This is a genomic window from Streptomyces sp. NPDC060209, assembly GCF_042728155.1.
In the GTDB taxonomy this organism is placed as follows: Bacteria; Actinomycetota; Actinomycetes; order Streptomycetales; family Streptomycetaceae; genus Streptomyces.
In genome coordinates this window covers 8,230-59,593 of the sequence record NZ_JBHWZS010000016.1, presented here as the reverse complement: position 1 = coordinate 59,593, position 51,364 = coordinate 8,230, and the positions used below count along the sequence as shown (strand labels likewise).

Sequence of the window (51,364 nt, the reverse complement as noted above, 5' to 3'; positions counted from 1 at the left end):
CCGTGGTGCTGGCGAGGAGCGCTTCGCGGATCAGGAAGCCGTCAGAGTCAGACCTCGTCGAGCGGGATACGGATCGTGGTCTCCTCGTCGTCGCCTGACAGCTGGGCGACCATGTTGGTGTTGAACACGTGGTGCTCCTTCGGTGGGTCGTTTCGAGCGGGCTTATGGAGCAGGGCTAGACCCGGCGCTCCCCGCCGTGCCCGCTGACTTCGGCGGGCACGACAGGCAATGCAGGATCTATTTGCCGTTGAGGTGTGCATCGAGGTGGGCCGACCAATCAGGCAGCCGTCAGGCCGTGACCTGCGTCAGCCGGTGCGGGGTGCGGATCCCCCCCCGTCGGGGAGGAGCTCGCCGGTGTCCTCGAAAATCACGAGCTCGTTGCACAGCAGGCTCCACCCCTGTTCCGGGTGGCTGGCCACGACGCGGGCGGCCTCGCGGTCGGAACTGTCTGCTGACGGACACGTCGGAGTGTGCCGACACGGGTTCGGCAGCGGGCTGGGGTCGTCGAGGGTGCTGTCGATGGGCATTGACCCTCCTTCTCAGGAAGCGAGCTCGGGGCTGTCCCGGGCTGGACGTGCATGGACCGCCCGCCTAGAGCGGTGGACGGAGGCTTGTCAGTCGAGAGGTAGGTCAGCGAGCCCGGAGAGCGGAGAGGTATGCCTCCTGCAGCCGGACGAACCTTTCGTGCAGCGGGGAGCCGTCTGCGCAGTAGGGGTCGCTCTGGCAGGGCGGGCAACCCTTGCTGTGGGCGCACCAGGCACCGCTGGCGGCCATGTAGAGGGTGTGGAGGCTCTCAGCCACTAGGGCCATCCGTTCATTGGTACGTGGTGGATATCAGTGACGCGATGCCCGGCATCCCACGCCCGGGCGGCCACGAGCAGAACGAGCGTGAGCGGATGGGCCAAGCCGCATACGGTCACCGCCCGCGCCGCAAGGTGCTGCGCAGCGCGGGCGGCAGATATGCACCGGGTCAGGGCTGTCGCCGCTCGGGCGCCACAGCGTGTGGCCGAGCGGGTGCCGGAGGGGGCTCCGTGCGCCCGTCACGCTCGTGCGGGGTCGGCCGCATCGGCAGCGTCAGCAGACCGAGTGCCTTGCAGGCGGGGCACGTCCAGCCGGTGAAACCGAACCGTCCACTGCACGTGTCGCACTGGAGGGTGTTGCTCTCCGGGGCCGGAGCGACGCCACCGCAACGGCACTTCCAGAAGCCGCACAGCCCGCACGCTTCGTCCGCCGACCGGAACGTCAGCGGGCGGGTCAGGAGCAGCACCGGCTGGCGGTCGTGATCCGGCATCATTTCGGCGAGAGTACGGCGGGCCCGACGGCCGGCGAAGTGCGCGCGGGTGTCGCCGTCAGCGGTCAGGTGGTCGACGAGCTGGCGGAAGGACATGTCGGTCTCGTCCCGCTCGTAGCCGCGCCCATCGTGGCCACCGCGATCGTCCTCGCGGCCGATGTCGTCGATCTTCCCCACCCACGGGACGGCGGAGAGCCCGGCCCGGTGCTCGGGTCGTGTGGGGGTCAGTGTCATGCTGCTCATGCGCGTGTTGCCCTTCGATCGAGGGTGACGTGCGAAGACGCACCCCCGGGGGCCTAAGCCCGGGGGTGCGTCGTTCTGTCGGGGCCTGCGGCCTTTGTGACTGCTGTAGGAGTAGCCGCGGGTCCGGCCGCCGCGGATTATTGCGGGGCGGCCGGAGCTGTGGTCGTTCGTGCCGGCGCGGGTCAGCGTTGGGAGCTGTATGTACCCAAGGGAAGATCTGGACTGCGGAACTCTGAGACGGCCCCAGGCGGCGGAATTCGGCAGACGTTGCTTAGTTCCTCGATCGCGGTGCCGCTGCGCTTGGCCGTCGGTTGCGTGCCAGCTGTGCTTTCGTGGTGTTGTGTCCACTCCGCTGTGTCGCGTCGTCGTGCCATGGCCGCCCGATGACGTGCCAGCAGCGCGTTGCTGGTGCGCTCGTCCTCAAGCTCCCTGTCGCGATGCGGCTGCGAACGCTTCAGCTGCTCGTACAGCGAGGCGAGCCGGGCCCCCTCGGCGCAACGTCGGGAACCGACGCAGCATTCTGCCGTTCGGCTCGCCTGACACTTCTTGATGTGCTCGGCGTAGGAGGTAAGGGCGTTGTCTGCGCTCACCTGCGTTGCGCTCATTCTGCTAATGGGCTTGAGTGCGGGCGCGGGCGGCTCGTAGTGCTGGCGGCCAGAGCTACGGCCTGCGGTTTCCGCGCTTCCGTCCTCTAGGCGTCTTTGCCAGACCTCGAACGGGACGTCGACGCTGACCAAACGGTTGCTGCCCTGGCAGCGGGCCGCTGCATCCTTACGTGCGACTCCGGTGTCGTGCGGAACGATTTTCTGCCTTTTGGCCTTGATGCCGGTAATTGGCACCCAGGTCTTGCAGTCGGGGCAAATCAGCGATGCGCAGGAGGGGCGCAGGTCGTACTGATGAGACCCAAGGGCGGAGACGGCGAGCACCGGGCGAAAGGCGGTGTTCCGTGAACGAGTCCGGCTCTTGCGGTAGCGGGCAGTGGGCTCAAGGGGCAAAGCAGCCATGTGAACTCCTTACAGGCTGGCTGATAGGGGGCATCGCGCCCTGTCGGCCTCCATTTCGCACGGCAAGACGGCGTTCCGTGGATAGGGCTGCGGACAGCGCTGCGACGCGGACAGGGCCGCCGTGGGGTCAGGCCCGGGGGAGTTTGATGCAGCTCTCTGAAACCCCGGCGACCGCGAGAGGCGGGCAACTCTCCCAGCTAGAACGAGTCAGCTGACGGCGGACTCGGTGAGGTACTTGTCGACTGATGCCCTTCGGATTCGCAGTCCTCGTCGACGGGCCGATCCGCTACCGAGTCGGTGCGCGCTCAGGCGCCCTTCACGGACTAGGCGGCGAACTGTCTGGGGATGCAGTCGCAAGATTTGCGCCACTTGGACGGCGTTCAGTAGTTCGTTCTCCGAGGTCTCGCCCACTTGTGTCTCCAACCTTGAAGCCTTCTCCCCTAGGGGAGCTGTGGTCATTGAAGCCTACTCCCCTAGGGGAGTCAAGCGCCCTTAGTGAACGCGGCTGACTCCCAGCAAAAGAGCCCCTGTCAGCAGGTGCTGACAGGGGCTCGGGAAATGCTGGGTCAATCAGTGAAGTCGTACTCCATGATGAAGCGGGAGGCGTCGAGCAGCATGATGTTGACTTCGACAATTCGCCCGGCCTCGTCGGCTGCGGTGCGCACGATGTGCATCACAGGGGTGCCGGCTCCCATCTGGAGGCGATCGGCTTCTTCCGGGCTGGGCATGCGCGAGCGTAGCTCCTCGCGAAAACGCCGGGGCTCGTGCCCGAGGTCCGCCAGGCGCGCGTAGATGCCGCCTGCTCCAGTGTCAATCTGCATGATGGGTGAGCCGGCCACGATGTCCATGGGTAGGTAGGACGCGGCAGTCATCACTGGGACGCCCTCCACCGTATAGATCCTCGAGCGCTTGCAGACCTGATCCTCGCTGGTTAGGTCCATCGTCCGGGCGACCTCGATAGATGGAGAGGTGGCAACTGGCACTTCCGTGACAGGCGTCATCGGTCGGTCGTGAACGTCGACCGACCACATCGACTGGCCTCCGCCCCAAAGCTCTTTGGATAGCCTTTTGGTTGCGTTGCGGCGGATGGGCCGGAAGGAGCGGACGAAGAACCCCTTGCCATGTCGGCTCTCCAGAACCCCTTGATCACGCAGAGAGACGAGCGCGTTCCGAGCGGTCATCTTCGAGACGCCGTGGCGCTCTTTGAGTTCCATCTCGCTGGGCACTTTCTGGCCAGAGCTCAGGGTGCCATCGAGGATCATGGCCCGCAGCTCTGCTGCAATCCGCTGAAACGCGGGTTGTCCGCGATCTTGCGGCGTCTTCTCGGCTGGCAAGAAATCCTCCTCGTGACTCTCCTAGGGGACCACGCTAACGCTCGCCATGAGTGCTTGCGCAGGGGCCTCCGGTGGCGAGGGTGAACCTTCCCTCCGTGACATACTCCCCTAGGGGAGTTTATGATGACCTGACACACGATCGAAGAGCTTGCTCCAAATGCCATGCCCGTCGTTTCGCGCCTGATCCCTGGTGCTGAAGAGGAGCTCCCGTGGGCCACAGGGTCGGTCCAGGCGTTGCCCGTTCACTCGTCCTGCCGCCCCAGAAACGCAGAAGCGGCCCCGTCGCCACAACGGGACCGCTTCCTTAGCTACCGACTCGTAGGCCTGAACACCCGAGTCGTGTCCGGTGAGGTGACCTCACCGGGGTGATGCCAGTGGACCTTACGGTCCCCACAATCACGTTTACCCAGGATAAGCGTCTTGCTGCGCGCGGAGCCGCCATCGGGGTATCTCGTTGGGTCACATTCACAGGTCATGGCTCCCCTAGCCAGGGATCTAGCCTTGCTGTACCTCGTGCGCGCCTGCGCAGGGCCTTCCATCGCGCCCTCTTTCGCGGGCTGCCGGTTCGCCCATTTTTCCACCACTTCTCTATGGGTGACAGCCGCCCCTCACTGCCACCGTCCGGGCGCACCCTCGCTAGCCGCCCTCTCACTCGTTGAACGCGGACTCACGCGATCCGTAGCGTCTATCTCGGTGAGTGACCTCACGGCCGGAGATCTTCCGCCATCGAAGGCACTGTGAGTGCGGCCGTGGCAGAAGCCTCCGCTATCTCCTCGAGCGCCCACTTCGCGACCGATGGCTCTCCTGTCATGCCGGTATCGCTGGTGCTCGGCATGTCTCAGAATGTTGCGCACACGCGGTCGCGGCAGGCGGAGCCGCATGCGTGGCTGCGTTCTGTGGTGTGGCTGGTGAGTGCTGGTCTGCATCCGCGGTCGGGGCCGGCCACGCTCGTTGTCGCCCGTGATCTGGCATCTCGGATGGACTACCGGCGCGGTCTCGTCATGTACGGGCTGGACGGGACCGTCCAACGCACCGGCTTGTCCCGGGCAACGGTGAAGCGCCACGTCGCAGTGCTGCGGGAGCTGGGTGCACTGGCGTGGTGGCGGCACGGGTCGAAGCGGAACCTGCGCATGCCTGGCCGGGCCTACACCGCTACGGCCACGATCTACGCCGCTGTCATCCCGCCGACCCACGACATCGCTATGGGGCACCGGTTGACCGGATCCGGCTACCAGGCTCGAGTGTGTGGGGTCACAGAGGCGGGCCGAGAGCGAGCGGTAGCGGTGGCCCAGACGAAGCGGTCCACGAAGCCTGTGGATAGCCGGGCTGTGGATAGGTCCTGCCCAGGGGTGCGTGAGCCCCATTCTCCTGGTCGTTACCACCGATCACCTGAAGTGCAGGTTGAGAGTGGTAGTAAAGACACCTCGCGCCAGCGCGCGAGCCGCTCCACCGCATCACCCCTCCCTGACAAGAGCAGCAGCAAGGGGCGAGGGCCTCGACGGACCGCTCGACAGGTGCAGCGTGGTATCTGGATCACCAGGCAGGTGCGGGCCCGTGTTCAGTGGACCCAAGGTGTCCGGCTGCGACGCCTCGAGTACGTGCTGCGTCCACTGCTGGACCCTGGTCTGGATGCTGACACGATCGCGGCGGAGCTCCACTCCTGGATGTTGACCTGGCGCCCGGCCCGCCCGGCTGAGTACATCCGTGTCCAGCTGGCCCGACAGGCATCCGCCGAGCACACCGCAGCGGCACTGGAGACGCCCGAGCTCTGGGACAACGACGCGGCACCCGGGGCATTCACCGCTCCCCGCCAAGACCTGGTCCGCAGCGTCCTGGACGGACTTGCCGCCGGTATGGCCGCCTACTCCGCCCGGCAGACCGAGCAGGGCCTGGACGACCTCACCGATGCTGCTGCCGCGTTTCTCGGCACCACCACCTCGACGGGAGTCCTCGCATGACCGAGATCAGCGGTGTCGGCCTTGCCCGCGTCGCCCTCCGCGCAGCCCAGGCCGCAGCAAAGACCGCACCCCAGCCCAAGCGCCGAGCAGGCGCATCCGTACCACGCCGCGTTGCGGGCAGCGGCGGGCAGGGAACCTGCACGCGTGCGCGGGGAGCAGACTGAAACCGCTTCGTCCTTGCCGGGACGGGGCGGGGGCCATCTCCGCGTGTGCGGGGAGCAGTACGAGCACCCGGAGGAACGGGCCTGCGAGGTGGGGCCATCCCCGCAGGTGCGGGGAGCAGTGCGCCCAGCTCCCTTAGGACCTTCACGTGGCGGGACCATCCCCGCCGGTGCGGGGAGCAGGACCTGTCGGTCACCGTCAGGTCCTCACGGACGGGACCATCCCTGCGGGTGCGGGGAGCAGACGTACAGCCGGATGACGCCCCCGATGGCCGAGGGGTCATCCCCACGTGCAAGGGGAGCAGTTCATGTATTCGAGAAGCCCAGCGTTACGCATGGGACCATCCCCGCAGGTGTGGGGAGCAGCAGGCGTGGCCGGCTGAAGATGAAGGGTCATGGGGACCATCCCCGCGGGCGCGGGGAGCGGCGGCGCCAGCCGTCGCCGAGCTCGACACGGGTGGGACCATCCCCGCGGGTGCGGGGAGCAGAGGCCGAGGGTGACGCCGCCGACGGTGACGATGGGACCATCCCCGCGGGTGCGGGGAGCAGGCACTGACCACGACCGACGGCGCGGGCGGCGAGGGGCCATCCCCGCGGGTGCGGGGAGCAGGCGTCGATCGTCACGCCGTGCACGGTCGGCTCGGGACCATCCCCGCGGGTGCGGGGAGCAGGGAGTCGTCGCCCCCGTGATTACCCCGGCCACGGGACCATCCCCGCGGATGCGGGGAGCAGCAGCGGGTCGACCACGCGGTCGGGACGCTGCGGGGACCATCCCCGCGGGTGCGGGGAGCAGCCGGAGCCGGAGGAGCCGGGGAGCGGGCTGGAGGGACCATCCCCGCGGGTGCGGGGAGCAGGCCAAGGCTCCGATTACCGCGGAGAACCCTCTGGGACCATCCCCGCGGGTGCGGGGAGCAGGTACGCGGCCACCAACACTCCCGCCTTGGCCAGGGACCATCCCCGCGGGTGCGGGGAGCAGGCGGTGAGCGCTGCCCGCCTTGCTTCGCTTTCGGGACCATCCCCGCGGGTGCGGGGAGCAGGTTCTACGGCGAGGAGGCGGCGTGATGCGCACGGGACCATCCCCGCGGGTGCGGGGAGCAGAGGCCATGAGCGGGACGAACGCGGGGCGCTGCGGGACCATCCCCGCGGGTGCGGGGAGCAGAACAATTTTTCGGTCTCCGTCAGGCCACCCAGGGACCATCCCCGCGGGTGCGGGGAGCAGGAGTAGACCGATCTGCTTCCCGCTCAGCGTGAGGGACCATCCCCGCGGTGCGGGGAGCAGTCCACGGGAGACAGCGCCTGAGTCAGGCCGTGGGGACCATCCCCGCGGGTGCGGGGAGCAGGTCCTGGGGGTCTCCAAGGCTCTCGATCTCCTGGGACCATCCCCGCGGGTGCGGGGAGCAGCAGTCGAGCCCGTCGGGCTGGCGAACCGTGAAGGGACCATCCCCGCGGGTGCGGGGAGCAGGCCTGACCTGGGGCGACATGGCAGCCGCCTGGGGGGACCATCCCCGCGGGTGCGGGGAGCAGCGACGACCACGAACATCTACCGGGGCACGGTCGGGACCATCCCCGCGGGTGCGGGGAGCAGACTGCCTGACCTGGCACGTTACGGCGGGAAGTTCCGGTTCTTAAGCACTTTCGTCGAAATGTACATATAGGTCATGGTGTCGCTTTCTGGATGTTCGTGGCTACCTGTTGATGAGCAAGATCGGCGCATCTTACGGTTAATTCCTTACCGACATGCTGAGCTTGGTCGGAAGCTTCTGAGTTTTCTCAACAGGACGTGTTGTTCGGGGGTTTGCCTGTATTTATCTGACATGGCTGTTGAGGGTGGGGTCGGTTCTGGTCTCGGGGGGCGGCTTCAGGGGGCTGCTCGGCGGGTGTGGGCGAAGCATGACCGGGATTCCGAGGGCTGGCTGCCGTTGTGGCGTCATATGGAGGACAGTGCCGCGGTGGCGGGGCTGTTGTGGGATGAATGGCTGCCGGGGCAGATTCGGGATGTGATCGCAGGTTCGCTGCCAGGGGGGTGGGTGGACGGGCGGCGTCTGGTGGTGTGGCTGGCAGGTGTGCACGACATCGGCAAGGCGACGCCGGCGTTCGCATGTCAGGTCGATCAGCTGGCCGACCGGATGCGAGATGTGGGTCTTGCGATGCGCACCCGGACGCAGTTAGGGCCGGACAGAATGCTCGCGCCGCACGGTCTCGCCGGTCAGTTGCTGCTTCAGGACTGGCTGGAGGAGCGGCACGGTTGGGCGGCGAGAGCGTCTGGTCAGTTTGCGGTCGTGGTGGGTGGCCACCATGGAGTGCCGCCGGAGCACGGGCAGATCAAGGCGCTGTATGACCGACCGCATCTGCTGCGTACGGCTGGTCCGGAGCAGGCGGTGTGGCGTCGGGTCCAGGACGAGTTGTTGGACGGATGCGCAGAGGTTTTCGGTGTCCAGGAGCGGCTGGGTGTGTGGCGGTCGGTGAGGCTGCCGCAGCCGGTGCAGGTGCTGCTGAGTGCGGTCGTGATTGTCGCGGACTGGATTGCGAGCAATCCGGATCTGTTTCCGTACTTTCCGCAGGAGGTGCCGCGTTCCGGTGAGGAGCGGGTAGCGGCTGCGTGGCGTGGGCTGAGTCTGCCGTCGCGTTGGGAGCCGCAATTGCCGCCGGTGGATGCGGCGGAGTTGTTCGCTTCTCGGTTCGATCTCCCCGATGGGGCTGTCGTGAGGCCGGTGCAGGAGGCTGCGGCGCGGTTGGCGCATGCCATGCCGGAGCCGGGGTTGATGGTAATCGAGGCGCCGATGGGGGAGGGGAAGACGGAGGCGGCGCTGGCGGTGGCGGAGATTTTCGCGGCGCGTACGGGGGCGGGTGGTGTGTTTTTCGCGTTGCCGACGATGGCGACGGGGAACGCGATGTTCCCGCGGCTGCTGGGCTGGCTGGAGCGGTTGCCGGCTGGGGAAGGGGCCCGGATGCCGGTGTTGTTGGCGCATTCGAAGGCTGCTCTGAACGAGGACTTTGCCGAGCTGATGCGCGAGAGTCGGCATCCGATCACGGCGGTGGATGTTGACGAGGACGTTCCCCAGTGGCGTCCCGCGGATCATGGGCGGGTGGCTCCGGCAGTACTGGTGGCGCATGCGTGGCTGCGGGGGCGGAAGAAGGCGATGCTGTCGTCGTTCGTCGTGGGGACGGTGGACCAGCTGTTGTTCGCCGGGCTGAAGAGCCGTCACCTGGCGTTGCGTCACCTTGCGGTGGCGGGCAAGGTGGTCGTGATCGATGAGGCACACGCTTACGACACGTACATGAGTGCCTATCTGGACCGGGTGCTGGAGTGGCTGGGGGCATACGGCGTCCCTGTGGTGGTGCTGTCCGCGACGTTGCCGGCGGGGCGGCGCCGTGAGCTGGCGGAGGCCTATGCGGGTGCCGGGCCGGGGACGGAAAGCTTCGCAGCGGTGGACGAGGCCACCGGGTATCCGCTGGTGACGTGCGTGGCGCCGGGTACGGCACCGGTCATCGAGCGTCCGGGGGTATCGGGGCGGGGCGGCCAAGTGCTCTTGGAGGCGCTGGACGACGAGCTGGACGTTTTGGTGGACCGGCTCGGTGCGGAGCTGGAGGGCGGCGGCTGTGTTCTGGTGATCCGTAACACCGTTTCGCGGGTCCTGGACACCGCGAAGGTGCTCCGGGAGCACTTCGGCCAGGAGCGGGTGACCGTGGCGCATTCGCGGTTCGTCGATGTGGACCGCGCCATGAAGGACGCCGATCTGCTGGTCCGTTTCGGGCCGCCGGGGAAGTCGGCCGCCTCGCGGCCGGTAGGGCCGCACATCGTGGTGGCCAGTCAGGTCGCCGAGCAGTCCCTGGATGTGGATTTCGATCTCATGGTCAGCGATGTGTGCCCGGTCGACCTGCTTCTGCAGCGCGTGGGCCGGCTGCACCGCCACCAGCGTGGTGAAGGCCAGGCGGAGCGGCCGGCGGGGATGAGGGAGGCTCGGTGCCTGGTGACGGGGGTGGACTGGTCCGGGACCGTGCCTGTCCCGGTGCGCGGGTCGGTTGCCGTGTACGGGCAGTACAGCCTGCTCCGGTCGCTCGCCGTGCTGCGCCCGCACCTGGAGAGCGGCGGACGGGCGGTTCACCTGCCGCAGGACATCAGCGCACTGGTGCAGGCGGCTTACGGGCCACAGGAGCAGGTGCCCGCAGGGTGGGAGGACGTGCGGGACCAGGCCTTGGTGCGGCACGAGAAGCACCGAGCGGACCAGGCGGAGCGGGCGGGTCGGTTCCGGCTCGATGCGGTTGGGCGGGATGGGCGGCCGCTGATCGGCTGGGTGTCGGGCGGTGCGGGGGATGCGGACGATACGCGGGCCGGCCGTGCTCAGGTCCGTGACAGCCAGGAGACGCTGGAAGTCCTCGTCGTGCAGAGGCTGGGCGACGGACGGCTCGTCACCCTCCCGTGGCTGGCGAGCGACGGCCGGGGCAGAGCACGCGGGAATCTCGATCTTCCCGTGGACCGGTGCCCCTCGCCGGTGGCGGCGCGGGCCGCGGCGAGCAGTGGTCTGCGGCTGCCCATCCAGTTCTCAGCCCCCAAAGTCATGGACCGTGCGCTCAGTGAGCTCGAGAAGTTCTACGTACCGGCCTGGCAGGCGAAGGACAGCCACTGGATGGCCGGGCAGTTGATCCTCGTCCTCGACGCCGATTGTCAGACCCATCTGGGAGGCTTCGGCCTCCGCTACAGCGAAAGTGATGGACTCGAGGTGACCCGTGTCTGAGACACCGCCGGAACAGCCGGCAGACAGCGGCGGCCCGTTATCGTTCGATCTAACCGGCCGCTTGTGGATAGGGGTACTTCGCTGCGACGGTGTGCAGGAAGAGATGTCGCTGCGCACGGTGTTCGCCGAAGCCGGGCGGGTGCGGCGGCTGGTGGGGGATCTGCCCACCCAGGAGTTCGCTCTGCTGAGGCTGCTTCTCGCGGTCGCCCATGACGCTCTGGACGGACCGCGGGACATCGATCACTGGGCGGATCTGTGGGCCGATGAAGACTGCTTCGCGCCCGTTGATGCATACCTCCACGAGCACCAGGAGCGGTTGGACCTGCTGGATGCCAAGGCTCCGTTCTTTCAGGTCGCCGGTCTGCGCACAGGCAAGGGTGAGGTGGCTTCCCTCAACCGGATCGTCGCGGACGTTCCGAACGGGGAGCCGTTCTTCACCTCACGGATGCCGGAGGTCAGCCGTCTCGGGTTCGCTGAGGCAGCCCGGTGGGTCGTGCACGCCCACGCCTTTGACCCCTCTGGCATCAAGAGCGGCGCCGAGGGAGACGCCCGAATCGTGAAGGGCAAGGTCTACCCGCTCGGGGTGGGCTGGGCCGGCACCCTGGGCGGTGTGTTCGCCGAGGGCGACACACTGCGTGAGACCCTGCTGCTGAATCTGGTGGCCGCGGACATGAACGGGCTTCGCTTCGAAGCCGGTGACCGTCCCGCCTGGCGGCGCGACCCCGATGGACCAGGCGTCACGGAGCACCGGCAGCCCAGTGGGGTGCGCGACCTGTACACCTGGCAGACGCGGCGGATGCGGCTGCACTTCGACGAGCACGGTGTCCAAGGTGTCGTCCTCGGCTACGGCGACCCGCTCAGTGCACACAACATGCACACCCGTGAGCCGATGACCGCCTGGCGCCGCAGCCCCGCGCAGGAGAAGAAGCGCGGTGAGGCCCTGGTGTACCTGCCACGCGAACACGACCCCGCGCGTGCCGCCTGGCGGGGGCTCGCGGCGCTGATCTCGGAGCGCACCGAGTCCGGTCAGGGGGCGCAGGCCGCACCGTACCTGCGGCCTGGGATCTTGGAATGGGTGTCCCGGCTGGCCACGGAAGGCGAGTTGGAACGCAATTTCCTCATCCGCGCCCGGGTGATCGGCCCGGTGTACGGGACACAGCAGTCCGTGATCGACGAGATCGTCGACGACCGCCTTGCCATGGGCGTGGTGCTGCTGCACAGCCGTGACCGCGCGTATGGGACGCAGGCCATCGACGCGGTCGACGACGCGGAGAAGGCCGTCACCGCCCTCGGTGACCTGGCCACCGATCTGGCCCGGGCGGCCGGTGCCGAGTCCGACGGGCCCCGCGCCACGGCCCGCGACCAGGGGTTCGGGGCTCTGGACGGTCCTTACCGGTCGTGGCTCGCCGGGCTTGCCGACGCCCCGGACCCCTACCTGGCCCGAGAGGGGTGGAAACGGGATGTCCACCGGACCGTCGCAGAGCTCGGCCGCCGGCTCCTTGCCGCGGCCGGGGACGCGGCGTGGGCAGGTCGAACGGTGCCCGGGAAGCAGGGCACCCTGTGGCTCAACTCCGGCCTTGCCGACGTCTGGTTCCGTGCCCGCCTGACCAAGGCACTCGGCACCCCACAGTCCGACAGCACGCCTGCTGACCCGGCTGCCGCCTCCGACCTCACCCCGAAGGTGAACGCATGACCACCGCCATCCCGCTTACCGCCTCACAGCGCGTGCGGGAAACCACCAACAGCCTGATCCGCCCGCTGCAGCGAGACCTGCTCAGCGACCGGTCGCACGCCGTCGCCGCCCTGGCCCGCCTGCGCCGCGGCGCAGGCAAGGACACCTCCCAGGTCCCCGACCTGTGGGGTCTGATCGACATCGGCCCCCTGCACGACCGGCCCCAGGACGGCGGCCGCCCTCTGACTGAGGAGCAGCTCACCCGCGCCGAGGACGCCGTGCACACCGCCCTGACCCTATGGGCCCTGCACCAGCAGTCCCGCGGGCACGGCATGCACCAGACCGGCACCCACCCCACCCACCACGGACTCGGAGCGGCAGTACGCCAGCTGATGCCTCCCGGCGAAATCGCCGAACCCGTCCGCAAACGCCTCGTCCGGGCCGGCACCGCTCCCGACCTTCCGCAACTGGCACAACGCCTGCGCGACATCGTGCTGCTGCTGCGGGGACAGGACATCCCCCTCGACTACGCGCTCCTCGCGCAGCAGCTCTACGAGTGGCAAGCCCCCGGCGGACGCGACACGGTCCGTCGCGCCTGGGGCCGCTCCTTCCACGCCCACCGCGGCCCGCAGGGCACCCCCAAAGCCGGTGTCCCGGCGCCTGCCGTTTCCCCGGAACACGACAACACTGCTGACAAGGACGCCTCGTGACCCGCATCTACATCGACGTGCACGCCCTGCAGACCGTGCCGCCCAGCAACCTCAACCGCGACGACACCGGCGCTCCCAAGTCCGCCGTGTACGGGGGAGTGCCCCGCGCCCGGGTGTCCAGCCAGGCGTGGAAGCGTGCCACACGCGCCTACTTCGGTGACGAGCACCTGCTGGATCCCAGTGAGCTCGGCGTGCGGACGAAGAAGGTTGCTGAGGTTCTCGCCGACCGCATCAGCGCCCTGGACCCCGCACTCGAGCGGGCCGAGGTCCTGCAGACTGCGGCAGTCGTGATCGAGACCGCCACTGGTTCGAAGATTGAAGTACCCAAGCGGAGCGCGGATGCCGCCAAGGACGGCGAGGAGCAGCCGGCGCCGCAGTCGAAGTACCTGATGTTCCTCAGCGCCCGCCAGCTCGACGGCCTGGCCGCCCTCGCCGTTGAGGGCGCCCCGGACATCAAGGGCTATCTGAAGGACAAGACGAACAAGGCCCGGGCGAAGGAGATCGCCGACACCCGGCACTCCGTCGACATTGCCCTGTTCGGACGGATGGTCGCCGACTCCGCCGACATCAACGTCGACGCGGCCGTTCAGGTAGCCCACGCGATCAGCGTCCACCGCGTCGAGAACGAATCCGACTACTACACGGCCGTCGACGATCACAACAACGATGCGGAGCCCGGCGCCGGAATGATCGGGACGGTCGACTTCAACTCCGCCACCCTCTACCGCTACGCAGCACTCGGTGTCCACCAGCTCACCGACAACCTGGGCCAGGGGCTGCGCGAGGACGAACCAGTGACCACGCCGGTGCGGCGGGCTGTGGAAGCGTTCGTGCACGGCTTCGTCGCGTCCCTGCCGACCGGGAAGATCAACACGTTCGGGCACCACACACTCCCCGACGCGGTCATCGTCAAGCTCCGCACCACCCGGCCCGTCAGCTTCGTCGCCGCATTCGAGGAACCCGTACGCGCCGAGCACCAGAGCGGCCACGTCAAGGAAGCATCCGCCCGCCTGGCCGAGTACATCCCCGACATCGAACGTGCCTACGGAGACGAGGAATCCACCCTCACCTGGGTTCTTCGCGTCGGACCGAACACGGAAAAACTCTCCGGAATCGGAGAAGAGGCCACCAACCTGACCTCGCTCGTCTCACTGGTCGGCCAGGCCGTCGCCGACCACCTGGACAAGCCCGCATGAGCGTCCTCACCCTGCTGCTGGCCGGCCCCCTTCAGTCCTGGGGGGCCTCCGCCCGCTTCACCCGCCGCACCACCGAAACCGCACCCACCAAAAGTGGTGTCCTCGGTATCCTCGCCGCAGCCCAAGGCATCCAGCGCAGCGACGACACCCGCCTCGCCGAACTCGCGGCACTGCGCTTCGGCGTCCGCATCGACCAGCCCGGCACTCGCGTCCGTGACTTCCAGACCGCCCACCACCGAGTCACCGAAAAATCGATGCCGCTCTCCGAGCGGTTCTATCTCGCGGACGCCGTCTTCACCGCAGCGCTCGAAGGCGACCACACCCTTCTGACCGCCCTCCATAACGCCCTGCGCACCCCTGTCTATCCCGCCTACCTCGGCCGCCGATCCTGCCCGCCCGCCCGGCCCGTCGAACTCGCCATCCACGACACGACCCTCACCCGCGCCCTCAGCGACGAACCCTGGCACGCAGCCCCCTGGTACCAGAAACTCCACCGCACAGCCCCAACCATCCCGCTTGTGGTGCTCCGCGACGCCGCACCTGGCGACGGCCACGGCGACACCCAGCGCGACCATCCCCTCAGCTTCGCCGCCGAACACCGCCGCCACGCACTGCGCACCGTCATCAGCGAAACCGTGGACGTTCCCAACCCTCGCGCCACCACCCGCCCGCCGGCCCAACGGCAGCCCGTTCCGCACCACGACCCGTTCGGTCCGCTGGAGGACAACCTCTGATGCACCTGACCCGATTCCGCATGAACACGGCCCGTCCCGGAGCCCGCCGCCTGCTCGCCTCCCCCCAGGTCCTGCACGCCGCCGTAATGGCCTCCTTCCCCCACCTTCTTCCTACAGCGGATACCACCTCCGGTCCTCGCGTGCTGTGGCGCCTCGACCACAACGCACGCGCCGAAGTGCTCCTCTACATCGTCAGCCCCGACCGCCCCGACCTCACCCACCTCGTCGAACAAGCCGGCTGGCCCGCCGCCGCCCTCGACCCCGAAACCCCCGGCTGGCACACCCGCCCCTACGCCTCCCTCCTCGACCGCCTCACCACGGGCGAGTCCTGGGCCTTTCGCCTCACCGCCAACCCCATCCACCACATCCGCCGCAAGGACGGCGAACCCACCAAAGCCACCGCGCACATCACCCCCAACCACCAAATGGGCTGGCTCCTTAAATCCGAACGCCAGGAACGCGCCGGCTTCCGCATCAACGAGAAGCCCCACGATCAGCGGCTCCTCCCCGCCGGCACCACCCACCGCCAGCACCCCCACCACGGCGACCGCTACGCCCTCACCGTCCGCGACGAACGCACCCTCACCTTCGCCAAAAACCGCGACACCCGCTCACCCCGCAACCAGGTGAAAGTCGTCACTGTCACCTACGACGGCCACCTCACCGTCACCGACCCCGATGCACTGCGCCGCACCCTCACACAAGGAATCGGCAAGGCCAAGGCATACGGCTGCGGACTCATGACCCTCGCCCCGATCTCCGCCGGCTGACGCCATGAGCACCGTCGGCCAACGCCCCGCCCTCACACCGCGCCACCTCACCCGCACGGCAGAACGTCTCTCCTTCATCTACCTCGAGCGCTGTACGGTCCATCGGGACGCCAATGCCATCACCGCCGAAGACGCCGACGGCACCACCCACATCCCCTCCGCAACCATCGGCACACTTCTCCTGGGCCCCGGCACTCGCATCACCCACCAGGCGATGAGCGTCCTCGGCGAAACGGGAGCCTGCGTCGCCTGGGTCGGCGAGCACGGCGTCCGCTACTACGCCGGCGGTCGCGCCCTCAGCCGCTCCGCAAACCTCGTCGAAGCACAGGCCACCCAGTGGGCCAACGTCCGCAGCCGCATCAGCGTCGCACGCGCCATGTACCGGCTCCGGTTTCCCGACGAAGACCCCACTCGCCTCACCCGCCACGAACTCCTCGGCAGAGAAGGCACCCGGGTCAAAGAGTGCTACCGCGCCCAGGCAGCCCGCACCGGGATTCCTTGGAACGGACGCAAGTACACCCCCGGAGACTTCACCAGTGGCGACCCTGTCAACCAGGCCATCACCGCCGCCGCGCAATGTATGTATGGAGTCGCGCACGCAGTCGTAGCCTCACTCGGCTGCAGCCCGGGACTGGGGTTCGTGCATTCAGGCCACGAACTCTCCTTCGTCCTTGACATCGCTGACCTCTACAAAACCGACATTGGTATCCCGCTTGCCTTCGACGTAGCAGCCGAAGCCGAAGAGGACGTCGGATCGCGCACCCGCCGGGCCCTCCGGGACAAGATCAACGAAACCAGGCTTCTCGAACGCTGTGTGAACGACATCAAAGGCCTGCTTTTGCCCAACGCACCGGATCGGGTTGGCGAACCAGTCGAGAGCGCAGACCGCGTGGCACTCCAGAGCGACAGAGGACTGTTGGTCGAATCAGGAGTGAACTACGGAGCGGACGAACAAGAGGCGGCCATCTGGTGACCGTGATCGTCCTCACCAACTGCCCGCCAGGCCTTCGGGGATTCCTCACGCGGTGGCTCCTGGAGATCTCCGCAGGTGTGTTCATCGGCAACCCCTCAGCCCGGATCCGCGACGTTTTGTGGGACGAAGTTCAGCAGTACGCCGGCCAAGGGCGGGCGCTTCTTGCCCACACCACCAACAATGAGCAAGGCTTCACCTTCCGTACTTACGACCACGCGTGGCACCCCACCGACCATGAAGGAATCACGCTGATCCGGCGTCCCAGCATCAGCCCCAGTTCATCGGCCGGCTCCGGGAAGCCCGGGTGGAGCGCTGCGGCCAAACGCCGTCGATACGGTAAGAGATAACGATATGTCTGCAATGCCTGGATCGATGAAAGTGCTCGAAAACCTGCCGAGGGACAGATAAACCTGCAGGCCAGCGAGTCTGCTCCCCGCGCCCGCGGGGATGGTCCCGACCAGCCGAGCCGGATGCGCGGCGGTCACCGCTGCTCCCCGCGCCCGCGGGGATGGTCCCAGCAGGAGGATCCAGACGGCTGGACTCATCGTCTGCTCCCCGCGCCCGCGGGGATGGTCCCGACCCGCACACCGCGGGCCGGAGTAGACGAAACTGCTCCCCGCGCCCGCGGGGATGGTCCCTTCTTCGTTGAGAGCACCACCGCGGGAACGCGCTGCTCCCCGCGCCCGCGGGGATGGTCCCAACAAACGGGCCGGACGCCTGCGACTCCTACACTGCTCCCCGCGCCCGCGGGGATGGTCCCGACCTGTACGGCGACAACCAGTGCGAGGCCTGCTGCTCCCCGCGCCCGCGGGGATGGTCCCCTCGCCCTGCTGGATCGACCGGAAGATGACGACTGCTCCCCGCGCCCGCGGGGATGGTCCCTCGGTGTGACCTCGGTGTCTCCCGGCATGGCGCTGCTCCCCGCGCCCGCGGGGATGGTCCCTTGGGGTTGGAGTCCTGGAGCATCGCTCCTTCCTGCTCCCCGCGCCCGCGGGGATGGTCCCCGCAGCGGGTGGTACTGGTGTGGTGCATCTGGCTGCTCCCCGCGCCCGCGGGGATGGTCCCCGTGAGCGCACTGTCGAGTCCGTCCTCTCGAGCTGCTCCCCGCGCACGCGGGGATGGTCCCGCTACTCGTATGCACAGCACACGGGCAGCGTTCTGCTCCCCGCGCCCGCGGGGATGGTCCCCCGGACGTCTCCCGGATCCGCATCCACCGGTGCTGCTCCCCGCGCCCGCGGGGATGGTCCCCTCGCCGTGATGCAGGGCCCGGACGGTGTGCTCTGCTCCCCGCGCCCGCGGGGATGGTCCCCGGTGGCCCCAGGAGCGCCAGCGCCGAGGGCTCTGCTCCCCGCGCCCGCGGGGATGGTCCCGCCTGGGAGAACGCCCGATGAGCGCCCGCGACCTGCTCCCCGCGCCCGCGGGGATGGTCCCGGCTGGAAATTCAGCATCACTCCGAACGGGAGCTGCTCCCCGCGCCCGCGGGGATGGTCCCCGGGTCCAGCAGGAAGCCCAGGACGCCTCACGCTGCTCCCCGCGCCCGCGGGGATGGTCCCCAGGAAGGACCGACCGCATGACCACGCAGACCCTGCTCCCCGCGCCCGCGGGGATGGTCCCGAGCTGGCCTCGGGCCAGGCCGTCATCGTCGACTGCTCCCCGCGCCCGCAGGGATGGTCCCGATGCGGAACTCCACCAGCACCACCGTGGAGTCTGCTCCCCGCGCCCGCGGGGATGGTCCCTGGTCGCGCGTCAGCACGCGGCCGAGCGCCTCCTGCTCCCCGCGCCTGCGGGGATGGTCCCAACACCGACCGCGCCAGCACGACCAGCAGCGACTGCTCCCCTCGCCCGCGGGGATGGTCCCCTCAACGCCTATCACGCGACCTCTTGGAGGATGCCTCACGTGGTGAGTTTTGCCAGCTTCTTATAACAGGTCAGGGTTGCGGCGAGGCCGAGGAAGCGAGGAAGTGACTGCCCTTGGGTTCGTATCGGACGGTGAGCCGGCGGTAGCCGAACAGCCAGGCGATCGACCGCTCGATCTTCCAGCGGTGGCGGCCGAGCCGCTCGCCGGACTCGCTTTCCCGGACGCGCGATCCGCGGGATCAGGCCGCGGCCGCGGAGCCATGGGCTCGGCGGGTGAGGGGTGCTGGGGTCACTGTGGAAGCGGCGGGTGCCGCCTTCATGGCAATGGCTGCGGATCGAGATTGCGACCCGGCCGCCTCTTGCACCTGCTCATTGCTCCGAAACGCGGGATGTAGCTCTTGAGCAAGGTGTGCTTGAGCCTGTTCGGGAGGGCCTGCAACTTCCAGTAGTTGCCCTCGGTTCCCTTGGGCATGCGATGGTTCCCCCTCAATTGCACCGCGCAGTTTGTTGCAGATTGTGCGGCATCGGGCGGCGGTGCGTGAAGAACAGGTGTAGTGCCGGAAAGGCGACGAGGTTCGCGGCGGGTCGCGTGTGGTGTCCGGCGCGGAGTCGTGTTGCCGCTCCACGTGGGTGTTCGCCGGCCTGGGCGGGGCCGACGTGGTGACTGAAGCGAGTCCTCGCCCACTGATCGACGGGGCGAGGACGGTGCTGCCTGCCCGGCCGTAAGGTCAGTCGGTCTTCTCCTTTCGGTGCCATCGGGTCCAGACGCGGGTGGAGAGCCATACGACGGCGGCCACGATGACCCCGGCTACGACGTTCTCGATGATGTTGTTCACGTGCTTGTCTCCCTCGCGTCGGTGAGCTGGTGCTGTTTCGGCGCGGTGTGTCGGTGGGCGTGTTATCGGGCGTCGAGCCCATGGGGCAAGTGGGCGGATCGAAAGAAGCGGCGGGCTTCGTTTCGCACCGGCAGCTCGCGGGCGAATTTGTCCGCCAGCTCGGTCCGATGGCGGACTGGCTGAGGAACGTGTCTGTCCGGGTGGAAGTCGAGCATCCGGGAGAACGCATCCCAGGCTCTGGAGTCGGCGTTTGGTCCGATCGCTGCGTGGTGGGCGGCGAGCAGATGTGCGGCCAGTGCGTCGCCGGCGCCGGCGGCGAAGCGCCACCAGTACGTCGCTGACTCACGCTTGTCGAGGCTGTAGAGCAGGCATCCGAATGTCCTGGCCCCGGCTTCGTCGAAGTCGGCCGCGAAGGCATCGAGGGTCTCGATCTCCACGGAGCACAGCACGGTGCTGCACAGCCCGGCTACGTAGCCGAACGCGAGGTACTGGCTCTTGGCCGGATCGGACGGGTTGATCGGCGTCGGGCGGCGGCGACGAGACCGTGTCCGGGACCGCGCGTGCCCGCTCGGGCGTTCCGTACGCGGAACCGGGCTGGAAGCCGGCGGGGCCACTTGAATGATCTCTTCGTCCTCGCCCGTGTAGCGGTCGCCCGAGCTGGCGGGTGAGCCCGCGGAGGCGTACTGCACGCGCGCGGGCCGCCGGGCATCGAGTGCGACCCGTGCTGCCAGGCGCTGGATGAAGCTCTCCGTGCTGCGGTGCAAGGCCTGCGCCCGGATTGCTTCGGCCTGTCGCGCCATGAGTCGCGTCACGCCCGCCACGCTCGGATCCTGTGGATCGTCTGTTGGCTGCGGAGGGTTCTGACGCTTTGCGGCTGCTTCGGCCTGACTGGTGGTCTCCTCGTGGACGGTTCCGGCCTGTTGGTTGAGGAGGTCTTCCGCCATCAGGAGTCCCCTTTCTCCTTAGGAAGTTCCGTGTGCATGAGCTCCGTCAACTGTTGACGTCCCCGGCACGCGGCGGTTTTCGCTGCGCTCTCCGAAATGCCGAGGATTTTGGCGGTCTGTGCGTAGGACAGGCCCATGAGGTCGTACATCTGCACGCACTGGGCCTGTCGGGGTGCGGTGACTTCCAGGGCTTCCATGGCCCGGTCGAGCTGGTCGTAGCGACCGAGCTCCTCCAGGTAGGAGACCACGGGCAGTTCGGCGACGAGCCGCTCGTTCCTGGCGATCCGCATGCTGCGGCGGTAGTAGTCGGTGATTGCGTCGTTGAGCATTTTCAGCGCCAGCGCGATCGGGTTCGAGGCTGTGAGGATCCGCTCGATCCTGCGGTGCATCGTCACCATGGCTTCCATCAGGGCATCTTCAGCGTCGTACCGATCGCGCAGCCGATAGTTGGCTATGCGCTGGAACATGTCCAGGTACTCCCGGAAGAATTCCTCGCCTCGTGGATCGAGGCCTTGCTGGCCTGGGTCGGGGCCGACGACGTCGTGTTCTCTGCCGAATGGGTCGTTCACGAATTCCTCCGTCCCGCCGGACCGTCCTTGTGGGACGTGGGTGCGGTCGTGCGGCGGGTGCGGAGTTTGAAGTCGGGCCGAAGGTCGCCCTGGCGACCGAAGGTGGAGCGGGCCTGCGAGGCAATGCGGCCGGCGGGCCGTGTGACGGCTCCGGAGCGCGCGGTGGTCATCCGATGAGCGCAGGCCGAGCCGTGCGCATACCGGGTCCGAGTGGGCCCCACGAAGCCTCCTTCTTGATCAGGAACGGAGCCCGGCAGCAACAGTGGTGTCCGGGCTGAACACTGGCGCGTTCTGCCCTCACACCGATAGCGGAGCCCCTCTGGGTTACACCGCATCCCTACTTCTTCGTACACACAGTCATTGGATAATCACATTTAGTCGTTTCACCAGCGACGATATGATTCGGGAGTGACCCAGCTCACAGGGGCATATGCCGATGCTTCCGTCGCTCCCGCCCGCGCACGCCCGGGCGTGGTCAACGCGGTCGACGTGTCACGTGACGCCGGCATGCCCAGGCGAGGCCGGTCGCGGCCGGGCGGAGGGCGCCGCGCCATGTCCTAGGGCCCGCCGCCTCTAGCTGCCGTCGGCAACCTGAGAGAACTTTCTGTGAACGCCCGAGGCCATAGCCTCAACCTCCCTACCGCGCCGCGCGATGAGGGGCCAAGACGCTGCCTGAGGCTGCCTCCGGGGATAGGGTGAGCGCCTCCCTTTGCCCACCTGTGGAGGTCTGTACCCGGTGCCGGATTCCTTCGTTCACCTGCACAATCACACCGAGTACTCCATGCTCGACGGGGCTCAGCGGCTGAAGCCGATGTTCGCTGAAGTGGACCGTCAGAGCATGCCGGCCATCGCGATGTCCGATCACGGGAACATGTTCGGGGCCTACGAGTTCCAGCAGGTTGCCAAGGGCTTCGAGGGCGTGAAGCCGATCATCGGGATCGAGGCGTACGTAGCCCCGTCCAGCCGGCGGAACCGGAAGCAGGAGTTCTGGGGACCCGGCGGTATCCGGGCGATGTCGGATGACGGCGAGGGGTCCAAGGACGTCTCGGGCGGGGGCCGTTTCACCCACATGACGATGTGGGCGCAGAACGTGCAGGGCCTGCGGAACCTGTTCTACCTCTCGACCGAGGCCAGCTACACGGGCCAGTTCCCCGCCGGCAAGCCCCGCATGGACATGGAGTTGATCTCTGAGCACTCCGAGGGGATCATCGGCACGACCGGGTGCCCCTCGGGTGCCATCCAGACACGGCTGAGGCTGAACCAGTACGACGAAGCCCGTGAGGTAGCAGCCGCATACCAGGACATCCTTGGCAAGGAGAACTACTTCCTCGAGCTGATGGATCACGGCCTGGACCTGGAGCGCAATGTCCGCGGGGACCTGCTGCGGCTGGCGAAGGACCTGAGCATTCCACTGCTCGCCACGAACGACGCTCACTACGTCCTCGAGGAGCACGCGGACGCGCACGACAACCTGCTGTGCATCGGCGTCGGCAAGGACAAGGCCGATCCTGGGCGCTTCCGGTTCAACGGCACCGGCTACTACCTCAAGACGGCTGCCGAGATGCGGGAACTGTTCTCGGAGCTCCCTGAGGCGTGTGACAACACCCTGCTGATCGCCGAGCGCATCGAGTCCTACGAGCAGGTGTTCGCTCCTGAGGACGAGATGCCCCAGTACCCGGATGTTCCGGAGGGGGAGACGCAGGAGTCGTGGTTGCGTCGGGAGTGCCTCAAGGGCCTGGAGATGCGCTACGGATCGCCGATCCCCGACCCGGTCATGGAGCGATTCGAGACCGAGATGAAGGTCATCGGTCCGATGGGCTTCTCCTCGTACTTCCTCGTGGTCGCCGACATCTGCCAGTACGCCCGGGACCAGAAGATCCCCGTCGGCCCGGGCCGTGGTTCGGCGACCGGATCGATCGTGGCGTACGCGACCCGAATCACTGAGCTGTGCCCGCTGGAGCACGGACTGCTCTTCGAGCGGTTCCTCAACCCTGAGCGCATCAACCCGCCGGACGTCGACCTCGACTTCGACGACCGCCACCGGGACCGCATGGTGCGCTACGTCGTCGAGAAGTACGGCGACGAGTTCACCGCCATGGTGAATACGTTCGGAAAGCTCAAGGCCAAGAACGCGATCAAGGACACCTCCCGCCTCCTCGGGTATCCGTTCTCCCACGGCGAGCGGATCACCAAGGCCCTGCCAGCAGACGTAATGGGCAAGTCCATTCCCCTGCCCGGCATTTTCGACAAAGACCACCCCCGCTACGGAGAGGCCGGAGAGATCCGGGCCCTGTACGAGAACGAGCCGGATGTCCGCAGGGTCATCGACGGTGCGATGGGCGTCGAGGGCCTGATCCGCAACACCGGTGTCCACGCCGCTGCGGTGATTCTGTCCAAGACCAGGCTGACCGACCGCATCCCGCTGCACATGCGGGCCAAGGACGGCGTCAAGATCACCGGCTTCGACTACCCGTCCTGCGAGGACATGGGCCTGGTCAAGATGGACTTCCTGGGGCTGCGGAACCTGGGAGTCATCGATCACGCTATCCAGAACATCCGTGAGAACCGCGGCGTCCGCATCACCACGGACACCGTCCCGCAGGACGGCGACCAGGCGATCCCCCTGGACGACGCCACCACCTTCCAGCTCCTGGCCCGCGGTGACACCTTCGGTGTGTTCCAGCTCGACGGCGGCGGCATGCGCACGCTTCTCAAAGCCATGGAGCCGTCCCGGTTCGAGGACATCGCCGCAGCTCTCGCCCTGTACCGGCCCGGACCCATGGCGGCCAACGCGCATATGAACTACGCGCACCGCAAAACCGGCCGGCAGGACATCGCCCCGATCCACCCCGAGCTGGAAGGTGCCCTGGAACCCATCCTCGGCAACACCTTCCACCTCTTGGTCTACCAGGAGCAGATCATGGCGATCGCCAGGCAGCTCGCCGGGTACACCCTGGGAGGCGCCGACCTGCTGCGCCGCGCCATGGGTAAGAAGAAGCCCGAGGTCCTGGCCGCCGAGTGGGAGAAGTTCCACGGCGGCATGAAGGACAACGACTACTCCGAAGAAGCCATCAAGGCCCTGTGGGACGTCATGCTCCCCTTCTCCGGCTACGCGTTCAATAAATCCCACACCGCCGGGTACGGACTCGTCTCCTACTGGACGGCCTACCTCAAAGCCAACTATCCGGCCGAGTACATGGCAGCTCTCCTCACCTCGGTGGGTGACGACAAGGACAAGGCCGGCATCTACCTGGCCGATGCCCGCAAGCTCGGCGTGCAGGTCCTTCAACCGGACATCAACGAGTCCGTCGCGAACTTCACCGCCATCGGCGACGACGTCCGCTTCGGCCTGCGCTCGATCCGCAACGTCGGCGACAACGTCATCGAGTCGCTCGTCAGCACCCGCAAGAAGGAGGGGAAATACGCCTCCTTCTCCGACTTCCTCGACAAAGCCGAAATCGGCGCGCTCAACAAGAGAGCCGTCGAATCACTGATCAAGGCCGGTGCCTTCGACTCGCTACAGCACTCACGCAAAGGCCTGTCGGCGGTCCACGAAGACGCCATCGACTCCGTCATCCCGGTGAAGAAACAGGCAGCCATCGGGCAGGACGACCTGTTCGGAGACCTCGGATCCGAAGACCCGGACACGGCCGCCTTCGGCCTGGACTTCCCTATCGACGACTCAGAGTGGCCGCGCAAACAACTGCTCGCCACCGAGCGGGAAATGCTCGGCATGTACGTCTCCGCGCACCCCCTGGACGGCACCGAACACATCCTCACGCGCAACCGGGACACAACGATCAGCGAGCTTCTCGCCTCCGGACGCAGCGAAGGGACGGTGCAGCTGGCCGGGCTGATCACGGGCGTCACGCTGAAGGTGACCAAGCAAGGAAACGCCTGGGCCATCATCAACCTCGCCGATCGCGACGGTGAGATGGAAGTACTGTTCTTCCCTGCCGCCTACGCTCTGGTCCAGGCCGCGCTCATCCCCGACAGCATCGTGTCCGTGACAGGCCGGCTGAACGACCGGGACGGCACGATCAGCATCTTCGGCCAGGAGCTCCAGGTGCTGGACGTCTCGTCCGCAGAGGCCGGCGGCCGCCCGCCGGTACAGCTCCAGCTGCGTTCCCACCAGGTCAATGAGCGGAACGTGAAAGAGCTGAAGCGGATCCTCGGGGCGCACCGGGGGGTCAGCCCAGTACGTCTCCAGGTGCGCGGCCTGGAGAAGACGACGGTGTACGCGCTCGGCTACGAAGTCGACCCGACATCAGTAGCCTCGGACGTGAAGGGCACCCTGGGCCCCGACGTCTGGGTCGGCGTCGTATGACCGAGGACGCGGCGGCACCTGTCGTTCAGATCGACAACGTGCCGCTGTGCCCACGCTGCGAGGCACCAGGCCTCATGCTGGCCCGATTCCCGAGCTCGTGGAAGAACGAGCAGGGCACAGACGTCGACGGATTCAAGGAAGCCCTACTGTGCACCGGCTGCGACGCCACCGACCCAGCCGCCACCGACCTCCTTGCCCTGTTCACCGTCGATGGCTGGCTGAGCCCGGAGAACCTCGCTCTGTTCACGGAGCTGGCTGCAGCCTGGATAGCCGTAGCCGCTCTCCGCAAGGTCCACCAGAGAAATCTGACGGACGAAGTGGAACGCTTCAGGCGCGGCGAGCTGTAGCACTCCACAGATTGCGGCCGCTCCGGTCTTCATCGCCTGTTAGCCCGGCTGTTCGTCTGTGCGGGTGCACCGTTCGTCGTCTCCTCAATCGGCGGATTCCGGGACGTACGCTCCGGCAGTGCGGCATGATCACAGCGTGGATCAGCCGTAGAGGAGCAGGCCACGAGGCGGCCACCTGCTTCCACCGCTAAAGGCATTACCGCGGTTCTGACGACCGAACTGACGACGCGTCTCGCACGTGCCTGGCGGCGCAGGGCACCCCCATGAGGAGGAATCCCGTGTCATCACCTTGCGACCCCCAGCACGCTCCTGCTGGCGATGTGAGCGCAGCGCTCTTCATGATCGACTCCCGGCTCAAGGAAATTACCGACGGCAAGGCTGAGCTTGACCCCGAACAGCAGCGGCTGGTCGACCAGTACACCGCGTCGCTGGGCCCTCAGAGGGCTGATGACGTTCTGGACGGCGTGTGCACGCTCATTTTTGTGTTCATGACGTGGCTGCGGAAGGCCCATGAATCACAGGGCAAGGACGTCATCGAGTATGTGGTGCCCAGCCTTGTGGCCACGATGCGCAGGATGCCCAAGAGCGTGCGGCCTGAGGCCATCCCCACCATGGCAGGCCTAGTTGTCGCCGCAGGAACCGACCTAAGCCCTACTTTGTGGCGCAAACAGTACGGTGATTGGACAGCGGAGGAAATGAACCCCCTCGAAGCCACCGCTTTCCTCCTCGCAGAGCGCATCAACCGCATCACCGGCGATCCTAACTTCGCCACTCGCCTGATCGCTGAGGCTCTAGCCGGGGCAGAAGACGACAGCTGATATACCGCATGCTCCATGCCCAGCAGTGGCTACGCCAGGCACTTCAGGGTTTCGGCCCTGTCATCTTCTGCCGTGCGCGCTTCTCGATCTCTTGCAACTCGAGGATTCGGAAGACATGGGCGCTCGCACGCTTGCGGGCACTCCCGCTCGTAAACAGCGCCGCACCCGCGATGGCAGGTGGCACTGCGAGGAATCCGATCGCCAGCAGTTCCGGCCAGTCGCGCTCCGTGCTGCACAGCTTGCCCGCCCCTTGGCTGTAGGACGTGCTCTCGCTGTTGTAGAAGACCGGTGCTTCGCATGCGATCTCGTCCTGGTAGTCCTGCACGGTGAACGGGATCAGGAGCAGGTATCCCAGCCAGAGGAACAGTGCTGCCGACACCGCCATCAGGCCGGCACCCCAGCTCTGCTGGCGTCCGGCCCAGCGGTCGAATTCTTGGCGGGCTGGCCATTGCATGAGATCCCCCGTTGGTTGTCCGGCTTGCTTGTTCTGCCGAAGATCGTACGTGCGTCGCACGCGGTGCCCGCCGGGACGTCCGTCTGGGCCATCAGCACAAGACATCAGGCATGCTCGGGACGTCGATCTCCGCAGTGGAGCCCGACGACCGAGGCGCACTTCCAGGCGGCATCGAGGGCGGCCTGGAGGAACGGGACCACTACCTGGAAGCGTCGTACGGTCGACGGAGCAGGCCTGGAGTCAGTTGGAACGACTCCGGGCCCGCTCCGTCTGGGGTGTAACTGTGGTCAGGCTGCCCAGCCGATGGACGAGACGTTGGCGTACATGTCGTACTCGGAGCCGATGTCCTGGATGATCTCGTCCCAGATCGCGTCCAGTTCCTCGAAGTCGTCGTCGATCCAGGCATCGACGGCTCGGTCCCATACCCCTCGGACGTTGATGTTGCGGCTGGCTACGTCGCGCTGGTGCTTGCGCTCGACCCCGGACTGGTCGACGGGATTGATCTCCACCCGGGTGCCACGGCCGTTGTTGTTGAGTCGGTTCTTGAGGTCGGTGGCTACGTTGCGGCGGCGCAGGTCCCAGTAGGCGGCGTCCAGACGGTTGAGGTTGGCGCCGTTGGGTTTGCGTTCCTCGGATAGCCAGGCCATGAGGGTTCGGGGTGAGACGTGGATGCCGGCGCGGTCCATGGCTTCGTATCCGGCGTCGGTCTTGGTGAGGTAGCGCAGGCGGGCGGCCAGGCCGCGGTCGCTGTCTACGGGTGAGCTGATGCCGGTGACCATGTTTTCGATGGCCGCGCCCAGCGCGTCGGCGCCCGGGACGCCGTAGGCGTTGAACATGCCGAGGTCTTGCCAGCGGCCTGCCATCAGCGGGAGACCTTACCGACGGTGTATTCGCCGGACGCCTTGGCGTCACTGTGCTTGATCTTCATCTGGGAGACGCCGCGGCCCTCGGTGAAGACCTGGCGCCAGTCGCCCGTCAGGTGGAGTTCGTCGGTGCCCATCATGCTGATGATCTCTAGGCCTGCCTGGTGGGCCTTGTAGGCCTTGCCCCAGAGGTTGGCGTAGGCCTGGGAGTGGATGATGTGCATCCAATCTGGCCGGACCAGTTCCCTGTTGTGGATCGACTCGCCCATCGTGGAGATGAACTTGGAGTACATCGCCTTGATGTACTCCAGGGTCAGGGTGTCGTCTTCTGCGAGGGCGGTCTCCCGCGCGGCGGTGAGGGTCTTGCGCAGGGCATCGAGGAAGTTCTCCGTCGCCCCGGAGGTCCACGACTCATGGATGACCGGGGCATCGACCAGACCGTACCGGGGGCCGGAGAGGCGCTGCAGGAGGCGGAGGGTGGCGTCGGTGACCCAGAGGGCGCCGGGCTCGTCGCGGTCGCCGATCGGGTCGGGCAGGTACGGGTGATCCCACGGTGCGGGAGTGATCAGGTGGACCCCGGAGCGCTTCGGGTCGACGCCGTCCCTGTCGGTGCTGTGTTCCAGCTTGCCGATCGGCAGCCAGCACTTGAGGGCGGACAGGTAGGCGGCGTTGACGTCGAGGGCTGTGACCTTGATGTCGCCGGGTGCCCGGAGTGAGTAGTCGGGGTGGTGGAAGCGTGGGCGGGCCTCCCAGATCTGGTCCGGGTCCTTCTTCGAGGGCTTCTTCAGGATGTCGGGCAGCGCCGGATATGCCGTGTAGTCGTAGCGGCCGGTCGCACGCGTCTCGGCGAACAGCGCCATCACGTCAGGGATCGCACGCTTGATGAGGGCTTTGAGCGCTGCGTCCATGTCGCCGGCAGCGCGCTCCAGTTCCTCGTGCACGGCGCGGCTGATGAGGCCGGTGGTCTCTTCCTGAGCGCGGGCGGCCGAGCGGGCACGGCGCTGCGGCCGCGTCGCCAGGGGCACCGGAGTGGGCGAGGCGGGGGCCGGGGGAGGGGAGACCGGTTCCGCGGGAACAGGCGTAGGAGTGCTGGAGGTCTGGGTGGTGACGGGCTGGCAGAAGCCACCGACGTGCATCGGGCGGCCGTCGGTGGTCTGGTAGGCGGTTTCGATACCGCAGCGGATGCAGGGGCCTGGGCGACCCTGAACAGCCAGCCCGTCTTCGCCCCGCAGTGTTTCCGGGGCGGGCACGAACGCTGCCGGTGTCGGCTCGGCCGGTGCCTCCTCGGGAGCGGTCGGCGCCGGATAGATCTCCGCCAGGCCTTTCAGCAGACGCAGGTACTCAAGGCGAGCAGGGGGCTGCGGATCCGAAGTCCCGTCTTCCCAGTTCGCGATGGTCGAGCGTCCGACGCCCACAGCTGTGGCGACCTGGGCCCGCGAAAGGCTGGCCGCCTCACGCAGACGCCGACGCTCGGTATGGGACGGCATCGACGCCGTCAGACGAGCTTCCTCCAGCAGCGCTTCAACGCCGCTCAGTCCTTCACTCATACTTCCACCCTACAGTGATTGGACTAGTATTGGGCAGCAATTGGGCGACAGGTGGAAATCGGATGGGCGTCGGTAGTTGCCGGGCTTGGGGCGGCGGCCGGCAAATGTTGCAGCGCAGCGAAGCTTGAGCGTTGTCACTGAAGGTTGAGTGATCGTTCCAGTCTCTGTTCGCTACTCAGCACGGCGGAGCCAGGCGAGCGTGCACAGCGGCAGTGCCATTTGCGCGGCGACCGAAAGCCACAGGTGGTGAGCCCAGGCCAGCCATATCAGCGTCACCGGGGTGGCCAACGAGGCCAGCGCCAGGAAGCAGATGAGCGACAGCTCGCCCGGCCTTGCGGACGGCACGTTGCGCGCGTTCAGAGCTTGGCCAAGCGTGCGTGAGAATGCGCGACTGACACACATCAGAGTGAGCGCCCACAGACTCGCGACTGCGGCGGTGGCGACGATAGCCACCCCGGCGTCTACCAGCAGTTCGGTCTGCGTCCACGTCATGCGTGGAGTCTGCGGGACGGGACGGGCTTGAGGCCTGAGCAGACGTACTCAGATTGCCCTGTCCTCGTGGACTGCTCAGCCTTCGCTGAGAATGCTCAACCTTCGCTGCCAGAGATCAGTAAAGGGCGGGTCACGCCCCTACGGGCAGTCGCCTTTCCACACCCATCGGTCTGTCGAGAACAGCCAGGGGTCATCGGCCCCGGGCCCGTACCGGGACTTGCTTCCCGGACCGTAGGCCCCGCGGTCGGTCCCGTGGGCGACGCCAGCCCCGCGGTCCGGGTCGCTCCACCCCGCCCACCAGCTCCCGGACGAGTGGGGCCCCGAATACAAGGGTGTGTCGATCCCGGTGCGCGCTCACGGCTTCCTGCGAAGTAGTGCGGTGATGAGACCGGGCAGTGCGCGGAGCACTGCGACGACCTCGGACCGATGGGCGCGGCAGAGGGCGACAACGCAGACCAACGTTGCGCACAGCAGGGCGAGTCCGAGCACGAGCGGCAGAGCAGCAGCAAGAGCGAGGTAGTCCATTGGGAATCTCCTGGTCAAGGGTTTGCAGGGGTAGGTAGGTTGTCGTCGAGAAGTCGCGCTCCCAGCGCATGCAGTACGGCGAGTGCGATGCGCAGTCATGCAGGACCGCTTCTCATTCACGTCAAGTGCCTCTTTGTCATCGCTTCTCGGCCCCCGTCCCCCCTCTCGCGCTGTGCGCGCGTCCCTGCACTGTCGGGGGACGGCTCCGTAACCGGCCGGCCCTCCGGTCACCGCTACCAGGGGCTGCTGTCCGCACACCGTGTTGCAGGTCGTTGGGTAGGTCGATGTGGGCAACGGTGAGAGGCCGTCTGCCGGGTGACTGCTGTCGAGGTGGTTGAGCGGCGGGAACGGGAACACGAACTTGGCGTGGGCCTGACTGATGGCTGCACAGTGGCGGGCTGGTGGGTTAGGCCCGCAACCCCGGCGTCGGCCATCGCCTGGCGCCGCTCTTCCTCGAGCGCAGTGCAGCGCTGCGGTTCGCCGACCGCAGCCGCCACCAGCCGCCCGCTGATTCCAGGGCGATCAGAGGGCCAGAGAGGGGAAGCCTGCAGGAAAACCCGTGCCTGACCTGCCGTGGTGATCCGGTGCCTGGTCGCAGGGACCGGTGCGCGATCGGGGGCGCGAGTAGGTGTCGCGCAGCGGTTCGCTGTCGCACGCCCATGCGATGTGTCTGACAGCCGTGAGAGTGTTACCCGACGTGACACAAGATGTGCGGGAGGGACAGGAGACAGTGGGGGCAGCGAACTCGGGGAATCCCGTGCAGCTGACACGTACGCATCGTGTCCTGATCGGCATCGTCGTGGCCGGCGCGGTGCTTATTGCCGCGATCGGTTTCGCGGGTTCGTACGCCGCCGTGCGTGAACTCGCGGAGGAGAAGGGCTTCGGCGACTTCTCGATCGTCTTCCCGATCGGTATCGACGCGGGTATCTGCGTGCTGCTCGCGCTGGACCTGCTGCTGACGTGGATGCGCATCCCGTTCCCGCTGCTGCGTCAGACCGCCTGGCTGCTGACCGCGGCGACGATCGCCTTCAACGGCGCCGCCGCCTGGCCCGACCCGCTGGGCACGGGCATGCACGCGGTGATCCCGATCCTGTTCGTCGTCTCCGTCGAGGCCGCGCGGCACGCCGTGGGCCGGATCGCGGACATCACGGCCGACAAGCACATGGAGGGTGTCCGCCTCACCCGCTGGCTGCTCTCCCCCGTTCCCACGTTCAAGCTGTGGCGCCGGATGAAGCTGTGGGAGCTGCGCAGTTACGAGCAGGTCATCAAGCTCGAACAGGACCGGCTGATCTACCAGGCCCGCCTCCAGGCCCGTTTCGGCCGCAACTGGCGCCGCAAGGCACCCGTCGAGTCGATGATGCCGCTGCGCCTGGCGAAGTACGGCGTCCCGCTCGCCGAGACCGCCCCGGCCGGCCTCGCCGCAGCCCGCATCGACCTTTCTCCTAAGCTCGCATCCGCACCCCGCGCCCCGGAACGGGCGGCCGCTCAGCCACCTCATGACCTGCAACTCTCACAGCAGGACAGCGCCCCGGAAGCCACAGAGCACAGCCGGGCGGCCGACACTTCTTCGGGACCCCCGACCGGTTCCTTGCACGGTGGTCCGCTCGCCGAGACCGCCCCGGCCGGCCTCGCCGCCGCGGGCATCAACCTTCCCCCCGAGTTCGTACTCGCACCCGGCGCCCCGGAACTGGCGGCCGCTGATTCACCTCACGGCCGGCAGCTCGCGCAGCAGGGCAGTGGCCTGGCGGCCACAGAGCACAGCTGGGTGGCCGACACCTCGCCTCGCGCTGCGGAAACGGCAGCCCAGGCGGGAAACTCGACCGGCTCCTTCAACGCTTTCGAGTCGGCGCATCGCCGATCGGTGGCGCTGGCTCCCGAACGTCGAACAGTCAGCATGGTGATCGAACAGGGAGCCCCCACGCCGATCGAGAACGTCGCCAACGAGCAGGAGCATGGCCTCGGCCCCTTGGGCGACGACCTCACGAAGATGCCCGACGCCATGCCTCTTGAACGAGAAGCAGATGCCGAGCAGGAGCGGTCGTCCGCACTGGTCCTCGAGCCGGAGCCGGTACCGGCACCAGGGCCAGTTCCCGAACCGGAACCGGAGTCCGCGGCTGAAGCGGAGCCGATACCTGTGACGGACGTCGGGTCGGTCGAACCGCTCACCACTGTGGACCGGTACTACCTCGCCTGGACCGAGTACATCCAGCTGCACGGACACGAGCCCCGCGATGCCGCCCTGTCTCAGCACCTCGCAGAGAGCGGCAGGACCGGACGCGGCGGAGCACCCGTCAGCCCCTCCACCCTGCGCCGCTACCTGCCCCCGTTCCGCATCTACTCTGCGTGGGCCCAGCACCTGGACGACCAAGGCGCAGCGCCGACCCCGGGTGAACTCGCCAACGACCTGGCCGGCCGCGGTATCACCGGTGCTCCGTACACCCCGGAGAAGATCGCCCCGCTGCTGCCAGACTTCCCCCGCCGCCGGGCAGCCCTGGAAGCGCAGACCGGCGCCAACCGCACGGCCTGAAAGAGTAGACGGAGGAGGCCTGCCGGCGGCAGCGATTCTGGACCGGGCTGTCCTACCAACACCGTAGGTTCGTCTCATGACTGACATGGCGGCCACCGGGCCAACCGAGTGGCGGGGACGCAAGGACACAGCGAGATGGTGCCTTACCGGGGAATTCATCGACTCCTGTCTCCAGGGAGCGGGAGGCTCGTTCCAGGAGGGGGAGCTGGCCTACCTGGCGATGACCTCCCAGATAGAAAATCCGGTCCGTGACCGGGTGGCCTACGAGATGCACCGTCTTCTCAGGGGAACTCGGACTCTCTTGGACGTGGGCCGCGAGTGGACCGGACTGTCCACGGAGGGCAAGGACGGACGGCCTGTCCGGAGGCAGGTGGACCTGGCGGTGGTTGAGAAGCCGGCGCGCCGAACGTCAGTTGTCCCCTACCCGCGCGGAGTTGTGGAGTTCAAGGCCTTTTACGCACATAGGGCCAGGTCGGTTGGCCAGCTCAACCACATCTACCGCGAGGTGTACAGGGATGTCGAAAAATGCCGGACGTCATCCGGGGCCGTAATGGGTGAGGTGTTTTCCGTCGTGCTGCTGTCGACCTTGCGTGTAGTCGGCAGCAGGATTCCCCATCAGGTCATGCGGAAGATCGAAGGGAAGGTCGCCGTGGACGATTTCATGCGCGAGACCGGTAGGTTCTCGGATGAGGGGACGGTGCTAGCAGTTTCCGAGAGACTCTCCCGGCTCGGTCCGGTGCGGAACGGGCTGATCGATGCTGGGACAGATAGCGGAATCCAGGTCACCGTGCCCTACGTGATCCTTGGGCCGGTCCCTGTCGAGACGTATGAGAACCTGCCTTCGCTCTAATTGGGTGTATGCCTCCGGTCCTACGGAAATTCCCATAACAGCTGGTCACATGCGTGATGATCTTGGTGTGCCTGGTGTGATCACGACGCCAGAGCCGTCGTGTATACGTCCCTTCACCGGGCTGAGCCTGCGCTGCTTCGGCAAGTTGGTGACTGCGGCGCAGCTGGGGAGTGCAGCCGAAGGTAGGCCGCCATTCATCCCGTAGCCGATCCCACCCAGAGAAGTTCCACAGCAGGGGCCCCTCCTTCCATACGGCAACCCTCCTGCGTGGTCTGACGGCTGGGCGCGCTGTCGTGCGTTGAACAGGTCAGATGCCGTGCGTGGCGAGCGCGCGGTACTGCCCGACTGATCTGCCCGTGGCCGAGATCCGGTCTTGGTTCAGGCGGCCAAGACATCGCGCAGCTCGCGCACCGCGAGCTCTTCGTGATGCCGGACGGGGATCGAGTGGTAGAGGTCTGTCGCGCGCTGGTGCACGAGTCCTCTACGGAAGGCATCGGGAAGAGTGGTCAGTACGGAGACGATGCGTCGGCAGGCTTCCTCGGTATCACCGTCCCGGTGAGTACAGGTGGCCGCGTCGATGGTGAGCAGCGAGCGAGTCATGGTGCTGGTCGGCGATGACAGCTCCAGCGCCCTTTGCTGGCTTTCGCGGGCACGCCCGGTATCGCCGAGCGCGGTGAGCGCGTGAGACAGATGGACGTGATGCTTCTGCTCGCCGTGGGTGAGCCACGTGTCGGCGCGTGCATCGGCATCGAGGCGTTCCATGAGGGCATCGGCGGCCGTGAGCGCCTCGCGGGCTTGGTCTGGCTGGTGGGCCAGCGCGTAGGCGCGGGCGGCGACCGCGGCTGCCAGGGTCGCGGCCGCTGTTGGTCGGTTTCCGGCGACTTGCCGTGCCTGCTCGGCCAGCAGTGCCGCGGCTTGCGGGGCGCCGTAGTTGATCGGCACCATCGCTTCGCGGGCCAGGACCCAGGCGTGCAGTTGGCGGTCGCCGGATTCCTGGGCGGCCTTGGATGCTGTCGCGAACCACTTCCTGGCCTCTTTGCGGGTGCCGAGGTCGTGCAGGACGATCGCGATCATCCCCGCCATCTGTCCAGCGGTGCGGCATACCCGGATGCGGGCGGCGACCGGCTGGGGGCTGTCGAGGTGGGGCCGGAGTTCGGCGAAGTCGCTGACGAGATCGGCGAGGAACCGGGTCGGGGCCTGCCCGTGGTACCCGTAGCCGTAGGCCTCGGCAGCAGCCTCGAGGTCGGGCAGCTCGGCCGGCGCGGTGTCGGCGGCCAGCGCGAGATCCAGTGACTGGCGGGTCTCGCTCAGGGCGGTGAGGGCGGTGGTCGTGAGGCCGGCTGCGAGGGCCCCGCGCAGGACCTGGCGGCGGTTCATCGGGTCATCTCCATCGTCGGCCTCCGGGTGCGGTCTCGGGGAGCTGTGTTCCCAGGGTCGCGCAGCAAGCCCCAGAAAGGCACCGGGAATCCGAAGTGCGTCCGCAATGCGCTCGGTCGCGTCCAGCGTGGTCACCGTCGCCTCGCCCCGGGCGACCTTGGCGACCCGCTCGGGCTTCATGCCGGATCCTTCACCGATCCGGTAGAAGCTGACCCCGTGCTCGCGGGCCATGGAGAAGACCGTCGTGAAGTCACGGGCCCGGGCGGCATGAACGAAAGCCGGATCGTGCAACAAGCGGTCTGGAATCTGCGCTGGTGACGGACGTAAGTCGTCCACGAGTCCCCCTTCGCCCGCAGCGAGAGCCCAGACGCTACCCCCATCGCGGGCCCCCACGGCGGGCTTATCCACAGGTGCCGTTCCCGCTTCACTGGCGACTGCCAACAGCGCGCCGACCGGCCGCTGAACCCCCTTTCTGCAGGAGGTACCTCATGGAGCCCAAGTCCGCTACTGCCGCCGCCGGCATCCCCGCGTCGACGGAGGAGAACGAGCTCACCGGACCCGTCGTGGTCGCCGTCGACGTGGAGGACGAGGAGTAGCCCTCCCTCGCTCCCGTGTCCTGATCCCAGGGGATGCCCGCCCCTCTCCTCATGCCCAGTCGGGTCGTGGGGGAGGGGCGGGCGTTTCTCGCACCGGCCGTCTGGAGACCGCAGTGATCCACGTATTCGTCGGGCCGACGCTGGCACGGTCCGAACCGCAGCTGTCCGCACCGGGCATCCGGCTCTGGCCCCCGGCACGGCACGGAGACCTCTTCCACGCCACGATCCGCGACGGCGACACCGCCGTGCTCATCGACGGGGTGTACCACCAGGCCCCGGCCCTGCGCCACAAGGAGATCCTCGCCGCGATGGCCCGGGGTGTGCACGTCATCGGAGCGGCCAGTATCGGTGCGCTGAGGGCAGCCGAACTCGCGCCGTACGGAATGCTCGGCGTCGGCACCGTCTACGCCGCCTACCAGCGCGGCGACATCACCGCCGACGACGAAGTAGCGGTCGGCCAAGCTCCCGACGGGCAATGGGACGCCTTGACCTGGCCGCTGGTCAACCTCCGCAGCGTGCTCCGCCTGGCTCAGGATGCCGGCATCCTCGACAGCGCCCGCGCCCACGAACTGCTGGAGGCGCTGCGCGCGGTCTACTACCCCCAGCGCACAGGAGCTGCGGTTCGGGCCGTCTGCCGCTGGCAGGGAGAGAGTTCGTTCGCCCGTTGGCTGGCCGAACAGATCGATCGGGATCCGCACTTCGGTGACGTCAAACGAGCCGACGCTCTCGCGGCCGTCCGCACCGCACGCGCCGGCCGGGCGCCGCGGCCCGGCGACCGGTTGTCGCGCCAGGTGTGGGAGACCACATACTTCCGACGCTGGTCCAACGCCTTCGCCCACGACCGTGTCGACGGACGGAACCTGCGCACCGAGGACCGCCTGGTGTACCAGCAGGTCTTCGATCCGGCCTACCGGAAAACGTGGGCGGCCTATCTTGAACATCGCTCCCTGCGCCCCGCCCACGGCCCGGGTTTGCCGCTGACGGTGCGGCTGGCCCAGGCGGCCGGGAACACCCTGCCTGCCGACCGCGTGTTCCACCCCAGCATCGACCTCCGGGACAAGCAGACCCTGGCCCTGCTGCTGGCAGGCGAGACCCCACAGGACCGCCAGGCCGTCGCCCGCTACGCCAAGGCCCTCGAACAGGCAAGCACCACACGCCCCGGGTTCTCGACGGCAGCGGTACGCGACGGCCTCACCCGGCAACTCCTGCTGCGGGCGTGGAAGTGCCCCGAGCAGTACTTCGACGCGGAGGCCTCCGCACGCGGGCTGGTCTGCGGGTCACACGCCGTCGCGGCCGCCAAGCGCCTTGTGCCCGGACTTCTGGACGAGATGAACGAGTCGACCGCGAAGAAGGAGACGGCCGGTGAGCGCTGACGACGTGGTTGTCCTGCCGGGCACGGTGCGTGCCCGGAGCGGCGAGCAGACGTGGGAGGCGGTGGCCGGGCACCTGCCGCACTACGGCATCACCCGGGTCGCTGACCTGACCGGCCTGGACTGCATCGGGCTCCCGGTCTGGACGGCGATCCGACCCGCCTCCCACACCTTGAGCACGTCCCAGGGAAAGGGGGCGACCAGCCTGCTGGCGAAACTCTCCGCGGTCATGGAGGGGATCGAGCTGTGGCACACCGAGCAGCCGCTGCCCATTGCCGCCCGCGGCCCGGCAATAGAGGTGGCCCCCAACAGCCCAGTTGCCGCCCTGCCACTGACCGTTCCCCACCCCGGGTACGCCCTGGCCAGGATGGTGTGGGACTGGACGCCGGGCATCGGCCTGGCCAGCGGGGAAGAGGTCCTCGTGCCGGTCGACGTGGTCCGCCGCCGGACTCAGCGACCCGAGTGGAACCCGGATCTGATCCGCGCGACCAGCACCGGCCTCGCGTGTGGGAACACGAGGGACGAAGCCCTGCTGCACGGCCTGTACGAGGTGGTGGAACGGGACGTGCTCTACCGGGACGCTCTGAACGGCGGCAGGAACCGCACCCTCATCGACCCCGCAACCGTCGACGACCCACACAGCCAAGAGGTTGTCGACCGGCTGGCGGCCGCGGGCATGATGTTCGAGATGGCTCTGGTGGACGGTCCGTACGGGCTGCCGGTGTGCGTGGCCTACCTCTGGTCGGAGGACTACCCGGTCGTCTTCGCCGGCGGCGGCTGCCACAGCAGTCCCACGATCGCCCTGACCCGGGCGCTGACAGAAGCCGCACAGTCGCGGCTGACGGCTATCGCCGGAACCCGCGACGACCTCCCCAGCGACACCGGCAGCTTCGACGCCCCCTTCCACCCACCGCGGGCCACTGGCCTCATGCCGTGGCCCCAAGCGACATCCCAATTCGCCACACCCGCCCCGACCTTCACCGACCGCCGAGCCGACGTGGTCCGCAGAGTCACCGGAGTCACCGGACACGAACCCGTGGCCCTGGAGTTGTCCACTCCCACCGCACCTGTCCATGCCGTGCAGGTTCTCTGCCCCGGCACCCACTCGCGGATCCGGAGATCGATGCCCCGATGAAGACCACCCCACCCCCGGCACCCGCCCCCGCGCTGCCGAGTCCCGCACAGTACGACGCCTTCCACACCGCCCGTGCCCGCACCGACATCGTCGCCCGGATGTACGCCGCGGCGATGGGCGCCGACTACCCCACGGAGATCGGTGCTTCGAGCTCCTGCGACTGGCCCCTGCTGGGACTCGCCACCAGCCGGCTGAGCATGCGACCCGGACAGCTCCTCGTCGACGCCGGCTGCGGCACCGGCGGCATCGGCCTCTGGCTGGCCCGTGCCCTGGCCCTGCGCCTGGACGGCTTCGACCTCTCCCCGGTCGCCGTCGCCCAAGCCGCCGCCCGCCGCCCCCACTTCCTCGGCAGCGACACCACCCGCGCCACCTTCCGCGTCGCCGACCTGCAAAACACCGCCCTGCCCACCTCCGCCGCCCACGGCGTCATCTGCATCGACGCTCTCGGCCGCGCGAGGGACCGCGACCAGGCGGTGACCGAGCTCGCCCGCGTCCTGGCCCCGGGCGGCCGCCTCGTGATGACCCGCTCCCTGCGCCGCGACGCCACCCCCACGTGGGTAGAGCAGGCCGAAGCAGCCGGGCTCACCGTGGAACACGTCGACGAACGCCGCGGCGAGCCCACCATGTGGGAGCGCCTCTACCGCCTCTGGATCACCCACGCCGACGAGCTGCGTCGCCAGCTGGGTGACGCACCGGCGCGGAGCATGCTGACGGAGGCCGAACAGATGCTGCCCGCACTACCCGGCCGACGGGCCGTCCTGCTGACCCTGCAACGCCCCGCAACCGCCCCTGACCAGGCCCGCCCCGCCGATAGGATGGCCACGCCCGACCGCCACGGCGGCAGGCACACACCCGACGAGAGGACCCCGCAGTGAGCCAGCCCCGAAGCCGCGCGGCCGTTTTCTCAGCAGGATCCTGGGGCACCGCCGTCGCCAAAATCATGGCCGACGCCGGCACCGACGTCATCGTCCACGCCCGCCGTAGCGAGATCGCCGACGGCATCAACACCACGCACCGCAACCCCGGCTACTTCCCCGACATCGAACTGCCCGCCACCCTCACGGCCACCACCGACCCGGCCACCGCCCTCAACGGCGCGAACTACCTCGTGCTCTCCATCCCCGCCCAGTCGCTGCGCACCAGCCTCGCCGCGTGGGCGCCGCTCATCGGACCGGACACCGTCATCGTGTCGCTGATGAAGGGCATCGAATTGGGCAGCGGCCTGCGAGCCAGCCAGGTCATCACTGAGGTGACTGGCGTGAGCGAGGACCGCATGGCGGTGCTGTCGGGGCCGAACCTGGCCCGGGAGATCATGGCCGGGCAGCCCGCCGCCGCGACGGTCGCCTGCCGCGACGAGGACACCGCACGCCGGGTTCAGCAGGCCTGCCACACCCCGTACTTCCGCCCCTACACCAGCACCGATGTGACGGGCTGCGAGCTCGGCGGCGCCGTGAAGAACGTCATCGCCCTCGCCGTCGGCATCGCCTCCGGCATGGGCCTGGGCGACAACGCCTCCGCCATGCTCATCACCCGCGGCCTCGCAGAAACCACCCGCCTCGCCACCGCCATGGGCGCCCACCCGGCAACCCTCGCCGGCCTGGCCGGCCTCGGCGACCTCGTCGCCACCTGCTCCTCCCCGCTCTCCCGCAACCGCACCTTCGGCACCCACCTCGGCCAGGGCATGAGCGTCGAGCAGGCAACAGCCGCCACCCGCACCACCACCGAGGGCGTCAAGAGCGCCGAGGCGATCCTCGCCCTGGCCCGCGCCCACGAGGTCGAAATGCCCATCACCGAAGTGATGTCGGACCTGCTCCACGACAAGATCAGCCTCGATCAGGCCACGGCCGCGCTGATGCAGCGGCCCCCCAAGCCCGAGCGCTGACCCCCGGCCCCCCGGCCCACGGGGCGGCCACCACACCTTTCACCCTCCCGCCCGGAGGTTGGCACCCATGCCCCAGTTCGTGCTGCCCGCTGCCCAGATCGCCCTCACCCTCGCCCTCGCCGCATGGATGATCACCGGCTTCACCCGCCTGCCCGGACGCTGGCTCCGCTGGAAGATGTTCTGCCGGGCCACCTTCACCGTCATCACGCTCACCGGCACCACAACGGACGGACACACCGAGCCGGTCAACGTCTACGACCACCTCTCACCAGGCTCCTTCATCCTCGGCCCGCCACAGCTGCAGGCCATCATCAACTACCTGATCAGCAGCGGCCGCTACGAACGCCTCGACGGCCACGGCCGACTGCTCAACGCCCAAGGGGAGCACCACATCGAGGTGAGGGACAGCCATGTGGTTCTTTGACAGCATTACCTCCGGCTTCCAGCACCCCACCGACCCCGGCCGCCTCCAGCTGTTCCGCATCGTCTTCGCCACCGTGCTGACCCTGCGCTTCGCCCTGTCCTTCGGACACGGCGGCTGGGACCGCTTCACCCCCGACTCGCTCAGCACCCACCTCGCGAAACAGCGCTTCGGCATCAGGCGGGCCCGGATCCTGGCCCGCTCCTACCGGCCAGCACTGATCATCCGCACAGCCGCCGCCGTCACCCTCGCCGCAGGCCTCCAGCCCCGGCTGTCCCTCGTCCTGGTCCTGGCCGGCGCCGCCATGGAGCTCCTCTACCTCAAGAGCCCGAACGCCGTGCGCTTCACGCTGCTGACCGGCACCTGCCTCCTGCTGGCCGGCGACCTCGGTCACGGCCTCCACATCGAGCACCAGCCCAGCACTGCCAACACCTGGGCGCAGTGCCTCCTCGTCCTGATCACCGCCGACATCTACTGGAACAGCGCCTGGCAGAAACTCCGATCGCCCCAGTTCCGCAGCGGCCTCTACCTCGCCCAGTGGATCCACGTCTACGACCAGGTCAAAGACCGACTGCCCCACCGCCGTCAGCACGCCGTCCCCGGCTTCGTCCGCCACCACACCGGAAACCTCACCGAGTGGGACATCCGCTTCTGGCGCCTGGTGTCGGTTGCCGCCATCGCGGCGGAGATCGCCCTGCCCCCAGCGCTCCTGATCCCGCAGACAATGCCGTACGCAGTGGCAGCCGGCATCGCCATGCACGCCGCGTTCACCTGCCTCAAGCCCCGACAGCTCATCACCTTCTCCGGCCTCACCACCGGGACCTACCTCGCCTTCACCATCTGACCTCCCTACCGGGACTTCTCCGCCTGCCCCGCTCAAACGCGCTGCCCGTTCCCGTGCCTCCTGGATCTCCAGCGCATGGATGCGGCGTTCGGCCCGTCCAACCTGGCGACGGTCAGTCGAGGAGGACCCGGTTCGTCTCCAGGTCACTGATGGTGCCGGAGCGCGGGGCGGCGTCAGGCTTGGCTACGCCGCGGGGTCGGCCGCGTCGTGGACGTGCTTGAGGGCGGTGCGGGCCGCCACCCCTTATGGAGTCGCAGGAAGCCAGTCAGGGCGTAGGCGGATCTCGGCCGGCACAGGAGTGCTGACTGCATCAAGAAGCCCTCCTGGCGCAGGGCCAGTGCTGGCGTCGAAGTGCACGCTGCCGCCGGAGAACTCCGCGTCGTGGAAGTAGACGTCGCCCCCGGAAAACCGCGCATAGTCGAAGTACACGTTGCCCCCGGAGAACCTCGCGCCGAAGCTCACGACGCCACCCAAGAACTTCGCGTGGCCGAAACTCACCTCGCCGCCGGAGAACGCTGCGGTGTTGAAATTCACCTTGCCGCCGGAGAACGCCGCGCGGCTGAACCTTACGGCGCCGCGGGTGAACTTCGCGCCGCCGAAGAACACCTCACCACCAGCAAACGCCGCGTCTTCGAAACTCACACCGTGACCCGAGAACTCCGCGTTGTCGAAGCTCACCATGCCGCTCTGAAACTGCGCGTTATTGAAGCTCACGACGTCGCCTGAGAACTCCGCATCGTCGAAGCTCGTGACGCCACCGGAGAACTCCGCGCCGACGAAGGTCACATCGCCGCCGGAGAACTCCGCCTCGTTGAATCTCACGTCGTCGCTCGAGAACCTCGCGCCGTTGAAGCGCACGAAGCCGCCTGAGAATTTCGCGCCCTCGAAGCTCATTTGACCGTCGATGGTGATCCCGGTGAGGTCGAGGTTGCAGCCCTGCCATGTGCGATGAGTGCCGGTGGGGATGCGGTAGTGGTCACCGATGAGGCGCAGGATCGTGTGTCGGACCTCGCGCAGTGCGCGGTACCGGTTCCTCTTCTCCTGGTGGGCGTCGCGCTGTTCTTCGGGGGGTGGAGTCCCGTCGGGCGGGGTGGGCAGGTCGCCGGGGTCGGGGGAGAAGGGCAGGCGGAGGTAGGCGCACAGGACGTCGATGCAGGTCTGGCGTAGGTCGTCATCGGGGGCGTCGTCGGCGAGGCCGGCCAGGGAGTGGACGCCGCCGAGCCGGACCGCGGGTGAGTCGGATCCGAGTTTGTCGACGGCCTGGGAGAAGCGTTCGGTGTGCAGGCGGGTGGCTTCTCGGTGGGCGCCGGCCTCGTCGACGCGCTGGCGGCGGTAGGCGACGACCAGGGCGACGAGCGCTCCGGCCCCGGCGACCACTCCGAAGGAGAGCTTCACCAGGTCGAAGAGCGTCTTGGCGTCGAGCTTCTGGGTGTTGTCGATCTCCTGGAAGTCCAGCAGGTACACCAAGCTCAGGAAGACACAGCCCGCTACCAGGACCGCAACACAGAAGGAGAGGGCCAGCGCCCGGCCGACCCTCCACAACCGCAGCTCCCGATCGTTCGGGGCGGACCGCGATCTCCGAGTGACTGTCATGCCGATGAAGACAAGGCCCGCCCGTCAACGGTTGCACTATCCCGGGGGCGAGGCGCGTTGAGGAGGCCGGGTCTACTTGAGCGTGACGCAGGCCTTCGTGGACAGGCCCTTGAACTGCACGCAGATCCGGGTACCGCGTGGGTACACCGGGCCCGTGTGCCGGTCCCGGCTCCATGACGTCTCCACGAACGTGCCACCCACCCGCCCCGCACGCTTCCAGCCACCGCCGGTCCTTCACGTGCCGCCGGGCTTCTTGACCAGCCAGCGGGCGGTCCCGGACGGCACACCCTCCCTGGAGGCGTACACCCAGCCCACCCCACGGGCCGTCGAGCCGCGCTTGTACCAGTAGTGGGCCACGGCCCCCGGACGGCAGCCAGACCCCTTCCCCGCACAGGCCCGCACCCGCTTTTCGACGTAGGCACGGGCCGTCGTGGGCGTGGACGACGCGGGAGCAGTGGCCAAGGGGACGAGCATGGCGGCCAGGGCAGCAGAAATGATCATTCGGTGCATGGACGGCTCAACATGTATGGCCACCCTCGCAGTCACGGGCCAGGGGCCCGGTTCACCCGAAGTCGTCACCCGCCGGACGGCGCGTCCGTTGGCCTCGATGAACCACCGGCCCACCACTCGCCCGTGACAAGGCCATAGGGCAGGCGCCAGAGCCGGCAGAACGAGCTGACGGTCGACAACGAGGATCAGCACACTGGGCACATGCGATATGACACGAGAGCCGAAAGAGCCAAGCTGAGAGCCGTGAAGGCCTTCATATCGCTGGCCATCCTCCTCGCCTCACCCGTGTTGCTCGTGGCAGGGGCGCCGATCCGCCGCCGCTACCTCAGCCACGTCTACCGCGACGACGCCCCGCAGATCCTGGACAAGGAGGGGGGCCAGGCCAGCGCCCACTACTTTGTCGTCACCCACCCCCTTCTCGGATGGCTCTGTTGGCCCACCGAGACACTCGCCCGCCTCATCGGACGCCGAGGCTGAACGGCAAGCTCAGCGGGTGTTCCGGTGTCGCGATCGGGTGACGTAGTGTCGGTGCCCAACCGCCGGGCAGGGGGCGGCTGCTACATCACGTCTCGTGATGATCTCCCTGCTGCGACTGGCCGACTGCCTGGAGCCCGGGACCGCCCTGAGCTGGCTGCGCAACTCGAACTCCGCTCGCCTGCCCGCCGACCTGGTGGCCACGGGCCAGCCGATCCCCCATACCGACCTCGACGCCACCGCGGGAGAGGGCCGGGCCGCGCCGCGGACCGTCGACTACCTGCGCGGCCTGCTCACCGTCTACCAGGTGCTGCCCGAGCGGGACGAGTAGTCCGCCCGGGGTCGAACGCCACCTTGACCGGGTGAGCGCCCGCCACCCCGAGCAGACGCTGTTTGGGAACTCCTCCACCAGTGCCTCGCCGACACTGACCTGCCGCTGGATGTCCGCGGCGCCGGGGCGATCCTCCTGCTGTTCGGCCAGCATCTGACCCGGATCTCCGCCCTGACGACCCAGGCGGTGACCACCGTCGGCGAGAACACTTTCCTGACCCTCGACCGCACCCCCATCCCCCTGCCCGACTCCCTGGCCGCCCTGCTGACCGACCTCGCACACATGCCGCCGCCGACCAACTGGGCGGCCAACTCATCCCGCGGCTGGCTCTTCCCCTCAGGCCGGCCCGGGCAGCACCTCTCCGCCCTCGTGCTCGGCCGCCGCTTGGCCGCCCACCACATCCCCAACCGGCGGCTGGCCCAGCGTGGCACCCCAGATCGAACGCGCCCAGCTGAGCGCGAGGACCGACGTGGTGGGATTGACCGCGAGCCAGGCGTCGACCTCGTGCTGGGTCACCTCGCCCAGAAGCTGCCCGCGGGCAGCCGTCGCGCTCCGGACGGGTCGACTGGGCCCACCGCCCGTCCGGAGTGCCGACCACCGTCAACCCACTGAGGTGCCGGTCCTCAGGCCGGCGCGGGCCGGTGTGTTCGTCGGCGAACCCCGCCCGGCGCTCGACAACGCGGACCGGGATGAACGAGCCGGGGGCGGCAGACTTCTACTACGGCGAGATGGAGATGCGCCGCCACGATCGTGGTGGTACGACTCGTACCGAGCGTGGGCTGTTGCACAGTTACTGGGCTCTGTCCGGGTACGGCCTGCGTGCCTCACGGGCCTTGTACTGGCTCGCTGCCACCATGCTCGTCACCGTGGTGCTGTTGATGAGCTTCGGGGTCGCCCAGGACTCCCCGAAGCAGGAAGCGACCGGGATCGTCCCGTCCAGCGGCGGCGAGGTCACCTTCGAGATCGACAAGGCTGATCCTCTGAATCCCGAGGGCGACAGGTTCACCGGGGAGCGCTTCGAGAAGGCGCTGAACGTCACGCTCAACTCAGTGGTGTTTCGCTCCTCCGGGCAGGACCTGACCACCGCTGGCACTTACATCGAGATGACGTCCCGCCTGACCGAACCCGTCCTGCTGGGCCTCGCGGTCTTCGCGGTCCGCAACCGCGTCAAACGCTGACCGAGGAGACCTCCGGCCTCGGGGAACATGGGGTGCCGGTAAGAATGCTGTCACCAGCCGCAAACGGCGATGATCTTGGGAGGGCGTCACCCGTGTGGGTGGGTCCTGGGCCGTACGGCTGCGGTGGGTAAAGCTCTGCGAGGACGATCGTCGATCGTGGCCCGTACTCCGCTGGACCTGGACGAACTCGTCGAGCACTGGACGCTGCTGAAGGACGAGCAGGCGCTCGTGTCCGGCAAGCGTGGTGCGACGCGACTGGGCTTCGCCGTGTTGCTGAAGTTCTACACGCAGTACGGCCGGTTTCCCCGGAACCGGGCAGAGCTGCCCGGTGAGGCCGTGGAGTTCGTCGCCCGGCAGGTACAGGTTCCCGCCTCGGAGCTGGAGTCCTACGACTGGACGGGCCGCACGGCCGAGTACCACCGTGCGCAGATCCGGGAGCACCTCGGTTTCCGCGAGTGCAGCGTCGCGGACGCGGAGAAGCTGACGGCGTATCTGGTCGAGCACGTCGCGCACAAGGAACGCAGGCCCGAGCAGGTCCGGGTGGAACTGCTGGCGCGCTGCCGCGAGGAGAGCATCGAGCCACCCACCTCGGGCCGGTGCGACCGGATCGTGGCGGCTGCCCTGCGGGCGGCCGAGGAGTCACTGACTGCCCTGATCTCCTCGCGGCTGACCGTGGAGAGCATCGAGCGGATCGTGGCTCTGGTGGCCGGCGCAGACCAGGACGACGCCGGATCCGCAGGTGGCGGTACGGAGGGCGAGGACGCGCCGCCGGTGCTGGCGAAGGTCAAGGAAGCGCCGGGCAACGTGAGCCTGGAGACGATGCTCACCGAGATCGACAAGCTCCTGGCGGTGCGGGCGATCGGTCTGCCACGGGATCTGTTCATCGACGTCGCGCCGAAGGTCGTGGCCGGCTGGCGGGCGCGAGCCGCAGTGGAATCGCCTTCTCACCTCCGGACGCACCCGGTACCGCTGCGGGTGACCTTGCTGGCCGCGCTGCTGCACGAGCGGGAGCGGGAGATCACGGACACGTTGGTGGAGCTGCTGATCTCCACGGTGCACCGGATCGGGGCGCGGGCGGAGAAGAAGGTCACCGAGCAGCTGATCAACGCGTTCAAGAAGGTGTCGGGCAAGGAGAACATCCTCTTCAAGCTCGCCGAGGCGTCGCTCGGCACCCCGGAGGGGACGGTCCGGCAGGTCGTGTTCCCGGCGGTGTCCGGGGGCGAGGCGACGCTGCGGGAGCTGGTACACGAGTTCAAGACCCGTGGGCCGGTCTACCGGCGCACGGTGCAGACGACGCTGAAGGCGTCGTACACCAACCACTACAGGCGCGGGCTGATCAACCTGCTGGACGTGCTGGAGTTCCGTTCCAGCAATCACGCCCACCGGCCGGTGATCGAGGCCCTGGCGCTGGTGGCGCGGTACGCGAACGCGGGGAACACGACGTACTACCCGCTGGGTGAGACGGTGCCGGTTCACAAGGCGATGGGCGGTGACTGGGCGGACGTCGTCCACCGCACGGACAAGCGGGGACGGCGCCGGGTGGTGCGCATGGTCTACGAGGTCGTCGCCTTCCAGGCCCTGCGCGATCAGCTCAAGTGCAAGGAGATCTGGGTGGTCGGCGCCGACAAGTGGCGCAACCCGGACGAAGACCTGCCGCAGGACTTCGAGGCGCGGCGGGAGGAGAACTACCGGGAGCTGCGCAAGCCACTGGACGCCGCGGTATTCGTCGACGAGCTGCGCGAGCAGATGACCACCGAGCTGACCCTGCTCAACGACACGATGCCGAAGCTGTCCTGGCTGGACATCGCCGAGCGGAAGTCCGGGGCGATCCGACTCACGGCGGCCGAGGCCCAGCCCGAGCCGCGCAACCTGCGCAAGGTCAAGGCCGAGGTGCAGAGGCGCTGGGGCATCGTGCCGCTCGTCGACATGCTCAAGGAAGCCGTTTTGCGGACCGGCTGCCTGGACGCGGTCACCTCCGTCTCCGGCGGCGGCAGCCTCTCGCCGGAGGTGCTGGCCGAACGACTGCTGCTGGTCATCTACGCGTACGGCACGAACACCGGAATCAAGGCCGTGGCGTCCGGCGGCCACGGCCACACCGAGGACGAACTGCGCTACGTACGGCGCCGGTACCTGTCCGCCGAGGCCGGCCGCGCCATCGCCATCCAGATCGCGAACGCCACCTTCGCCGCCCGCAGCACCGAGCTGTGGGGCCAGGGCTCGACCGCGGTTGCCTCCGACTCCACCCACGTCCGCGCCTACGACCAGAACCTGTTCACCGAGTGGCACTCGCGCTACGGCGGCCGCGGGGTGCTCATCTACTGGCACGTGGAGAAGAAGTCCCTGGCCATCCACTCCCAGCTGATCAACTGCACCGCCTCCGAGGTCGCCGCGATGATCGAGGGCGCCATGCGGCACGGCACCACCATGGATGTCGAGGCCAACTACACGGACTCGCATGGCCAGTCGGAAATCGGGTTTGGCATCACGAGGCTGCTGAACTTCGACTTGCTGCCGCGTATCAAGCGGATCAACAAGGTGAAGCTGTACCGGCCGGTGGCCGGCGAGCCGGACGCCTACCCGCAGCTGAGCCCGGCGCTGACCCGTCCGATCCGCTGGGAGCTCATCGCCCAGCAGTACGACCAGATGATCAAGTACGCCACCGCGATCCGGACCCGCACGGCGTCCACCGAGGCGATCCTGCGGCGCTTCACCCGCAACGCCTCCCACCCCACCTACGCGGCGATGCTGGAGGTCGGCCGCGCCCAGAAGACCATCTTCGTGGCCCGCTACCTGCGGCTACGGGACCTCCAGCGGGAGATCGAGGAGGGCCTGAACGTCATGGAGTCTTCCAACGGCGCCAACTCCGTGATCGCCTACGGAAAGGGCGGGGAGATCGCCTCGAATAGGCGCGACGAGCAGGAGATGTTCGTTCTGTGCCTGCGGATTCTGCAATCGGCCCTGGTCTACGTGAACACCCTGATGCTTCAGGACATCTCGGCGAACCGGAGTGGGCCGAGCTTCTTACGCCCGCCGATCGGCGCGGCCTGACCCCGCTGTTCTGGTCGCACGTGCGCCCGTACGGGGAGGTGAATCTCGACATGGACGCCCGGCTGAATCTCACCCCAGGTACGGTGCCCGGCCCCCGTGTCACGGCGCTCTTGTGACGGAACCAGGGACAACGGCGGTGCGTGTCTGATGGAGTGACGTGGTGAAGGCACCGGTGTAGGTGCAGGTGCGTATCCCAGTTCAGACTGATCTCTCAGGGGGAAGGACGAGGATGCTGTCGGAGGCAATGGCTGCGCTGGCTGCGGCGGGAGGCACTGCGGTGGTGCAGGCCGCAGGCACAGACGCATGGACAGGGGTACGCCAGCAGGTGGCCGGTTGGTTCGGCCTGGGCAATCCGCAGCGCGAGCACGCCGAGCTGGAGCACCTCGATCAGACCGCGGGCGAGCTGGAGGCGGCGCGGCCGGCCGAGTCAGAGCGGGTGCGCATCAGTCAGGAGGTGGCGTGGCAGGGCCGGATCAAGGCATTGCTGGAAAGTCTTGAGGACTTCGAGCGGGCCCGGGTCGCGGATGAGCTGCGCACCCTGCTGGCCCAACAGACCTCCCACAGCAGTGTGTCGGCCGGCCAGAGTGGGCTGGCCGTTGGCAGAAACGTGAACGTCCGGGCCGACCACGCATCCGTCGCCGCTGTGAACATGGGGAATGTGACACTGGGAAACCCTTCCCAGCCGGGTCCGCACCAGGACTGAGCGCACCCGGTACCGCCTCGGCTGCGCAGACTGGCAACGTCAGGGGCATCTTCGCCGACCACGGCGGCATCGCCGTTGGTTACGCCGAGCAAGTCCACCACCACTCCCCGCCCCGCACACCGGCCGCGTGGCCGCACCAAGTCGGCGTGCTCCCGCCGCGTGCCATGTCCTTCCAGCACCGGGCCGAGGTCGACCAGTTGCGGACGGCGGTCGACAGCGGGGGCACAGCCGTACTCGGCCAGGTGCTGACCGGAACCGGCGGGGTGGGCAAGACCCAGCTGGCTGCCGACTACGCCCGCACCGCTTGGGACAGCGGCGAGGTCGACGTACTGGTGTGGATCAGCGCGAGCAGCCACTCAGCCATCACGGCCGGATATGCGCAGGCTGGTGTGGAGGTCCTTGCTGCCGACCCCCGCGACCCCGAGCAGGCCGCGCGGGGGTTTCTGGCCTGGCTGGAACCCAAGGCCGGCCAGAAGCCGTGCCGGTGGTTGATCATCTTCGACGACGTCACGGACCCCGCCGACATGAGCGGCTGGTGGCCGCCCACCAGTCCGCGCGGCCGTGTCCTGGTCACCACGCGCCGCCGCGAGGCCGCCCTGACCGGAGCAGGCCGACGCCTGGTCACTGTGGGCCTGTTCACCCCCCAAGAATCTGAGGCCTACGTCACCGCCGTACTCGCCGCGCACGACTGTCACGAGTCAACCGACCAAATTAACAGCCTCGCCGCCGACCTGGGACACTTGCCGCTCGCCCTGGCCCAGGCCGCGGCCTACATCATCGACGCGGACCTGACCTGCGCCTCCTACCGGCAGCTGCTGGCGGACCGGATCAGGAAGCTGGCCGACCTGCTGCCGGAACCCGGCGCACTACCTGACAGCCAAACCGCCACCGTGGCCGCCGCCTGGTCCCTGTCCGTCGAACGCGCCAATCAGCTCCGCCCGGTGGGCCTGGCCCGCCCCATGCTCCACCTGGCCGCCTTCTTCGACCCCAACGGCATCCCCGTCACGGTCCTCACCAGCCGACCCGCCCTCGCGCACGCCGCCGAGCACCGCATCCCCACCGACACGCGCGGCGCCCACCAGCCGACCCCGGTCTCGGCCGAGGACGCCGTGCTCGCGCTGAAGGTCCTGCGCAGACTCAGTCTCATCGACCACACGCCCGACACCCCCCATCGGGCTGTGCGCGTCCACCAGCTCATCCAGCGCGCCACTCGCGACGCCCTCACCCCCGACCAGCACTACCGGCTTGCCCGCACCGCCGCCGACGCCCTCACCACCGCCTGGCCCGCTGTCGAACGAGGCACCGACCTCGCCCAGGCCCTACGAGCCAACGTCACCACACTCACCCGCGCCGCCGAAGACGCCCTCCATCGACCCGACGCCCACCCAGTGCTCTTCCGCACCGGCGAAAGCCTCGGCAAAGCCGGCCAGTTCACCGCCGCCACAGCCCACTACCACCGCCTGACCAAGACCACCAGCCACCACCTGGGCCCCGACCACCCCGACACCCTGGCCGCACGCGGCAACCTCATCGGCTGGCAGGGTGCAGCCGGGGACGCGGCGGGCGCCGCAGCCGCATACGAGGAACTGCTGGCCGACCGGGAACGGATCCTGGGCCCCGACCACCCCGACACCCTGACCACCCGCGGCAACCTCGCCGACTGGCGGGGTGCAGCCGGGGACGCGGACGGTGCCGCAGCCGCATACCTGGAACTGCTGGCCGACCGGGAACGGGTCCTGGGCCTCGACCACCCCGATACCCTGACCACCTGCGGGAACCTCGCCCACTGGCGGGGCGAGGCCGGGGACGCGGCCGGCGCCGCAGCCGCATACGAGGAACTGCTGGCCCTTGTGGTGCAGGTCCTGGGCCCGGACCACCCCGACACCCTGGCCGCACGCGGCAACCTCGCCCACTGGCGGGGTGAGGCCGGGGACGCGGCCGGCGCCGCAGCCGCATACGAGGAACTGCTGGCCGACCGGGAACGGGTCCTGGGCCCCGACCACCTCCACACCCTGGCCGCACGCGGCAACCTCGCCCGCTGGCGGGGTATGGCCGGGGACGCGGGCGGTGCCGCAGCCGCATACGAGGAACTGCTGGCCGACCGGGAACGGGTCCTGGGCCCCGACCACCTCCACACCCTGGCCGCACGCGGCAACCTCGCCCG

40 protein-coding genes, 2 pseudogenes and 1 CRISPR repeat array are annotated in these 51,364 nt (G+C 68.1%); of the genes and pseudogenes, 26 read left to right on the top strand and 16 right to left on the bottom strand.

The features are described from left to right. Positions 1-305: 305 nt before the first annotated feature. From ACFWFI_RS05715 to ACFWFI_RS05695, 5 genes are all read right to left on the bottom strand, one after another. Positions 306-527 carry a DUF5999 family protein gene (locus ACFWFI_RS05715; protein ID WP_387385897.1) on the bottom strand — a complete coding sequence of 74 codons (222 nt, stop codon included), beginning with the start codon at positions 525-527 and terminating at the stop codon, positions 306-308. A 443-nt stretch (positions 528-970) separates the two neighbouring features. After that, on the bottom strand, positions 971-1,534 hold the full coding sequence (locus ACFWFI_RS05710; protein WP_387385895.1) for a hypothetical protein: 564 nt from the start codon (positions 1,532-1,534) through the stop codon (positions 971-973). Positions 1,535-1,716: 182 nt separating this feature from the next. Beyond that, complete coding sequence (locus ACFWFI_RS05705; RefSeq protein ID WP_387385893.1) at positions 1,717-2,538, bottom strand: hypothetical protein; 822 nt, start codon at positions 2,536-2,538, stop codon at positions 1,717-1,719. Positions 2,539-2,745: 207 nt separating this feature from the next. After that, entirely contained in the window at positions 2,746-2,997 is a 252-nt protein-coding gene (locus tag ACFWFI_RS05700; protein WP_387385890.1) for a helix-turn-helix domain-containing protein, read from the bottom strand. A 107-nt stretch (positions 2,998-3,104) separates the two neighbouring features. Then, on the bottom strand, positions 3,105-3,872 hold the full coding sequence (locus ACFWFI_RS05695; protein ID WP_387385888.1) for a GntR family transcriptional regulator: 768 nt from the start codon (positions 3,870-3,872) through the stop codon (positions 3,105-3,107). Positions 3,873-5,386: 1,514 nt separating this feature from the next. On the opposite strand from ACFWFI_RS05695, the gene ACFWFI_RS05690 reads away from it, so the two are divergent. The 9 genes from ACFWFI_RS05690 (at position 5,387) to cas2e (ending at position 17,129) form a co-directional block, all read left to right on the top strand. Beyond that, positions 5,387-5,830, top strand: a complete 444-nt coding sequence (locus ACFWFI_RS05690; protein WP_387385884.1) for a hypothetical protein — start codon at positions 5,387-5,389, stop codon at positions 5,828-5,830. Positions 5,831-7,922: 2,092 nt separating this feature from the next. After that, a complete protein-coding gene (cas3, locus tag ACFWFI_RS05685; protein ID WP_387385882.1) occupies positions 7,923-10,727 on the top strand; it encodes a CRISPR-associated helicase Cas3' in 2,805 nt (934 codons plus the stop codon). 103 nt (positions 10,728-10,830) lie between these two features. Further along, a complete protein-coding gene (gene casA / locus ACFWFI_RS05680) occupies positions 10,831-12,420 on the top strand; it encodes a type I-E CRISPR-associated protein Cse1/CasA (RefSeq protein ID WP_387385879.1) in 1,590 nt (529 codons plus the stop codon). Next, positions 12,417-13,109 (top strand): type I-E CRISPR-associated protein Cse2/CasB, encoded by a 693-nt coding sequence (casB, locus tag ACFWFI_RS05675; RefSeq protein ID WP_387385876.1) that lies wholly within the window; start codon positions 12,417-12,419, stop codon positions 13,107-13,109. The genes casA and casB overlap by 4 nt, the downstream gene beginning before the upstream one ends. Then, positions 13,106-14,305 (top strand): type I-E CRISPR-associated protein Cas7/Cse4/CasC, encoded by a 1,200-nt coding sequence (gene cas7e / locus ACFWFI_RS05670; RefSeq protein ID WP_387385874.1) that lies wholly within the window; start codon positions 13,106-13,108, stop codon positions 14,303-14,305. The genes casB and cas7e overlap by 4 nt, the downstream gene beginning before the upstream one ends. Continuing rightward, positions 14,302-15,039 (top strand): type I-E CRISPR-associated protein Cas5/CasD, encoded by a 738-nt coding sequence (cas5e, locus tag ACFWFI_RS05665; RefSeq protein WP_387385872.1) that lies wholly within the window; start codon positions 14,302-14,304, stop codon positions 15,037-15,039. Before cas7e ends, cas5e begins: the two co-directional genes overlap by 4 nt. Further along, positions 15,039-15,809: a type I-E CRISPR-associated protein Cas6/Cse3/CasE gene (gene cas6e / locus ACFWFI_RS05660; protein WP_387385869.1), complete on the top strand. Its 771-nt coding sequence runs from the start codon at positions 15,039-15,041 to the stop codon at positions 15,807-15,809. The genes cas5e and cas6e overlap by 1 nt, the downstream gene beginning before the upstream one ends. 4 nt (positions 15,810-15,813) lie before the next feature. Then, complete coding sequence (gene cas1e, locus ACFWFI_RS05655; RefSeq protein ID WP_387385867.1) at positions 15,814-16,782, top strand: type I-E CRISPR-associated endonuclease Cas1e; 969 nt, start codon at positions 15,814-15,816, stop codon at positions 16,780-16,782. Continuing rightward, positions 16,779-17,129 carry a type I-E CRISPR-associated endoribonuclease Cas2e gene (cas2e, locus tag ACFWFI_RS05650; protein ID WP_387385865.1) on the top strand — a complete coding sequence of 117 codons (351 nt, stop codon included), beginning with the start codon at positions 16,779-16,781 and terminating at the stop codon, positions 17,127-17,129. Before cas1e ends, cas2e begins: the two co-directional genes overlap by 4 nt. A 79-nt stretch (positions 17,130-17,208) precedes the next feature. After that, positions 17,209-18,640: direct repeats of the CRISPR family, unit length 29 nt; unit sequence CTGCTCCCCGCGCCCGCGGGGATGGTCCC. Between the two features lie 897 nt (positions 18,641-19,537). On the opposite strand, the gene ACFWFI_RS05645 is transcribed toward cas2e, so the two are convergent. Together ACFWFI_RS05645 and ACFWFI_RS05640 are read right to left on the bottom strand one after the other, a co-directional pair. Then, on the bottom strand, positions 19,538-20,419 hold the full coding sequence (locus ACFWFI_RS05645; RefSeq protein WP_387385863.1) for a hypothetical protein: 882 nt from the start codon (positions 20,417-20,419) through the stop codon (positions 19,538-19,540). Next, positions 20,419-20,988 carry a sigma-70 family RNA polymerase sigma factor gene (locus tag ACFWFI_RS05640; protein ID WP_387385860.1) on the bottom strand — a complete coding sequence of 190 codons (570 nt, stop codon included), beginning with the start codon at positions 20,986-20,988 and terminating at the stop codon, positions 20,419-20,421. The genes ACFWFI_RS05645 and ACFWFI_RS05640 overlap by 1 nt, the downstream gene beginning before the upstream one ends. 736 nt (positions 20,989-21,724) lie before the next feature. Here ACFWFI_RS05640 and dnaE point away from each other — a divergent pair. The 3 genes from dnaE to ACFWFI_RS05625 all read left to right on the top strand — a co-directional run bounded on the left by dnaE (position 21,725) and on the right by ACFWFI_RS05625 (position 26,480). Next, on the top strand, positions 21,725-25,315 hold the full coding sequence (gene dnaE, locus ACFWFI_RS05635) for a DNA polymerase III subunit alpha (RefSeq protein WP_387385858.1): 3,591 nt from the start codon (positions 21,725-21,727) through the stop codon (positions 25,313-25,315). After that, positions 25,312-25,662: a DUF6300 family protein gene (locus ACFWFI_RS05630; protein WP_387385855.1), complete on the top strand. Its 351-nt coding sequence runs from the start codon at positions 25,312-25,314 to the stop codon at positions 25,660-25,662. Before dnaE ends, ACFWFI_RS05630 begins: the two co-directional genes overlap by 4 nt. A gap of 278 nt (positions 25,663-25,940) precedes the next feature. Then, complete coding sequence (locus ACFWFI_RS05625; protein WP_387385852.1) at positions 25,941-26,480, top strand: hypothetical protein; 540 nt, start codon at positions 25,941-25,943, stop codon at positions 26,478-26,480. 43 nt (positions 26,481-26,523) lie between these two features. On the opposite strand, the gene ACFWFI_RS05620 is transcribed toward ACFWFI_RS05625, so the two are convergent. The 5 genes from ACFWFI_RS05620 to ACFWFI_RS05600 form a co-directional block, all read right to left on the bottom strand. Then, positions 26,524-26,934 carry a hypothetical protein gene (locus tag ACFWFI_RS05620; protein WP_387385850.1) on the bottom strand — a complete coding sequence of 137 codons (411 nt, stop codon included), beginning with the start codon at positions 26,932-26,934 and terminating at the stop codon, positions 26,524-26,526. A 287-nt stretch (positions 26,935-27,221) separates the two neighbouring features. Beyond that, positions 27,222-27,797, bottom strand: coding sequence for a transcriptional regulator (locus ACFWFI_RS05615; RefSeq protein ID WP_387385848.1), 576 nt, complete (start codon positions 27,795-27,797; stop codon positions 27,222-27,224). Beyond that, positions 27,797-29,344, bottom strand: a complete 1,548-nt coding sequence (locus ACFWFI_RS05610) for a helix-turn-helix domain-containing protein (RefSeq protein ID WP_387385846.1) — start codon at positions 29,342-29,344, stop codon at positions 27,797-27,799. Before ACFWFI_RS05610 ends, ACFWFI_RS05615 begins: the two co-directional genes overlap by 1 nt. A gap of 171 nt (positions 29,345-29,515) precedes the next feature. Further along, positions 29,516-29,836 (bottom strand): hypothetical protein, encoded by a 321-nt coding sequence (locus ACFWFI_RS05605; protein ID WP_387385844.1) that lies wholly within the window; start codon positions 29,834-29,836, stop codon positions 29,516-29,518. A gap of 354 nt (positions 29,837-30,190) precedes the next feature. Further along, positions 30,191-30,361 carry a hypothetical protein gene (locus ACFWFI_RS05600; RefSeq protein ID WP_387385841.1) on the bottom strand — a complete coding sequence of 57 codons (171 nt, stop codon included), beginning with the start codon at positions 30,359-30,361 and terminating at the stop codon, positions 30,191-30,193. A gap of 757 nt (positions 30,362-31,118) precedes the next feature. On the opposite strand from ACFWFI_RS05600, the pseudogene ACFWFI_RS05595 reads away from it, so the two are divergent. Further along, positions 31,119-31,796, top strand: a pseudogene (locus tag ACFWFI_RS05595) (DUF2637 domain-containing protein); the annotation flags it as partial. A gap of 1,168 nt (positions 31,797-32,964) precedes the next feature. After that, complete coding sequence (locus ACFWFI_RS05590) at positions 32,965-33,738, top strand: hypothetical protein (protein ID WP_387385838.1); 774 nt, start codon at positions 32,965-32,967, stop codon at positions 33,736-33,738. 378 nt (positions 33,739-34,116) lie between these two features. Here ACFWFI_RS05590 and ACFWFI_RS05585 read toward each other — a convergent pair whose 3' ends face one another. After that, complete coding sequence (locus ACFWFI_RS05585; RefSeq protein WP_387385836.1) at positions 34,117-35,346, bottom strand: hypothetical protein; 1,230 nt, start codon at positions 35,344-35,346, stop codon at positions 34,117-34,119. A 478-nt stretch (positions 35,347-35,824) separates the two neighbouring features. On the opposite strand from ACFWFI_RS05585, the gene ACFWFI_RS05580 reads away from it, so the two are divergent. From ACFWFI_RS05580 to ACFWFI_RS05555, 6 genes are all read left to right on the top strand, one after another. Then, positions 35,825-37,084: a TfuA-like protein gene (locus tag ACFWFI_RS05580; protein ID WP_387385833.1), complete on the top strand. Its 1,260-nt coding sequence runs from the start codon at positions 35,825-35,827 to the stop codon at positions 37,082-37,084. Next, positions 37,074-38,216, top strand: a complete 1,143-nt coding sequence (locus ACFWFI_RS05575) for a YcaO-like family protein (protein WP_387385831.1) — start codon at positions 37,074-37,076, stop codon at positions 38,214-38,216. Before ACFWFI_RS05580 ends, ACFWFI_RS05575 begins: the two co-directional genes overlap by 11 nt. Further along, the gene (locus ACFWFI_RS05570; RefSeq protein ID WP_387385828.1) at positions 38,213-39,091 is read left to right on the top strand and encodes a class I SAM-dependent methyltransferase; all 879 of its coding nucleotides are present in this window, start codon (positions 38,213-38,215) and stop codon (positions 39,089-39,091) included. Before ACFWFI_RS05575 ends, ACFWFI_RS05570 begins: the two co-directional genes overlap by 4 nt. Continuing rightward, positions 39,088-40,098 carry an NAD(P)H-dependent glycerol-3-phosphate dehydrogenase gene (locus tag ACFWFI_RS05565; protein ID WP_387385825.1) on the top strand — a complete coding sequence of 337 codons (1,011 nt, stop codon included), beginning with the start codon at positions 39,088-39,090 and terminating at the stop codon, positions 40,096-40,098. The genes ACFWFI_RS05570 and ACFWFI_RS05565 overlap by 4 nt, the downstream gene beginning before the upstream one ends. Before the next feature lie 67 nt (positions 40,099-40,165). Continuing rightward, positions 40,166-40,522: a hypothetical protein gene (locus ACFWFI_RS05560; protein ID WP_387385823.1), complete on the top strand. Its 357-nt coding sequence runs from the start codon at positions 40,166-40,168 to the stop codon at positions 40,520-40,522. After that, positions 40,509-41,363 (top strand): hypothetical protein, encoded by an 855-nt coding sequence (locus ACFWFI_RS05555; RefSeq protein ID WP_387385821.1) that lies wholly within the window; start codon positions 40,509-40,511, stop codon positions 41,361-41,363. Before ACFWFI_RS05560 ends, ACFWFI_RS05555 begins: the two co-directional genes overlap by 14 nt. A gap of 243 nt (positions 41,364-41,606) precedes the next feature. On the opposite strand, the gene ACFWFI_RS05550 is transcribed toward ACFWFI_RS05555, so the two are convergent. Continuing rightward, positions 41,607-42,956 carry a pentapeptide repeat-containing protein gene (locus tag ACFWFI_RS05550; protein ID WP_387385818.1) on the bottom strand — a complete coding sequence of 450 codons (1,350 nt, stop codon included), beginning with the start codon at positions 42,954-42,956 and terminating at the stop codon, positions 41,607-41,609. Positions 42,957-43,190: 234 nt separating this feature from the next. After that, positions 43,191-43,457 (bottom strand): hypothetical protein, encoded by a 267-nt coding sequence (locus tag ACFWFI_RS05545; RefSeq protein ID WP_387385816.1) that lies wholly within the window; start codon positions 43,455-43,457, stop codon positions 43,191-43,193. Between the two features lie 210 nt (positions 43,458-43,667). On the opposite strand from ACFWFI_RS05545, the gene ACFWFI_RS05540 reads away from it, so the two are divergent. Together ACFWFI_RS05540 and ACFWFI_RS05535 are read left to right on the top strand one after the other, a co-directional pair. Next, a complete protein-coding gene (locus ACFWFI_RS05540) occupies positions 43,668-43,943 on the top strand; it encodes a hypothetical protein (RefSeq protein WP_387385813.1) in 276 nt (91 codons plus the stop codon). A 94-nt stretch (positions 43,944-44,037) separates the two neighbouring features. After that, entirely contained in the window at positions 44,038-44,271 is a 234-nt protein-coding gene (locus ACFWFI_RS05535) for a hypothetical protein (protein WP_387385810.1), read from the top strand. 336 nt (positions 44,272-44,607) lie between these two features. On the opposite strand, the gene ACFWFI_RS05530 is transcribed toward ACFWFI_RS05535, so the two are convergent. Further along, a complete protein-coding gene (locus ACFWFI_RS05530; protein WP_387385808.1) occupies positions 44,608-44,787 on the bottom strand; it encodes a hypothetical protein in 180 nt (59 codons plus the stop codon). 107 nt (positions 44,788-44,894) lie between these two features. On the opposite strand from ACFWFI_RS05530, the pseudogene ACFWFI_RS05525 reads away from it, so the two are divergent. The 4 genes and pseudogenes from ACFWFI_RS05525 to ACFWFI_RS05510 form a co-directional block, all read left to right on the top strand. Then, positions 44,895-45,449, top strand: a pseudogene (locus ACFWFI_RS05525) (hypothetical protein); the annotation flags it as partial. Positions 45,450-45,605: 156 nt separating this feature from the next. Beyond that, on the top strand, positions 45,606-48,497 hold the full coding sequence (locus ACFWFI_RS05520; protein ID WP_387385806.1) for a Tn3 family transposase: 2,892 nt from the start codon (positions 45,606-45,608) through the stop codon (positions 48,495-48,497). 229 nt (positions 48,498-48,726) lie between these two features. After that, positions 48,727-49,200: a hypothetical protein gene (locus tag ACFWFI_RS05515; protein WP_387385803.1), complete on the top strand. Its 474-nt coding sequence runs from the start codon at positions 48,727-48,729 to the stop codon at positions 49,198-49,200. A gap of 146 nt (positions 49,201-49,346) precedes the next feature. Further along, positions 49,347-51,364 (top strand): tetratricopeptide repeat protein (locus ACFWFI_RS05510; protein WP_387385901.1); only part of this gene is annotated, 2,018 nt, incomplete at its 3' end.

Coding starts and splice junctions, on each gene's coding strand:
- ACFWFI_RS05715 (WP_387385897.1), bottom strand. CDS start 527: ATGCCCATCGACAGCACCCTCGACGACCCCAGCCCGCTGCCGAACCCG.
- ACFWFI_RS05710 (WP_387385895.1), bottom strand. CDS start 1,534: ATGAGCAGCATGACACTGACCCCCACACGACCCGAGCACCGGGCCGGG.
- ACFWFI_RS05705 (WP_387385893.1), bottom strand. CDS start 2,538: ATGGCTGCTTTGCCCCTTGAGCCCACTGCCCGCTACCGCAAGAGCCGG.
- ACFWFI_RS05700 (WP_387385890.1), bottom strand. CDS start 2,997: ATGACCACAGCTCCCCTAGGGGAGAAGGCTTCAAGGTTGGAGACACAA.
- cas3 (WP_387385882.1), top strand. CDS start 7,923: ATGGAGGACAGTGCCGCGGTGGCGGGGCTGTTGTGGGATGAATGGCTG.
- casA (WP_387385879.1), top strand. CDS start 10,831: ATGTCGCTGCGCACGGTGTTCGCCGAAGCCGGGCGGGTGCGGCGGCTG.
- casB (WP_387385876.1), top strand. CDS start 12,417: ATGACCACCGCCATCCCGCTTACCGCCTCACAGCGCGTGCGGGAAACC.
- cas5e (WP_387385872.1), top strand. CDS start 14,302: ATGAGCGTCCTCACCCTGCTGCTGGCCGGCCCCCTTCAGTCCTGGGGG.
- cas6e (WP_387385869.1), top strand. CDS start 15,039: ATGCACCTGACCCGATTCCGCATGAACACGGCCCGTCCCGGAGCCCGC.
- cas1e (WP_387385867.1), top strand. CDS start 15,814: ATGAGCACCGTCGGCCAACGCCCCGCCCTCACACCGCGCCACCTCACC.
- ACFWFI_RS05645 (WP_387385863.1), bottom strand. CDS start 20,419: ATGGCGGAAGACCTCCTCAACCAACAGGCCGGAACCGTCCACGAGGAG.
- ACFWFI_RS05630 (WP_387385855.1), top strand. CDS start 25,312: ATGACCGAGGACGCGGCGGCACCTGTCGTTCAGATCGACAACGTGCCG.
- ACFWFI_RS05620 (WP_387385850.1), bottom strand. CDS start 26,934: ATGCAATGGCCAGCCCGCCAAGAATTCGACCGCTGGGCCGGACGCCAG.
- ACFWFI_RS05615 (WP_387385848.1), bottom strand. CDS start 27,797: ATGGCAGGCCGCTGGCAAGACCTCGGCATGTTCAACGCCTACGGCGTC.
- ACFWFI_RS05610 (WP_387385846.1), bottom strand. CDS start 29,344: ATGAGTGAAGGACTGAGCGGCGTTGAAGCGCTGCTGGAGGAAGCTCGT.
- ACFWFI_RS05605 (WP_387385844.1), bottom strand. CDS start 29,836: ATGACGTGGACGCAGACCGAACTGCTGGTAGACGCCGGGGTGGCTATC.
- ACFWFI_RS05600 (WP_387385841.1), bottom strand. CDS start 30,361: ATGGACTACCTCGCTCTTGCTGCTGCTCTGCCGCTCGTGCTCGGACTC.
- ACFWFI_RS05590 (WP_387385838.1), top strand. CDS start 32,965: ATGACTGACATGGCGGCCACCGGGCCAACCGAGTGGCGGGGACGCAAG.
- ACFWFI_RS05585 (WP_387385836.1), bottom strand. CDS start 35,346: ATGGCCCGCGAGCACGGGGTCAGCTTCTACCGGATCGGTGAAGGATCC.
- ACFWFI_RS05570 (WP_387385828.1), top strand. CDS start 38,213: ATGAAGACCACCCCACCCCCGGCACCCGCCCCCGCGCTGCCGAGTCCC.
- ACFWFI_RS05560 (WP_387385823.1), top strand. CDS start 40,166: ATGCCCCAGTTCGTGCTGCCCGCTGCCCAGATCGCCCTCACCCTCGCC.
- ACFWFI_RS05555 (WP_387385821.1), top strand. CDS start 40,509: ATGTGGTTCTTTGACAGCATTACCTCCGGCTTCCAGCACCCCACCGAC.
- ACFWFI_RS05550 (WP_387385818.1), bottom strand. CDS start 42,956: ATGACAGTCACTCGGAGATCGCGGTCCGCCCCGAACGATCGGGAGCTG.
- ACFWFI_RS05545 (WP_387385816.1), bottom strand. CDS start 43,457: ATGATCATTTCTGCTGCCCTGGCCGCCATGCTCGTCCCCTTGGCCACT.
- ACFWFI_RS05540 (WP_387385813.1), top strand. CDS start 43,668: ATGCGATATGACACGAGAGCCGAAAGAGCCAAGCTGAGAGCCGTGAAG.
- ACFWFI_RS05515 (WP_387385803.1), top strand. CDS start 48,727: ATGCTGTCGGAGGCAATGGCTGCGCTGGCTGCGGCGGGAGGCACTGCG.